The 57,671-nt window shown below is 57.4% G+C and carries 54 protein-coding genes and 1 riboswitch (1 of these 55 running past the window's edge); of the genes, 13 read left to right on the forward strand and 41 right to left on the reverse strand.

Features of this window, described 5'->3' with window-relative positions; genetic code table 11:
- Window positions 1–77: 77 nt before the first annotated feature.
- Window positions 78–965, reverse strand: a complete 888-nt coding sequence (gene rpsB, locus RDL66_RS06025) for a 30S ribosomal protein S2 (protein ID WP_308535871.1) — start codon at window positions 963–965, stop codon at window positions 78–80.
- 367 nt (window positions 966–1,332) lie between these two features.
- Here rpsB and RDL66_RS06030 point away from each other — a divergent pair, with 367 nt between their 5' ends.
- Window positions 1,333–1,893: a M23 family metallopeptidase gene (locus RDL66_RS06030; protein ID WP_308535873.1), complete on the forward strand. Its 561-nt coding sequence runs from the start codon at window positions 1,333–1,335 to the stop codon at window positions 1,891–1,893.
- A 32-nt stretch (window positions 1,894–1,925) separates the two neighbouring features.
- Here RDL66_RS06030 and RDL66_RS06035 read toward each other — a convergent pair whose 3' ends face one another.
- The 13 genes from RDL66_RS06035 to rpsP all read right to left on the reverse strand — a co-directional run bounded on the left by RDL66_RS06035 (window position 1,926) and on the right by rpsP (window position 13,591).
- Window positions 1,926–2,663 carry a DUF6318 family protein gene (locus RDL66_RS06035; RefSeq protein ID WP_299295134.1) on the reverse strand — a complete coding sequence of 246 codons (738 nt, stop codon included), beginning with the start codon at window positions 2,661–2,663 and terminating at the stop codon, window positions 1,926–1,928.
- A 195-nt stretch (window positions 2,664–2,858) separates the two neighbouring features.
- Window positions 2,859–3,830 (reverse strand): tyrosine recombinase XerC, encoded by a 972-nt coding sequence (locus tag RDL66_RS06040; RefSeq protein ID WP_308535874.1) that lies wholly within the window; start codon window positions 3,828–3,830, stop codon window positions 2,859–2,861.
- Between the two features lie 9 nt (window positions 3,831–3,839).
- A complete protein-coding gene (gene dprA, locus RDL66_RS06045; protein ID WP_308535876.1) occupies window positions 3,840–5,198 on the reverse strand; it encodes a DNA-processing protein DprA in 1,359 nt (452 codons plus the stop codon).
- A 10-nt stretch (window positions 5,199–5,208) separates the two neighbouring features.
- A complete protein-coding gene (locus RDL66_RS06050) occupies window positions 5,209–6,777 on the reverse strand; it encodes a YifB family Mg chelatase-like AAA ATPase (RefSeq protein WP_308535878.1) in 1,569 nt (522 codons plus the stop codon).
- A complete protein-coding gene (locus RDL66_RS06055; protein ID WP_308535879.1) occupies window positions 6,774–7,262 on the reverse strand; it encodes a YraN family protein in 489 nt (162 codons plus the stop codon). The genes RDL66_RS06050 and RDL66_RS06055 overlap by 4 nt, the downstream gene beginning before the upstream one ends.
- A 161-nt stretch (window positions 7,263–7,423) precedes the next feature.
- Complete coding sequence (locus RDL66_RS06060) at window positions 7,424–7,732, reverse strand: DUF2469 domain-containing protein (protein WP_282921280.1); 309 nt, start codon at window positions 7,730–7,732, stop codon at window positions 7,424–7,426.
- Between the two features lie 26 nt (window positions 7,733–7,758).
- Window positions 7,759–8,466, reverse strand: coding sequence for a ribonuclease HII (locus RDL66_RS06065; protein WP_299295157.1), 708 nt, complete (start codon window positions 8,464–8,466; stop codon window positions 7,759–7,761).
- 10 nt (window positions 8,467–8,476) lie between these two features.
- Window positions 8,477–9,814: a signal peptidase I gene (gene lepB, locus RDL66_RS06070; RefSeq protein ID WP_308535881.1), complete on the reverse strand. Its 1,338-nt coding sequence runs from the start codon at window positions 9,812–9,814 to the stop codon at window positions 8,477–8,479.
- 169 nt (window positions 9,815–9,983) lie between these two features.
- A complete protein-coding gene (rplS, locus tag RDL66_RS06075; protein ID WP_308535883.1) occupies window positions 9,984–10,331 on the reverse strand; it encodes a 50S ribosomal protein L19 in 348 nt (115 codons plus the stop codon).
- A gap of 264 nt (window positions 10,332–10,595) precedes the next feature.
- Window positions 10,596–12,137, reverse strand: coding sequence for a tRNA (guanosine(37)-N1)-methyltransferase TrmD (gene trmD, locus RDL66_RS06080; protein ID WP_374042907.1), 1,542 nt, complete (start codon window positions 12,135–12,137; stop codon window positions 10,596–10,598).
- Window positions 12,138–12,193: 56 nt separating this feature from the next.
- The gene (locus RDL66_RS06085) at window positions 12,194–12,775 is read right to left on the reverse strand and encodes a ribosome maturation factor RimM (protein ID WP_308535885.1); all 582 of its coding nucleotides are present in this window, start codon (window positions 12,773–12,775) and stop codon (window positions 12,194–12,196) included.
- A gap of 79 nt (window positions 12,776–12,854) precedes the next feature.
- On the reverse strand, window positions 12,855–13,094 hold the full coding sequence (locus RDL66_RS06090; protein ID WP_308535947.1) for an RNA-binding protein: 240 nt from the start codon (window positions 13,092–13,094) through the stop codon (window positions 12,855–12,857).
- A gap of 5 nt (window positions 13,095–13,099) precedes the next feature.
- On the reverse strand, window positions 13,100–13,591 hold the full coding sequence (gene rpsP / locus RDL66_RS06095; RefSeq protein ID WP_308535887.1) for a 30S ribosomal protein S16: 492 nt from the start codon (window positions 13,589–13,591) through the stop codon (window positions 13,100–13,102).
- 307 nt (window positions 13,592–13,898) lie between these two features.
- Between rpsP and RDL66_RS06100 the strand changes: the two genes are divergently transcribed.
- On the forward strand, window positions 13,899–15,023 hold the full coding sequence (locus RDL66_RS06100) for an ATP-dependent 6-phosphofructokinase (protein ID WP_308535888.1): 1,125 nt from the start codon (window positions 13,899–13,901) through the stop codon (window positions 15,021–15,023).
- Window positions 15,024–15,380: 357 nt separating this feature from the next.
- Here the strand turns inward: RDL66_RS06100 and RDL66_RS06105 are convergent, their stop codons facing one another.
- Window positions 15,381–16,034 (reverse strand): NUDIX hydrolase, encoded by a 654-nt coding sequence (locus RDL66_RS06105; protein WP_308535890.1) that lies wholly within the window; start codon window positions 16,032–16,034, stop codon window positions 15,381–15,383.
- 42 nt (window positions 16,035–16,076) lie between these two features.
- Window positions 16,077–16,508: a NifB/NifX family molybdenum-iron cluster-binding protein gene (locus RDL66_RS06110; protein ID WP_308535891.1), complete on the reverse strand. Its 432-nt coding sequence runs from the start codon at window positions 16,506–16,508 to the stop codon at window positions 16,077–16,079.
- A gap of 193 nt (window positions 16,509–16,701) precedes the next feature.
- On the opposite strand from RDL66_RS06110, the gene RDL66_RS06115 reads away from it, so the two are divergent.
- Window positions 16,702–17,427, forward strand: coding sequence for a peptidase E (locus RDL66_RS06115; RefSeq protein WP_299295174.1), 726 nt, complete (start codon window positions 16,702–16,704; stop codon window positions 17,425–17,427).
- Window positions 17,428–17,436: 9 nt separating this feature from the next.
- On the opposite strand, the gene RDL66_RS06120 is transcribed toward RDL66_RS06115, so the two are convergent.
- From RDL66_RS06120 to RDL66_RS06150, 7 genes are all read right to left on the reverse strand, one after another.
- A complete protein-coding gene (locus RDL66_RS06120; protein ID WP_308535892.1) occupies window positions 17,437–19,242 on the reverse strand; it encodes an ABC transporter ATP-binding protein in 1,806 nt (601 codons plus the stop codon).
- Complete coding sequence (locus RDL66_RS06125) at window positions 19,239–21,239, reverse strand: ABC transporter ATP-binding protein (protein ID WP_308535893.1); 2,001 nt, start codon at window positions 21,237–21,239, stop codon at window positions 19,239–19,241. Before RDL66_RS06125 ends, RDL66_RS06120 begins: the two co-directional genes overlap by 4 nt.
- Complete coding sequence (locus RDL66_RS06130) at window positions 21,240–22,220, reverse strand: helix-turn-helix domain-containing protein (RefSeq protein ID WP_308535895.1); 981 nt, start codon at window positions 22,218–22,220, stop codon at window positions 21,240–21,242.
- A gap of 102 nt (window positions 22,221–22,322) precedes the next feature.
- Window positions 22,323–23,309, reverse strand: coding sequence for a PPK2 family polyphosphate kinase (locus tag RDL66_RS06135; RefSeq protein ID WP_308535896.1), 987 nt, complete (start codon window positions 23,307–23,309; stop codon window positions 22,323–22,325).
- A gap of 85 nt (window positions 23,310–23,394) precedes the next feature.
- On the reverse strand, window positions 23,395–24,156 hold the full coding sequence (locus RDL66_RS06140) for an amino acid ABC transporter ATP-binding protein (RefSeq protein ID WP_308535897.1): 762 nt from the start codon (window positions 24,154–24,156) through the stop codon (window positions 23,395–23,397).
- Complete coding sequence (locus RDL66_RS06145; RefSeq protein WP_308535899.1) at window positions 24,153–25,064, reverse strand: amino acid ABC transporter permease; 912 nt, start codon at window positions 25,062–25,064, stop codon at window positions 24,153–24,155. The genes RDL66_RS06140 and RDL66_RS06145 overlap by 4 nt, the downstream gene beginning before the upstream one ends.
- A gap of 36 nt (window positions 25,065–25,100) precedes the next feature.
- A complete protein-coding gene (locus RDL66_RS06150) occupies window positions 25,101–25,973 on the reverse strand; it encodes a transporter substrate-binding domain-containing protein (protein ID WP_308535900.1) in 873 nt (290 codons plus the stop codon).
- A gap of 94 nt (window positions 25,974–26,067) precedes the next feature.
- A riboswitch (Lysine riboswitch) is annotated at window positions 26,068–26,246 on the reverse strand.
- Window positions 26,247–26,457: 211 nt separating this feature from the next.
- Here RDL66_RS06150 and RDL66_RS06155 point away from each other — a divergent pair.
- The gene (locus RDL66_RS06155; protein ID WP_308535901.1) at window positions 26,458–27,078 is read left to right on the forward strand and encodes a cadmium resistance transporter; all 621 of its coding nucleotides are present in this window, start codon (window positions 26,458–26,460) and stop codon (window positions 27,076–27,078) included.
- Window positions 27,079–27,259: 181 nt separating this feature from the next.
- On the opposite strand, the gene RDL66_RS06160 is transcribed toward RDL66_RS06155, so the two are convergent.
- The 10 genes from RDL66_RS06160 to RDL66_RS06205 form a co-directional block, all read right to left on the reverse strand.
- Entirely contained in the window at window positions 27,260–27,976 is a 717-nt protein-coding gene (locus RDL66_RS06160; protein ID WP_308535902.1) for a nitroreductase, read from the reverse strand.
- A gap of 64 nt (window positions 27,977–28,040) precedes the next feature.
- A complete protein-coding gene (gene nagB / locus RDL66_RS06165) occupies window positions 28,041–28,832 on the reverse strand; it encodes a glucosamine-6-phosphate deaminase (RefSeq protein WP_308535903.1) in 792 nt (263 codons plus the stop codon).
- 52 nt (window positions 28,833–28,884) lie between these two features.
- Complete coding sequence (nagA, locus tag RDL66_RS06170; protein ID WP_308535904.1) at window positions 28,885–30,006, reverse strand: N-acetylglucosamine-6-phosphate deacetylase; 1,122 nt, start codon at window positions 30,004–30,006, stop codon at window positions 28,885–28,887.
- A 102-nt stretch (window positions 30,007–30,108) separates the two neighbouring features.
- Window positions 30,109–30,813 carry an N-acetylmannosamine-6-phosphate 2-epimerase gene (locus RDL66_RS06175; protein ID WP_308535906.1) on the reverse strand — a complete coding sequence of 235 codons (705 nt, stop codon included), beginning with the start codon at window positions 30,811–30,813 and terminating at the stop codon, window positions 30,109–30,111.
- Window positions 30,814–30,859: 46 nt separating this feature from the next.
- The gene (locus RDL66_RS06180; protein WP_308535908.1) at window positions 30,860–31,801 is read right to left on the reverse strand and encodes an ROK family protein; all 942 of its coding nucleotides are present in this window, start codon (window positions 31,799–31,801) and stop codon (window positions 30,860–30,862) included.
- Window positions 31,802–31,811: 10 nt separating this feature from the next.
- The gene (locus RDL66_RS06185; RefSeq protein WP_308535910.1) at window positions 31,812–32,723 is read right to left on the reverse strand and encodes a dihydrodipicolinate synthase family protein; all 912 of its coding nucleotides are present in this window, start codon (window positions 32,721–32,723) and stop codon (window positions 31,812–31,814) included.
- 38 nt (window positions 32,724–32,761) lie between these two features.
- A complete protein-coding gene (locus tag RDL66_RS06190; RefSeq protein ID WP_308535911.1) occupies window positions 32,762–33,625 on the reverse strand; it encodes an ABC transporter ATP-binding protein in 864 nt (287 codons plus the stop codon).
- Window positions 33,622–35,679, reverse strand: a complete 2,058-nt coding sequence (locus RDL66_RS06195; RefSeq protein ID WP_308535912.1) for a dipeptide/oligopeptide/nickel ABC transporter permease/ATP-binding protein — start codon at window positions 35,677–35,679, stop codon at window positions 33,622–33,624. Before RDL66_RS06195 ends, RDL66_RS06190 begins: the two co-directional genes overlap by 4 nt.
- 1 nt (window position 35,680) lies before the next feature.
- A complete protein-coding gene (locus RDL66_RS06200; RefSeq protein ID WP_308535913.1) occupies window positions 35,681–36,640 on the reverse strand; it encodes an ABC transporter permease in 960 nt (319 codons plus the stop codon).
- A 113-nt stretch (window positions 36,641–36,753) separates the two neighbouring features.
- A complete protein-coding gene (locus RDL66_RS06205) occupies window positions 36,754–38,346 on the reverse strand; it encodes an ABC transporter substrate-binding protein (protein ID WP_308535915.1) in 1,593 nt (530 codons plus the stop codon).
- Window positions 38,347–38,578: 232 nt separating this feature from the next.
- Between RDL66_RS06205 and RDL66_RS06210 the strand changes: the two genes are divergently transcribed.
- The 3 genes from RDL66_RS06210 (at window position 38,579) to RDL66_RS06220 (ending at window position 41,119) form a co-directional block, all read left to right on the forward strand.
- Window positions 38,579–39,307, forward strand: coding sequence for a FadR/GntR family transcriptional regulator (locus RDL66_RS06210; protein ID WP_308535916.1), 729 nt, complete (start codon window positions 38,579–38,581; stop codon window positions 39,305–39,307).
- Between the two features lie 93 nt (window positions 39,308–39,400).
- Entirely contained in the window at window positions 39,401–39,670 is a 270-nt protein-coding gene (locus RDL66_RS06215) for an ACT domain-containing protein (RefSeq protein ID WP_308535917.1), read from the forward strand.
- A gap of 84 nt (window positions 39,671–39,754) precedes the next feature.
- A complete protein-coding gene (locus RDL66_RS06220) occupies window positions 39,755–41,119 on the forward strand; it encodes a PFL family protein (RefSeq protein WP_308535919.1) in 1,365 nt (454 codons plus the stop codon).
- 325 nt (window positions 41,120–41,444) lie between these two features.
- Here the strand turns inward: RDL66_RS06220 and purT are convergent, their stop codons facing one another.
- Window positions 41,445–42,707 carry a formate-dependent phosphoribosylglycinamide formyltransferase gene (gene purT, locus RDL66_RS06225; protein WP_308535920.1) on the reverse strand — a complete coding sequence of 421 codons (1,263 nt, stop codon included), beginning with the start codon at window positions 42,705–42,707 and terminating at the stop codon, window positions 41,445–41,447.
- Window positions 42,708–42,769: 62 nt separating this feature from the next.
- Entirely contained in the window at window positions 42,770–43,033 is a 264-nt protein-coding gene (locus RDL66_RS06230; protein ID WP_282921248.1) for a GlsB/YeaQ/YmgE family stress response membrane protein, read from the reverse strand.
- Window positions 43,034–43,280: 247 nt separating this feature from the next.
- Between RDL66_RS06230 and RDL66_RS06235 the strand changes: the two genes are divergently transcribed.
- Window positions 43,281–44,678, forward strand: a complete 1,398-nt coding sequence (locus RDL66_RS06235) for a sodium-dependent transporter (RefSeq protein WP_308535922.1) — start codon at window positions 43,281–43,283, stop codon at window positions 44,676–44,678.
- Window positions 44,679–44,845: 167 nt separating this feature from the next.
- Here the strand turns inward: RDL66_RS06235 and RDL66_RS06240 are convergent, their stop codons facing one another.
- Entirely contained in the window at window positions 44,846–45,820 is a 975-nt protein-coding gene (locus RDL66_RS06240; protein WP_308535923.1) for a cation diffusion facilitator family transporter, read from the reverse strand.
- A 181-nt stretch (window positions 45,821–46,001) separates the two neighbouring features.
- The gene (locus RDL66_RS06245) at window positions 46,002–46,655 is read right to left on the reverse strand and encodes an LPXTG cell wall anchor domain-containing protein (protein WP_308535925.1); all 654 of its coding nucleotides are present in this window, start codon (window positions 46,653–46,655) and stop codon (window positions 46,002–46,004) included.
- 489 nt (window positions 46,656–47,144) lie between these two features.
- Here RDL66_RS06245 and RDL66_RS06250 point away from each other — a divergent pair, with 489 nt between their 5' ends.
- A complete protein-coding gene (locus RDL66_RS06250) occupies window positions 47,145–47,582 on the forward strand; it encodes a hypothetical protein (RefSeq protein ID WP_308535927.1) in 438 nt (145 codons plus the stop codon).
- A gap of 29 nt (window positions 47,583–47,611) precedes the next feature.
- Here RDL66_RS06250 and RDL66_RS06255 read toward each other — a convergent pair whose 3' ends face one another.
- Both RDL66_RS06255 and RDL66_RS06260 read right to left on the reverse strand, forming a co-directional pair.
- A complete protein-coding gene (locus RDL66_RS06255) occupies window positions 47,612–48,733 on the reverse strand; it encodes a cell wall-binding repeat-containing protein (protein ID WP_308535929.1) in 1,122 nt (373 codons plus the stop codon).
- A 133-nt stretch (window positions 48,734–48,866) separates the two neighbouring features.
- The gene (locus RDL66_RS06260) at window positions 48,867–49,586 is read right to left on the reverse strand and encodes an ion channel (protein WP_308535930.1); all 720 of its coding nucleotides are present in this window, start codon (window positions 49,584–49,586) and stop codon (window positions 48,867–48,869) included.
- Window positions 49,587–49,740: 154 nt separating this feature from the next.
- Here RDL66_RS06260 and RDL66_RS06265 point away from each other — a divergent pair, with 154 nt between their 5' ends.
- Window positions 49,741–50,970 (forward strand): polysaccharide deacetylase family protein, encoded by a 1,230-nt coding sequence (locus RDL66_RS06265; RefSeq protein WP_308535932.1) that lies wholly within the window; start codon window positions 49,741–49,743, stop codon window positions 50,968–50,970.
- A 117-nt stretch (window positions 50,971–51,087) separates the two neighbouring features.
- On the opposite strand, the gene RDL66_RS06270 is transcribed toward RDL66_RS06265, so the two are convergent.
- Together RDL66_RS06270 and RDL66_RS06275 are read right to left on the reverse strand one after the other, a co-directional pair.
- Entirely contained in the window at window positions 51,088–52,815 is a 1,728-nt protein-coding gene (locus RDL66_RS06270; RefSeq protein ID WP_308535934.1) for an ABC transporter ATP-binding protein, read from the reverse strand.
- A gap of 6 nt (window positions 52,816–52,821) precedes the next feature.
- The gene (locus RDL66_RS06275) at window positions 52,822–54,558 is read right to left on the reverse strand and encodes an ATP-binding cassette domain-containing protein (RefSeq protein ID WP_308535936.1); all 1,737 of its coding nucleotides are present in this window, start codon (window positions 54,556–54,558) and stop codon (window positions 52,822–52,824) included.
- A 342-nt stretch (window positions 54,559–54,900) separates the two neighbouring features.
- Here RDL66_RS06275 and RDL66_RS06280 point away from each other — a divergent pair, with 342 nt between their 5' ends.
- The 3 genes in view from RDL66_RS06280 to RDL66_RS06290 are tightly spaced (at most 12 nt apart) and all read left to right on the forward strand, a layout consistent with a single transcriptional unit that may run on beyond the window.
- Entirely contained in the window at window positions 54,901–55,923 is a 1,023-nt protein-coding gene (locus RDL66_RS06280) for an iron ABC transporter permease (protein WP_308535938.1), read from the forward strand.
- Window positions 55,924–55,935: 12 nt separating this feature from the next.
- Entirely contained in the window at window positions 55,936–56,925 is a 990-nt protein-coding gene (locus RDL66_RS06285; RefSeq protein WP_308535940.1) for an ABC transporter substrate-binding protein, read from the forward strand.
- Window positions 56,926–56,929: 4 nt separating this feature from the next.
- Window positions 56,930–57,671, forward strand: partial view of an ABC transporter ATP-binding protein gene (locus RDL66_RS06290; protein WP_308535942.1) — the 5' portion only. It continues 32 nt past the right edge of the window; 742 of the gene's 774 nt are visible here — the first part of the coding sequence; its start codon is at window positions 56,930–56,932; its stop codon lies beyond the right edge, outside the window.

Raw genomic sequence — 57,671 nt, forward strand, 5'->3', positions numbered from 1 at the left:
ATGAACCGGGAATGTTATTCCCGAATATTCTTTGGGGAGAGCGTTGAATTGTTCTTTTCCCGCCCTCGTGCAGCCGATTACTCGGCCTTTTCGTCGGTTTCGTCGCTCGCGGCGGCGGGTTCAGCAGGCGTTTCCTCGGCGGGCTTTTCCTCCGCAGAAGCGTCTTCGGCGGGCTGTTCCGCGGCGGGAGCTTTCGCGTCGTCACCGGCCAGCAGTTCGCGTTCCCACTCAGCCATCGGTTCGGCGCTTTCCGGGTTCTCTCCCAGCTGCTTCTTGGAGCGAGCCACCAGACCCTCCGCGCAAGCGTCCGCAATCACCTTGGTCAGCAAATCGACCGCGCGAATCGCGTCGTCGTTGCCGGGAATGCCGTAATCCACCTCGTCAGGGTCACAGTTCGTGTCCAGAATGGCCACGACCGGAATCCCTAGCTTCTGGGCTTCCGCAATCGCCAGGTGTTCTTTCTTGGTGTCAACCACCCAGATGGCCGAAGGGATCTTTGCCATGTCACGGATACCGCCCAAGGTCTTGGCCAGCTTGTCCTTTTCACGGCGCATCATCAACAGTTCCTTCTTCGTCAACCCCGAAGCGGAAGTGTCCTCAAAGTCGTACTGTTCCAGTTCCTTCAAACGCTGCAAACGCTTGTGAACCGTAGAGAAGTTGGTCAGCATTCCGCCCAGCCAACGTTCGTTCACGAACGGCATCCCCACGCGGGTAGCCTGTTCCTGAATGGACTCCTGAGCCTGTTTCTTGGTGCCAACGAACAGCATCGTGCCGCCGTGTGCCACGGTTTCCTTAACGAATTCGTATGCAATATCGATGTCAGCGATGGTTTGCTGCAAATCGAGAATGTAAATGCCAGAACGGTCGGTCAAAATAAACCGCTTCATCTTGGGGTTCCAGCGACGGGTCTGATGCCCGAAATGTACGCCGCTTTCCAAAAGCTGGCGCATGGTAACGACTGCCATGTGGCGTCCTTCTTTCAGTTATGGGACACAGCTGCCCCGGCGCGCGGGCGCTCCGGGGACGTCTACGTCCAATTTCGGTTAATGCCTGGTGTCCACTCGCTTTCCCCACCCCGTAGGGACCTGGAGGATTGCGCTCATCACAGCTATGCTGGCGGAAAAACCGGCAGCGCCGCGATTGCGAACACGCGAAGTCAGCTGCATGGGCAGCTGCGAGGGTTAACTTTACCAAAACTTCCTATGAAAAAGCCAATTCGGCGCGACTTGGCGCGGTTTTGGGGTTTATCCACAAGCGGGGCGAAATCGGGGTTTTCCACAGGTAAACATTTTTTCTCTGGTGTGGACGCTATCTTCGCGACACACTGCAGTCATGAGAAAAGTTTTCATCACCATCTGCTGTTGCCTGACCTTGAGTCTGACCGGTGGGTCCGCTTCGCCTGCCGCCGGCATCACCGCCGACTTACCCGCAGTTGCCAGTTCAGCGGCTCCAACAGCCTTTTCACCAGGGAAAACGTCGGGTCTGCGGGACTTTCTTTACTGGCCTACGGGTCACCCTACGGCTGTTCCGCGCAAATTCGACCCGCCCGCCCAAAAATGGCTGGCGGGACACCGCGGTATCGACCTGCGGGTCAGCCCCGGTCAAACCGTTTTTGCCGCAACTGACGCGACGGTACTCTATGCCGGTGACCTGGCAGGTCGGCCCGTGGTTTCTCTAGAGGACGCCGCCGGCCGGCGCTACACCTACGAGCCGGTGGAACCGTCAGTCGCGGTCGGAGATGACGTGACTCGCGGCGAAGCCATCGGGACGGCGTTAGGTGGACACTGTTCGGGGGGAGACAGCCTGCATTTCGGGGTCAAGGACGGTCCGGACGGTTACGTAGATCCCCTACGTTTGCTGGGGGGTAGGATTCGTCTGTTCCCGGTACACTAAGCGAGTCGCAGACACCGGGTGGATCCGAACGTTTACTTCTCAGTCGGGTCAGCGGAATACTGGGCAGGGGCTTTATAGATGCCGGTAATCAAGTTGTTACCGTCAACGTACTCCACACGGTACTGGGATACGGTGTTCGAGGGGGCGTCGTAGTTAATGACCTCGCCCTTCTCGGAGAGGGCAATAATCGGAGGCTCCTCGTTGCGAGCCACGACCCAAAAAACCGACCGGTTCTGCTTGGACTTTCCGACGGAAACATTGAGGATTTCCGTGCGCGGCACTCCGGTTTCCACGTGGGAATACTGCTTGGTGAAATCCCTGGACCACTGGGCCATATCCTGGCACTTCGTGCAGGCGTCGGTGTAAACCTGATCAGCGAAATGGGTGTCTTTCGACGCAAAACTGTAGTACATCGCGTAGGTAAAGTACTTCACCACGGTGGCTGCGCCGTCCACGGAAAACTCATGGAAAAACTTCGGCTCATCGAACGGCGCCACTTTCATCAGCTGATCCTTGGGAATGGTCTGCAGGTCTGAGGGAGAAGGTTTACCTTTAGTTGACGCGGTATAGCGCGGAGCAGGCGCTCCGGAAATCGGGTCTTGAGTCGTGTCCGGAGCGGCAGGATCGACCAAGGGGATATCCGCGGTCATCATTTCACGGGCGGTCCTCTCGGAGCCAGAAGCACCAACCGTAGTACCGCATCCAGTCAAAACGGCAGCGGAGAAAAGCATCACCAGCGATGCTTGTAAAATCCGCAGTTTCCCGACCATGACGCTCCTCCTGGGCACCATACCATACCCTATAGTACAGAAATCATTGTATGTGTTTTTGAAGGGAATTCATAGATAGAATCCAGCTATTTCCCAGCTTTGTAAGTACATTCCCAGGAAACTATCCCCCCAGTTCAAGAGCTCGATTTTTCGGCTTTTTAGAAAGTTATTGGGGAATTTTTTAAATTTGGGACTTTAGGCCCGGGGGTGCGCCTGCAGATACACCGCGCGGAGCTTGTCCATCGACAGGTGCGTATAGCGCTGGGTCGTGGCTAGGCTGGCGTGACCCAGGATTTCCTGGACACTGCGTAAATCCGCGCCGCCGTCCAAGAGGTGGGTGGCGGCGGTGTGACGCAGCCCGTGCGGCCCCAAGTCCGGTACTCCCGCCTGCGCGGTCAGGCGATGCAGCATACCGCGGACAATCCGCGTATCCAACGCCCCGCCTTTTGCCCCCAAAAACACTCGGTTCAGCGCTGGTTTTTCCGGATTCACCAGGGCGGTTCGGCCCTTTTCCAGGTACTCTTGCACCGCTAGTTCCGCGGGAATGCCGTAGGGCACGACCCGCTGTTTGTCGCCTTTTCCCGTCACCCGGATAGTGCGCTGGCTTTTGTTGATGTTGGCTAGTTCCAGCCCGGTCAGTTCGCTGACCCGAATGCCGGTGGCATAAAGCAGCTCCAACGCGGCCCAGTCGCGCAGTTTCACCGGATCGGGGGCAGCGGAATCTTCCCGATAAGCGGCGGCTCGAGCCGTTTCCAAGAGGTGTGCCGCGTCCGCGGCGGACAGAACCGTGGGCAGGGCATTATCCGGCCGCGTTGCCCGCAGGTTTTGCCCAGCATCGCCTGGGACTATGCCGCGGACCTGCGCCCACGACGCAAAAGTGCGGAAGGAGGCGACTCGGCGAGCCAGCGTGGCGCGGCTCATCCCCGCGCGGCTCATCGACCCCAGCCACGCCCGAATCCGGGCAGGATTAGCCAAATCAGCACGCAGCCGCGGCACTCCGGAGCCATCATCGGAATCCGAATCAGCCAGGAAAGCCATCAATTCTCGCAAATCCGTGAGATAGGCCCGCACTGTTTGCGGGGAAAGCCCCCGGTTTACGCTCAGCCATTGCCCAAAATCGGCGGTGATTTCCGAGGCTAAGTCTGCGGCTGGGTTATTTTCACTCACCCCTTGATTCTATCTGGCCAGAGCTGCCACCCCCAGACGATACCGCCCGTTGCGGGTTTCAACCTTGCCGTCCAACTCCATCAGACCCAGCTCACTTTGCACCGTGCGCGTCCCCAAACCGGCGGCACGAGCCACCTGCTCCAAGGATTTCCACGCCGTTTTAGACAGGGAATCAATGACTTTCACACCGTCACTGCTCAATCCGGCAAAGAGCGAGGGTGCCGGGATTTGTCCGGCGGAGTTGCGTTGGGGCTCAGCTGCTGCCGCCCCGCCACCGTGCACGTTTTGTTCCACCGCGTTCAGCGGAAACATGAGTTCCATGATTTCCTCCGCGTTCGTCACCAGGGCAGCGCCCTCACGAATCAGCCGGTGGCATCCTATCGAGGCAGCGGAAGTGACCGGTCCGGGCACCGCGGCGACCTGACGTCCCTGCTCAGCGCCATGATTGGCGGTAGACATGGCCCCGGAACGCTCGCCGGCTTCAACCACCACCACGACTTGGGACAGAGCCGAAATGATGCGGTTGCGGGTCAAAAACAGGTGTTTAGCGGGCCGCTGGGAGGGCGGGGCTTCGCTGACAATGGCCCCGGTTTGTTGAATCTGAGAAAACAGCCGCGCATTCATGGCCGGGTACAGCTCGCCCAGCCCGCCGGCTTGGACGCTGATGGTTTTCCCTCGCGAGGCCAGCGCCCCTTGGTGAGCGGCCGCGTCAATCCCATAGGCTCCGCCGCTGATGACCCAAATGCCACGCTCCCCCAGTTCATAAGCGATTTCCTGCGCTATGTCCGTTCCGTAGTGGGTCGCGCAGCGAGCCCCCACCAGCGCCACCGCCCCCTCTGGTGCCAGTGCCTGCAGAGCTCGCGGATTGCCCCGCACCCACAGAGCCAACGGCGCCACCATTCCCAGGTCGTTCGCCATCACGGGCCAAGCCGCGTCGCCAGGCACCACCAACGTCCCACCATCTCGGCTCAGCAGCTGATATTCCATCTCTAAGTTGAGTTCCCGCAGTCGCATAGCCCACCCCTCAATTTGCGCCACCGACGCCGGCAGCCTCGCGGGTTGAAACACGGTGCGAATCATCATGTCATCGATTTCCGGCATTTTCGCCGCCAAAAATTTCACCCGCTCCAAGGCTTCCATCACCCCGAAATGTCCGATGACCTGGCCCACGACGGGCTCCCCCGGCTGGGCAATAGCGGTCCAGATTGCCCGAGCCTGGCGTTCTTCCGAGCTCGGACCGGATGTGGCCGAATCCACCGATGACGGCGTGCCGTCTTTGGGCAGGTTCGACGGTTCCTCCGGCACGTCATCTGGCGTGTCCTTTTCAGTGTCTGTTGGCAGTTCCTCTGTAAGGCTCAACGTTTCCATGGGTTTCCTTTCATACGTGCAGACTGAATCCTTCGTTTTGACGCCGCAGCGTCATCGCGGTTCCCAGCTCCGCCAGCCCCGGAACAGTTTTTCCGCTCAAATCGGCAACGGTCCAGGCCAAGCGCAAGACGCGTTGAGCTCCCCGCATGGACAGGCGACCCTGTTCCACCACGGTGTCAACCCGTCCTATCAGCTCAGGAGTGAAACCGCCTTCGGGCTGACGTAAGAACGGTCCGGGAATTTCCCGATTCAAATCCCATCCCCGGTCTTTCCACCGCTCCCGCTGCACGTCACGAGCGCGTTGCACTCGCGCCGCGACCACCGCGGTGGTGTCAGCTGGTTTCGCTCCCGCTAGCGAGCCGCGGCCGGGAGATTCCACCTGAATTTGGATGTCCATCCGGTCCAACAGCGGCCCGCTCAACCGTTCCAGGTATCGTTTGCGGGAGTAGGGCGTGCAGGTACAGGTGGCCCGCCGACTGCCGGCATTGCCGCAAGGGCAGGGATTGGCTGCCATAATCAGCTGGAACCGTGCCGGATATTGGGCTGCTCCCGCCGCTCGATGCAGGGTGATTTCCCCGTTTTCCAACGGTTCCCGAAGGGAATCCAAAACCCGCGCCCCGAACTCGGGAGCCTCGTCCAGGAACAATACTCCGCGGTGAGCCAAGGAGGCGGCGCCCGGACGCGGCACTCCTGAGCCACCTCCCACCATCGCCGCCAGCGTTGCTGAATGATGCGGTGCTTGGAAGGGAGGTTGGCGGATTAGTCCGTCCTGTGGCGCTAACGTTCCGGCTAGGGAATGCAGGGCTGTGACCTCTACGGATTGTTCCACGTCCAGGGGTGGGAGGATTCCGGGCAGCCGCGAGGCCAGCATGGTTTTTCCCGAGCCGGGAGTGCCTATCATCAGCAGGTGGTGGCCTCCCGCGGCCGCCACTTCCATTGCTTGACAGGCGGCGGCTTGCCCGCGAATATCGGAAAAATCCCCACCCGTGCCAAGGGCGGGTGACGGGGTATTCTCCCCGTCCTCTGCCCCCGCCGGGTCTTCCGGCGGGGGCAGAGGCATCATCAAGTCTCCCCCCAATAACTCGATGACTTGCCCCAGGTGATGCACCCCCTCCACATCCACGCCAGGCACTAGGGAAGCCTCCGCAAGGTTCGCTTGTGGAACCAAAATCTTAGTTTTTCCGGTTTTCATGGCTCCGATGACACTGGGCAAAATGCCCCTGATTCCAATGACCCTACCGTCCAGCCCCAGCTCTCCCAGCATGATGCACTGCCCGGCTCGACTGCGAGAAATGACCCCCATCGCGGCCAAAACACTGACGGCCATCGCCAGGTCGTAGCCGGAGCCGGTTTTCGGTAGTGACGCCGGGGACAGATTCAACACAATCCGCGTTCCCGGCCATTCATACAGGCAACTGGTCACCGCAGCGCGAACTCGGTCTTTGGCTTCCCGCACCGCCGTATCCGGCAGCCCGACCAAGCTGTAGGCGGTCATTCCGTCGGAAATATGGGCTTCGACCCGCACCGGGCGCGCCTCCATCCCCACCAAACAAATCGACCAAGCAAATCCCGAGCTCATTTCAACCCCTGCAGATGTTTCACCACGGGTTCGCCGTGCCCGTCCCAATCCACGCTGCATAAGTCCAGGCTGATCGCCCGGTGTGCGGGGACAATGTCTCGCTGCGCCAGCCAAGACCCCATGACCCGGCGCATCCGGGCCAGCTTCTTCATGGTGATGGCCTCAATAGGCATCCCGTGCCGGTGATTGGAACGAGTCTTAACCTCCACGAACCCGAGGACTCCCTCGGGGCTGAGGGCGACTATGTCGACTTCCCCGGCTCGACATCGCCAATTCCGGTCCACAATCACGTATCCCGCAGCTTTCAGAGACTCAGCCGCGACTTCCTCTCCAGCCATGCCCAGCTGTCGATTGTGCAGGTTTCGCGGCTTAGAGGCATCAGGCCCCGCGGCCCGAAGCGCGGTGCTACCGGCTTTACAACGGCGACAGGCATCCGTTCCGGCACTGGCTTTATGACTGGTTTCAACGGTATTCGCGTAGCTCATGGACTCAGCTTCGCCCGCTCGACCCCACCGACCAAGCCCGAAAATCTTTACCTGTGGAAAACCGACTTATCCACAACCCCAAAAACAGCGAAAATCCGCCAATCTACCCAAGTTAATGAATTGTGGCTAGCGAAACTGGGGCTAAACCAGCCGCCCACGTCCTAGGGAATCTCAATTTCTGGCTTCGCCAGTTCCTCCACATTGACGTCTTTAAAGGTCAGGACCCGCACGTTTTGCACGAAACGCGAGGAGCGGTAGACATCCCAAACCCAGGCATCCTCCAAAGTAATCTCGAAGAACACGTCCCCACCGGCATTATTGTGCGTGGTGACATCAACCTTGTTCGCCAGATAAAAGCGCCGGTCGGTTTCCACGACATAGCTAAACAGGGAAATCACATCGCGATATTCTCGGTATAAATCCAGCTCCAGCCCATTTTCATAGGACTCAATATCGTCGTTGTTGACCATCACGCAACCTTTCGTACCCCTATACCCTACCGGAGCTTCCAAGTTTTGCGGTGCCAAACACTCGCACCCAATTCAGCCAGCGCCGCTCGATGGGCGGCAGTTCCGTAGCCCACATTTTTCGCCCAACCGTATCCGGGGTCGCACAAGCTCCGCATGAACGCATCCCGGTACACTTTCGCCAGTACGGACGCACCGGCAATTACGGCGGATTTCCCATCCCCCTTCACCAGAGTTTCCACGCTGACTTCCGGGGAACTCACCAGGTTTCCCGCACCGGCAAACAGGTCGGGCTGCGCCGGTGGGGCGAGATAGTCGAAGTTCCCGTCCAGCCCCAGCGTTTGCGGCAGATGCCCGCGGGCGTCCAACTCGTTTAGAGCGCGCCAACCCGCCAAACGCAACGCGGGCATAATCCCCAGTTCGTCGATTTCGGTATTCGAAGCCTGACCAATGGCAAAGTCCCTGACCCAGGCTCTGATGGGTTCTTGCAACGCCAAGCGGCGGCGTTCCGTAAGCTGCTTGGAATCGTTCAATCCGGCAGGAAATCCCTGGGGAAAATCCGGGTTTTCCAGGCTGAGCTGGTCTATCACCGTCACACCCACGCAAACCGGACCCGCCAAGGCGCCGCGCCCGACCTCGTCCATCCCCCCAATCAGGGGGAGGCGTCCCGCTGGCCCGCTATCACCGCGCTTCGCCAAAGCAGACAAAGCCGCGGTCTCCCAAGATAAATCAACCACTCAGCGCACCTCAACCCCCGTGGGGAGGCGTCTCGTTTGATTCGGAGTTGAATTCGTCAGCCGGGGCGGAAGGCTTGGGAATATTGTAAAAAGCGCAGCTGGGCGTGATGAACTTCATCCGTTCAATGGGCCAAATCACGACGAAAGCCCGCCCCACTACGTTCGATTCAGAGACAAAACCGTGGGAAGGCTTGTCCTGGTGCCAACGGGAATCGGCGGAATGCGGCCGATTGTCCCCCATCACCCACAGCGATTTCTTGGGCACGACCACAGAAAACTCGATGTCAGACGAGACCCCGGTCTGGGGAATGTAGTCCTCATCGATGGACTTGCCGTTGATGGTCATCAGTCCGTCCTCATCGCAGCAAGTCACGTCATCGCCAGGCAATCCAATCACACGTTTGATCAGATAACCTTGAGAGTCTTCAGGCAGCAAGCCCACGAAAATACCGAAACTCTTAATCTTGGTGGCAATCTGGAACGGAGTCTTGTCAGGAGGGCGTTTGCGCATCTGCTCGGCGGCGGTTTCGCTCCACCCTTCCACATCTTCAAAAACGATGATGTCGCCGCGGTTGATGTCTCCGTGCCGGGCGGAAAACTTGTTGACCAGCACAGAGTCGTTAATCATCAGGGTTTTTTCCATGGACTGCGACGGGATGTAAAAGGGCTGCAGCAGGAACAGTCGAATCAGCGAACTGATGGCCAGCGCCGTAATCACCACCGCGATGAACTCGAAGTACCACGGCAAATCCAACGCCATATGCGAGCGGTCTGAACCCTCTGGTCCGGGTCTCGCCCCTGGAGGCAGGGCGTTCATACCCGCCGGTCCGGGAATCCTATTGCCACGCCTCCGTTTCGTTCCGTTTTCCGCATCGTCGAGTTGGAAGTCGGTTTCGTCGTCCTCTTTGAGGAATTTTTGTTCTCCGGGAGTCTCGGGCAATTCCTCGTTTTCTGGCATCATACCGGGAAAAGGCATCGCACCATATGGCGGGAAAGGCATCCCGGGAAACGGCCCCATCCCCGCCGGAGGAAGTCCCCCTGGCCCCGGCATTAACGGCATCCCGTTGGGATTCATTCCGGGAAACTCTGCCCCGTCCGGTGGCGGTAACTGCAGAGGGTATCCTCCCAGGTAAGCCTCGGGCGGGAAAGGCATTCCTGCACCTCCCGGCCCATACGCCCCCTCTTCACCAGGAAGCGGCCCACCGGGAAACCCTTCGTAAACGGCAGGAAAAGGGCCGGGCATGGTTCCTGCCCCGGCAAACTGCGGATTCATGCCGAAGCCGTCCGGGGAGGCACCCGAGAACTGCACGTCTCGGGTGTCATTCTCAGGCTGCTGGGGCATCGTCATAACAAAAAGAATAGCCTAAAAGCCTAAAAGAAGCCCGAACATTTTCGGTCCGAGCTTCCTTTTAGGATGAATTTTTGCGGCAGACCCCGCCTTGACTTTCTGACTGTCTAGAGCCGGTTTTTTCGCTTTTCTCCGGGTGGGGGTCAGCGACTGCCGCGATGGCTGCGAGTTAGCGCTTTTCGACAACCTTAGCTGCCTTGCCGTGGCGATCACGCAGGTAGTACAGCTTGGCACGGCGCACATCGCCGCGGCTCACTACCTCAATCTTGTCGACGGTCGGGGCATGCAGCGGGAAAGTACGTTCCACACCGGTGCCGAAAGACAGCTTCCGCACGGTGAAGGTTTCCCCTACCCCGCCGCCGTGACGAGCGATAACTACGCCCTGGAAAATCTGAATACGGGAACGGTTCCCCTCGATAACCTTTACGTGCACCTTTACGGTGTCGCCCGGACGAAAATCCGGAACATCCTCACGCATTACGGCTTTGCCGATTTCCTCAACCAGAGGCTTCTGCATTGTTTCTCCTTGACGCTCCTGCCACAGGTCAAAAACGTCTCACTGCGGGCACCCTACGCCAGAGCGTCGTGCCGATTGTTTATCGCTCCGTATTCGGGTCCCCCTGTGGCAGGTTGCCCGCGAAGCCGTACCATTTTGCCACAAACCTAGGCCGGAACGCCACTTTTGCTGTTACGCGCTCAATTCATCCACCCAGTCATACCGAACCGGCGATGATTCATGAGCCGCGCGGAGCGGCATCGCGCCCGCAAAATTACGCACCCATCAGGCACTATCTCGGTCGAAAACCCGGCGCATCACCACGTCCTGGTTTTCCATGCCCCCCACGGTAAATGTTCGTTTTCCGACGCGCCTAAATCCGTGGTGTTTATAGAATTTTTGGGCCCGTTTGTTATAGATGGAGGTCCCCAAGCACACCCCTGGGACATCGCTGCCCCTCTCCAAGTCTGTCAATGCCGCTTCCAGCAGCGCCCCGGACAGCCCTGTGGAATGCAGGGCTTCGCGCACATAGCACTTCGACAGGTAAGCATCCCCGGCGACAATCCCCGCCTGCGCAGCTTCCACCTCGCTCAGCTGTATCTTCGCATAGGTATATCCCACCAGTTCACCGCCCATTTCTGCCACCCAGTAGCGATGTTCTTGCGGATTATCGAGACGCGCTTTCACCGCCTCTATATCGAACTCAACGGCTACGAACTGGGCGATAGCCTCAGTGCTGATGTAGGCCGGACAAGCTAAGGGGAATGTCTCCGACCCCAAAGCGGACAGCGCTAGGGCCTCTCCCCGGTCGGGCTGGCGAATCAGCAGGGGAACCGCAACCAAATCCGCAGCTCCCGCCCGCGCCTCACCTGCTGGTCGTGTCTCGCCTGCCGACCCCGCCTGGTGCGTCGCCCCTGCCTGACCCACCTCGTGCGCCCCGCGTGCCCCTCCTGCCTCGCCCAGCCGAGACAGACCGATAGCCTCCAAATCCTGGGGCGCCACGTAAAGCCACCCCAGCGAGGCCAGCTTTTCTCGCCCGCGCTTGCTCAGCAGCCCAGCATCCAATCCCGCCAGCAAATCCGGGCGACGCAGGCAGGTTTTTTCAATGGCTCGTTCCCGGCGCCAGGCTTCAATTTCGGCATGGTTTCCGCCTTTCAGCACCTCGGGAACGGCCAGGTCACGCCATACTTCGGGACGGGTATAGCAGGGGTATTCCAACAGCCCCGTCCCCTCATAAGACTCCTCCACCAAAGACTCCGGGTTACCCACCATGCCGTCGAGCAGCCGTCCTACGGCTTCAATCAGCGCCACGGCCGCAATTTCCCCGCCGTTGAGCACATAATCCCCCAAGGAATATTCAAACACTTCCAAGTCAGGATATCGTTGCTGGTCAGCATAGTGCTGGGCGACTCGCGAATCGATGCCCTCATACCGCCCGCAGGCGATAATGACATTGTCCGCGTTCGTGGCTATCTGCCGGACTTTTGCCTGGGTCAGCGGCACTCCGGAGGGCGTAGGAATCGCCAGGATAGTTTTCGGGTTCACCAGGCCGGTCGGGCGGCTTTCCGGGGCGCTGTCCGCAGGCTGGCCTGGCAGGTCGCCCCGTACAGCATCGATGGCTTTGCCCCAAATATCGGCCCGCATCACCATGCCGGCCCCCCCGCCGTAGGGAGTGTCATCGACGGAATGGTGTGGATCATCGGTGAAATCGCGCAGATTCGTGACGTCCCAGCTCAGCACCCCGTTTTGCGCCGCTTTGCCCAGCAGCGACAAACCGAGCACCTCAAAGAACTCGGGAAAAATCGTCAGAATCTGAAAACGCATCATCCTCACCTTTATTCAGAAAGTCTATCGACAACCTGACCGGAAAACGTCGGACCGTCCTAGTGCGGCGGAAACAATCCTCCGGGCGGATCCATCGTGACCACCTGATTATCTAAATCGACATCAGGAACGATTTCATAAACAAAAGGCACCAGGATTTTCTCCCCGCCCGCAGTCGTGACTTCCAACAGGTCTTGGGCTGGCGCCAACAACAGGTCGCTGACGGTGCCTAGCATTTTCCCCGCCAGGTCCACCGCTCGCAGCCCCACCAGTTCGTGGCGGTAAAATCCATCGTCGCTCCCACTTTGTTCGTGGCAGTCGGCGGTTTGCGTATCGGCGGTGCCGGGTTCGGGTGAGTCTCCGGCCTCGGTGCACAAGGCCGGGTCGTCAGTTTCTATATACAGTTTCGTTCCGCTGAGGGTTTCGGCGCCGTTACGATCGGGGATTTCCCGGAAAGACACCACGAAGTGTTTACCGCTCATCCGCGCTCGGTTTACTGTCAGCGTAGCCGGGGTTTTCCGGCTGGTTAACAAGACTGTACCGGGGGCAAATCGAGAACTCGGGTCGTCCGTGTGCAGGGCGACCCGGACTTCACCGCGAACCCCGCTGGCGCGCCCGATGACCCCAACCGTGAGTTTCACCGCTGACCCTTTCCCGAAACGATACGTGCGTTAAAAAGTTTGACCCCCGCTATCGGCGGGGATCAAACCAAATGACTACTTAGTGCCGATCTTGGTCGATGACATCGACGCGGACACTGCCCTGCGTGGACAGTGCCGAAGCCACCGTACGCAGCGCTTTTGCGGTGCGACCGTTACGGCCAATAACTCGACCCAAATCCGAGGGGGCAACGTGCACTTCCAGGAGCTTGCCGCGGCGCAAAGACTTTTCGCTCACGCGCACGGCTTCTGGCTCGTCGACGATGCCGCTGACCAAATGTTCCAGAGAATCTGCAAGCATCGACATTATTGCGCCGCTTCCTCAGTCTTTTCTTCTGCCGGGGCTTCCTCTGCCTTTTCCTCGGCCTTCGCGGCCTCAGCTTCCTCAGCCTTCGCGGCCTCTTCGGCTTCCTTCTTGGCCTTGGCTTCGGCTTCGGCCTTCTTTGCCTTCGCCTTTTCCGCGGCGTCGTCCGCAGCCTTCACCGCGGCCTCCACATCGGCTCCGGTGTCCTTCACCTGAATACGGTTCTCAACGACCTTGGCGCCCTTGAACGTCGCCCAATCGCCGGACAACACCAGGAAACGGTGTACCGCGTCGGACGGTTGCGCCCCTACGCTCAACCAGTACTGGATGCGCTCCGAGTTCAGTTCAATCAAAGACGGCTGCTGGTTGGGGTCGTACTTGCCGACCTCCTCGATGACACGACCGTCGCGCTTCTTGCGGCTGTCGACCACGACCACCCGGTAAATGGGGTGGTGAATCTTGCCAATTCGCTTCAAACGAATACGTACTGCCACTGTTGTGACTCTCCTTGTAATTCATGTCGCGAGCGCACAAAACCCCAGGTAGGGAAACACTAAAGCCTTGTTTTGCTCAAAATCCGGGGCCGTGGCCACGAGAGGGCGGCGACCAAAGCCCAGTACAACGTTCCATTATGCCCGATTTCTCACGATTTTTAAAATTCAACAGCCCTACCGGTTTAGTTTCCGCTTTCGCACCGGTGGCGCGGACGGTTCCGCGGGCAGAGCAGGGTTTTTGCGGGGCTGGAAACGTGAGAAAATACCAAACGAACGCAGCCTGCAAAGGCATAGAAAGGATTAAGTGATGGGTAATAAGCGTGTGGGGATTTTGACCGCTGGCGGGGACGCACCCGGCTTAAACGCGGCAATCCGGGGTTTTGGACGCACCGCCATCGGCGAATATGGAATGAAACTCATCGGGTTTCAAAACGGGTTTCGGGGTTTAGCCCTGGACAAGCACATCGAGTTGAATTCTGACTCGCTTTCCGGCATTTTGACCGTGGGAGGCACCATTTTGGGCACTTCTCGGGACAAGGTGCATCGTCTGAATTTGGACGGTAGGGAACGCGATATGATCGCGGAAATCGCCAAGGTTTATGATCGTAACAAATTGGACGCCCTGGTGACTTTGGGCGGTGGGGGGACCGCCAAGAATGCCCTGCGCCTGCAAAAGGCGGGGCTGAACGTGGTACACCTGCCCAAGACTATTGACAACGATATCTGGGGCACCGATGATTCTTTCGGCTTTGCTACCGCTTTGGAAATCGCCACTGAGGCGATTGACCGATTGCACTCCACCGCGCACAGCCACCACCGCATTATCTTGGTGGAAATTATGGGTCACAAGGCCGGTTGGCTGACTTTGGGGTCGGGTATCGCCGGGGGTGCCGACGTGATTTTGATTCCAGAAATCCCCTACACGATTGAGAGCATCACCAAGACTATTGAGCACCGCAAGAAAGCCGGTAAACATTTCTCGGTGGTGGCGGTAGCAGAGGGTGCAATGGACACCGAATATGCCGCACGTCTACGGGTAGCGGATCAGCTCATTAAAGACGCCGATTCCCCCGAGACTAAGGAAATGGCTCGCAATTCCAAAGTGTACTTGGTTGATTCTCACCGCGAGCACACGTTCACTTTGGCTCGCCAACTCGAGGCCGCTACCGGTTTAGAGACGCGCGTGACCATTCTGGGCTACGTCCAACGCGGCGGCACCCCGGTGGCGGCCGACCGCGTACTGGCGACCCGGCTGGGAGCCGTGGGTGCTGCGGCGGTCGCTGACGGAGCTTCCGGAGTCATGGTGGCGACGCGAGCCTGCGAAACCGAACTGGCGCCTCTGGAAGACATCGCTGGCAAAGTGAAATATGTGCCTACCGACCACGAGTGGGTGAAAGCCGCGCGGGGCGTGGAAGTCGGCCTGGGGGACTAATCCCTGTGCGCCGTCTTTGGCGGGAAAACACCCAATGCCTGCAGGAACCGCTCGCACACTCTTGAGGAACTGCCGGAACTTCCACAGTTTTTCACGCGCGATAAATCTTGCACAGATTTAACACGCCCCTGCCTATTTCGTTACAAATGCCGCTTAGGATGAGGCTACAACTTAACTTCATTGTCAAGCCGACTCTGCCTAGCAGTTGAGGGGGCCAAAATCCGGGGCGCGGTGGCGTCCCGGATTTTTTTCTAACCGCGGTTTTGTGCTGGTCTGCGCCGGCACCCGGTTTGGGCTGCGTTTCAATCGCGAATCCGGCCCGGCGCCGGGGTGACTTGGTGGAGTCTGGGCTGCGGTTCAGTCGAAAATGACTTGCCAGTTGGGGTCACGATGGGCTTTCAGGCACATCGCGACTTGTTCGGGAGTGGTTTTACCCAGAGACATTTCCGGCAACTCGTCCAGCCCAAACCAGCCAATCTCGGTGGTTTCGAGGTTCGGTTCAAAGGCACCGCCCAGCAAGGTGCATTCCACAAAAAACGCGTAAACATGAAATATACCTCTGCTGGGATTATGTTTGCGCTTGTCGATTAACGCCAGCAGCCTGTCGGTTTTCACCCGCATTCCGGATTCTTCGTAAGCCTCCTTGATGGTGTTTTCCCGGACACTCAACCCCTCGTCAATCCAGCCTCCCGGCATGGACCAGCGCCCATCCGAGCCTTCATGCACCAGCAGAATCTTGTCTCCGTCTACTCCCGGACGCCCCGAGCCGTCGCCAAAAATAGCGGCTCGCGAATCAACTTTCGGTGTGCGGTACCCATAGTCCTCCAGCAGCACGTCGCGTACCTGTTCGGGATTGTTGCCCGTGAGGCGTGCCAAGAGTTCCGCCGCCAGTTCACGAGTCTGGGTCGCCCGATCCCGGTCATAGTCGTCATGACCATAGAACTCGCCGGCCTGACCAATAGCCTGCAGCTCTAATATGAGGTCCACCACGTCTTTATTTACCGTTTCCACTTGCCTTTTTCCTCGTCGTCTTAATTTTCAAACCAATCAACACTAGGACGGAATCACGGGAAGGACCCATTTGTTCGAGCCGGGGCCGGCTTCGTCCGGGGCGTTGGCGGCAAGGTCATCAACGCAGCGCACGCGTTTGGCAGCGTCTCTGGCAGCGCTACGCGCCTCACCAGCCGCAGAGAGGGGCAAAACGCCGAGTTTCATCATGGTGTTCACCATCGGGGGTCCCATGTGTCCGCTGACCACGGCCGCAATGTCATGGTCGCGCATAAAACCCACAATCACAGCGTGCAGGCTGCCGTGCGGACCTTGCTCGTGCAAAATGTCCCAACCGACCTGGAATTCTTGCCATTCCGTGATTTCACCGGCGGCGTTGACGGTTGCCACCGCCATAGTCCGGGCTCGTCCCAGGCCACCTCCGACCTCACTGCCGGCCACATTAACCGCTATATTCAAAGTTTTCGCATCACTCATTTTTTTATCCTAATTTTCGGTATAAGTTATTTTCAGCAATCCTGGTAACGTCAACGGGAGCTCTGCCTTTCAGCACCACTTTTACCACCGCTTTCCGGTTTAATCCTATGCCAGACCGAACCGTAATGCCGACCAAACACCGAGTGCCAACCCCCGGATGATTCACAGCGCTGTCCCGGCTAGGATGGTCATCATGAGTAAAACCCCAACCATTTTGGCTACCTCCGGCGGATACAAAAACGGCGAACGCATCTTTACAGAGTTCAACCACCTGGTGAAATATTCCCTCGAACTGTCCGGCACCACCCGTTCCAAACCGAAACTGGGCTACCTGGACACCGCGGCCGGAGACCAGCATTACCGGCTAGCTCAACGCTACGAAGCGGCTCGGCTGGCGGGGGTGGAACTGAACCCGCTGCAACTGTTTGTCATGCCCAACGTGGACGACATCGAAGGCTACCTCATGGAACAGGACGCGGTCTGGGTTGACGGGGGTTCGGTGGCAAACCTGCTGGCAGTGTGGCGGGTCCACGGTCTTGACGAAATTTTCCGCCGGGTCTGGGAGGCCGGCGTAGTCCTAGCTGGTGTTTCTGCCGGTTCTATCTGTTGGCACCGGGGCGGCACCACGGATTCTTTCGGGCCTGAACTTCGCGCCGTCACCAACGGTCTGGGGCTGATTCCCTATGACAACGGCGTGCACTACGACGTCGAAAAACGCCGCCGCCCCACGGTGCATCGCCTGGTCGCCGCGGGAACTTTAGGCAAAACCTATTGCACGGATAACAATGTGGGTTTGGTCTACCGCGGCACCGAACTGGCCGAAGCCGTCAGCGAAGTGCGGGGAAAGTCAGCTTGGGTCGTGACCAAGGATAACGGCGAAGTGGTCGAGGAACGCCTCGAAACCCGTTTCCTGGGATAGTTTCGGCCTCTAATCTTGCTGCCAAGACGCCCACAGTGAGGCATATTCACCACCGGCCGCCACGAGTTCATCGTGCGTCCCCAATTCCACGATTCTCCCGTCCAACATGACTGCCACCCGGTCAGCATCGTGGGCGGTATAGAGCCGGTGGGCGATAGCGATGACGCAGCGTCCTGCCAACACTCGCGACAGCGATTGTTCCAGCGACCGAGCCGCGGAGGGATCCATCAGAGAAGTTGCCTCATCCAGCACCAAAGTGTGCGGGTTCAACAGCACGATTCGCGCCAGGGCAAGCTGCTGGACCTGCGCCGGGTTCAGCTTCATTCCAGCGCCGCCGATTTCCGCATACAGCCCGGTTTTTTCCGTATCTGCCTGCGATTTCCCCTCCGGGACAGATTGTGCGGTAGGGGTCAGGGTATCGCTTCGCCCCAAGCCGCGAACCCAGTCCACTCCCACCGCGTCGAGCACCGCCCACAGTTCCTCATCACTCGCGTCGGGCCGCGCCAGACGCAGGTTGGAGGCAATAGTTCCGGTAAACACGTGCTGTTCTTGCGTAACCAAAGCGACCTGCTGGTGCAGTTCACTTTCGGGCAAGTCCACCAGCCGCACTCCTCCGACCGTCACGGACCCGCTGGTGGGCGGGTGAATACCCGCCAGCATCCGCCCAAAAGTGGACTTACCGGCGCCCGTTGGTCCGACAATCGCCAATGTTTCGCCCGCTCGGAGTTCCAGAGACACCTCGTGCAGCACATTTTGCCCCGCGCGGTAGGCATAGCTAACGTCCCGAGCCACTATCGCGGGGGTACCGGCGGGCGCGTGGGCACTGGCTTCCCGGTCCGGCTCGACTTGTGCGACCCCAAAAATTCGCGCCAGCGAAGTGTAGGCTTCCATGGAAACGTCTACCCAGAACGTTGCTTCCCACACCGGCCCACGCACTTGATAGGCATAGAGCGCAATCGTGGAAACAGCCCCGACAGTCAAGGCTCCGCTGGGCACCAGCCAGGCACCCAGCAACACGATAACTATTAGGGGAGACAGGGTGGCGCACACAATTCCCATGAACAACCAGGAACGCATCCAGGCACTGTAGCGCTCCTGACGCCAGATTTCGCGAATAATGACATCGAGCTGGGCAATCCGTTTTCCTGACAGCCCCAGAGCGTCAACCGTGTCCGCCTGATCCAGAGTTTCCGCTACCGAACCGGACAAATCCGCCCAAGATCGAGCTGAGGAGCGATAGGCGGGAACGGTCCGCGGCAAATACCACGCCATCAAGGGCCACACCCCCAATGGCCCGATGAGTAGCACGAATGCCAACAGCGGGGAGGTCAGAAATGCCGCCACGAACGTCACCACCAACGTTGTGGTAATCATCAGAATTGCGGCAATTCCCTGGCGAATCATAAATTGCAGGCGTTCAATGTCTCGCGTGGTGCGTCCCACCAGATCCCCGGTGCCGGCACTTTCCACAGTCGACAGAGGCAGGTGGATGACAGAGTCGACCAAGCCGTCGCGCAGGTGGGCAAAAATCCGCTCGCCCATCACCCGGGCGCGATATTCCGCCAGGAACGAAAATATCGCCGCCACCGCGACCACTACCAGGGCAATCACTATCTGTTGACCGACCCAGTCCCGGCTGGCCGCCCCGGCTTGAATGCGGTCAATCACGCGTCCCAGCAGCCACGGGAGGGTCACTCCCGCTAGGGATGACACCAGCTGCAGCCCCACCACGGCACCAATCGCGCCGCGATAGTCGTGAATCAGGTCTTTGACCCCTCGCACCACCAGTTTTCCGCTGGCCAGAGGCAGTTTCATGACGACTCACCCCCGCTTTGCACCGAGCGGTTGATAATAGCCAGGTACGCCGCGGCTGACGGGTCCCCCGACCGGGCTTTTTCCCGAAGCTCCCGGTGTGAACCGCGGACGATTTCCCGACCCGCGTCGTCGAGCACAATGACTTCATCACAATGCTCCAACACCAGCACTGACGCCGAGACGATGACGGTGGTTTTCCCGTGTCGCGCTTGTGCCAAACGCTGGGCGACCCGCGATTCCGTATGCGAATCGACCGCTGAAGTCGGCTCAATAGTAACCAGCACCGCGGGATCGGCTGCTACCGCGCGAGCCAGGGCGACACGCTGGCGCTGACCGCCCGAGAGAGTGCGCCCTTTTTCCGCTACTGCCCCGTCCAGGCCGCCATTCACGGATTCCACCACGTCATCAGCATCCGCCACGTGCAGCGCTGCCAACCATTGCGAATCGCGCTCATCAACTTCAGGAACAATGAGCGAGTCCTCTTGCCGGGTCGCGTTCTCGATGACGTCGCGCCACACCAGTTCGCGCACCCCCCGTTCGCGAGGTGCCGGCGTATTGGCCCCGCGCACCTGGTCTCGCAAGGTTCCGGCAAACAGCTGCGGGTCGGTATCTGACAGTATGATGGCGCGGCGCACTAGGTCGAGGGGCAGGGTTCTCGCGTCGGTTCCATCAATCAGAAGGGTCGGTTGCGCGCTGTCCTCTTGACGTGCCAGGCGCCGGGCCACCGCGGCGCTGGCGTCAGGATTGGCGCAGACCAGTCCGGTAATCAAGCCCGGTTTCACCGTTACCTCACTGACCGTGTCGGTGAGCTGGGCCAGACCAAAATCCTTTTCCCGCCACCGCGCTTGCGGCAAGGTATTTGGGTGCAGCGCGTCCCCGGAAACTTCCGCCATATCCTCGCTCACCAGGGAGGTCACGCCTTGAATCCGCGCGAGTTTGCGAACTCCGACCCAAGCTCTGGTGAATTCTTCCAACGACCGGGTGGCGACCACAATGGGATTGCGCAAAAATTGTGAAAACCCAAAGAACGCGACCAAACTGCCTACTGACAGTTCATTGTGAAAATACAGAATCGCCCCGATACCCACCACTAGGGCAGTAAACAGCATGGGTATGACCGAACGCAGCATGCCCAGCAGCGCCGCGGGTAGGGCGACTCGAATCCCGGCATCGCGCACGCGAGCCGACTGCCCCTGATAGTGACGTCCGAACACGTCCTCGCCGCCGATGCCGCGCAGGACCCGCAACCCCGCCACCGCGTCAGCCGAGATTTCCGTCAGTTTGCCCTGTTCATCGCGGTTCTCGGTTTGCCGCCGCTGCAGTGGTTTACCCAACAGCCCTATCAGCAGCGTTACGATGGGCAACCCGATGAGTACCGTCCAGGCCAAAGGTGGCGAGGTGCGAAACATGATGACCAGAATCATGACGGTAGAGAGAATAGCGCCCACCATTTCGGGAATCCACAGCGCCGCCCGGCCAATCCGATCCACATCTGTCAGCATCGAAGTGACCACGTCACCGGATTCCAGTTCCCGGTTCACCGCGCGCCCATCGAAAGCTAACTTTCGACCGGCTACTCGCGCGGGGGTCGCCACCGCGGTCATCTGGACCGCAATCTCAGTGAGCTGTCCCGCCATTTGGGTCAGCGCCACGCCCAGGATAACCAGGGTCAGAACCGCCAACCGGATCCAGATTTCCCCGGTCAAACCGTGTTCTAACCCCGCATCCAGCACCATCCCCAGCGCCCACGGAACGCTGACCGACACCGCATAGTTCAGCCCCGTCACCAGGGAACCAAGCGCAAGCACGCCACCCATAGAAACAACGAGTTTTCGGGCATAGCGGTGGGGGTCAACAGGGTAAACGTCAGGTTCGCCCTGGGGGCTGCGCAGCGGCCAGCGCCAAGTGCGCGGGGTTCTCAGCAGAGGCGGCAGCGCAACGTGTTCTTCAACAGCACGCCGCTGCAAAAAATCGCGCGCGCGGGCATTATCTTCCACCTACGGAGTCGCCTCAGTGCCGCTGCCAGGGAAAGTAATCAAGCCCAGAGCATCGAGGATTTTGGGGAAATCCTCACGCAAAGAGGACCAAGCCACGATTGCGTCTATCTCATCGGCCGTCTGCTGGAGTCGGCAATGCAGTCCCCATAAGGTCGCCCAAGGAATTGCCGGGTTGGCTTCCTTGACATCGGAATGGACTTTCGCCGCTGATTCAACCAACACTGCTATGGCGTGATAAGCCGCGAAACGGGACTGAACCCCCGCCGGAGTCTTTTCCAAGAATGCCTGTGGGTCTCCGGAGGCGATGCCGGCACCCACGTCCAAAACCCGGGCCATATCCTCCACCCGCCACCGGGAGGCGGAAACATCGTAAGGGAAAAAGGACTTGGGGAATCCCCACTTTTGGAAATAGGGATACTCTTCAATCTCACGCGGTGAAAAAACATCCCCGAATCGGTATAAATCCACCAGCAGGGGTTTGAACTGCGACTTTTTGTCAGGCTTGGTGACTTCCCGAGGGCACCGATCAACTTTGGCGTTGCCCCACCCCGTGTCCACGGACACGTAGACCGTGGCGCTCAACACATTTTCGAGTTCGTTTTGCAAACCAATCAAATCCAACATTCCCAGTGGATTTGTGGTACTGACCAGGAAATCTATCGGGGTAAACGCATCATCTTGCCCGGTAGAGGCAGGTCCGAACAGAAAAATCTCATCGTACCCGTGCCGCGAAAAAATGCTGCGAACCACGTGACGCTTCATACTCATCAAAGTGTGTGACGGTACGCTCAGCGCTTTCGCCAAGGCGGTTTCTTCGGCAACAGAGATGCGCCGCTTGTGGTTTTCAAAAGCACTAATGTGGGACTGGGGAACTCCAGTCATCGCTGCCAGTTCCGCCTGGGTCAACCCCAGCACACCGCGTCGTAGACGCAAAAATGCACCGGGCCGCAAATCGCGTAACGCCATAAATTTCTGTTCCATAGAGAAATTATACTCCGTAAATGTATATAAAGGAATAATGTTTGTCAGTACATCAGGTCTTTCTGAGCCGGGTTGTCTGTGCCAGTGGGGACTGCCTGAAAATCAGCAGTAGCTCTCTGTGGACTTGCCTTCCAAAGCCCGGTTGACAGCTTTGCGGAATTCGTCGGTTTCCTCTTTCACCTGCGGATCGATTCCGTCCAAGCTGGCACTGATTTCTTTGGCAATGCGTGGGGAACAGGTACTTAACAACCGCTCCTTTTCGGTGGCGAAGTCCCACTGCGCCTCCGGCCAGTGCTGATCCAGACTAATCAGAGCCTGAGTCAACAGCTCGGTGGCGACCAAGCGGGTATACCACTTGTGATCTGAGGGAATGACATACCAGGGAGCCCATGGCGTCGAAGTCAGCGTAAACACCGCTTGGTATGCCTCTTGGTAAGCGTCCCAGTCCCGGCGAGTGTCAATGTCACCGGGCTGATACTTCCACCACTTATCACGGCGATCCAGGCGCTGCGCTAAGCGCCGTGCTTGCTCGTCGTGGGACACCATCAGCGCCAGCTTGACGATGGTGAAATGCTGGTCTTGCACCAGGTAGCGTTCCCAATCGTTAATGATGTCGTAGCGTCCGCCCCAAATTTCCGGAGGCACAATGTTACGCACTCGCTGCACCAACACGTCCTCGTAATGGGAGCGATCAAACACGCCAATCTTGCCGAAATGGGGCAGCTGTCGTTCGATACGGCACAAGAAGTGTTCACTGAGTTCCTGCTCGGTGGGCTTGCCAAAAGACGCGAGCTGAACGCCCTGGGGATCCACCATCCCCATCACGTGGCGCGAGATGCCGCCTTTTCCCGCGGTATCGAGCCCCTGAACCACCAGCAATATACGCCGATCATCGCCCATCTTAGAGCAAGCGAAATAGCGTTCCTGCAGTTCCGAAAGCAGTCGATGCCGGCCATCCTGAAATTTTTGGGCAGCGGCTTTACCAGCGGTCCACCCCGGGGTAGCGCCGGGATCAAAGTCTTTTAACTGAAACCCTTCCTGAACCCGCAGGGCCTCACCCGGCAGTGTTTTCCACTTATTTTTGGCCATTTTTACTCCTTGAAATATTGGTAAAACCACTGAAAACGAATGCTAAATCTCCGACACTCCGAAGTTTATCCGAAACAGCAGCCTTTTACAGATATCGCGCCAGAAAATCACGCGTCCGTTCCCGCTGCGGGTTACCGAACAGCTGCTCGGGCGGCCCCTGCTCAGCGATGACCCCATCTGCCATAAACACCACATTCTTGCTGACCGTGCGGGCGAAAGCCATCTCGTGGGTCACCACCAGCATCGTCATGCCTTCCTGGGCCAGCTTCTTAATGACCTCGATGACTTCCCCGACCATTTCCGGATCCAACGCCGAGGTCGGTTCATCAAACAACAGGACTTCCGGATCCATCGCCAGAGCGCGAGAAATGGCCACCCGCTGCTTTTGCCCACCGGACAACTGCCGCGGTTTCGCGTTCAAGAACGGGCTCATCCCGACTTTATCCAGATACTGCAGTGCTTTCTCATGCGATTCCTCGCGAGACCGACCCAGGACTTTCATCTGGCCAATCATGCAGTTCTTCAGCACGGTCATATTGTTGAACAGGTTGAACGATTGAAACACCATCCCCACTTTGGACCGATATTTCGCCTTTTTCATGGAATGGTCCAGGATATTTGTCCCGTGGTAGAGGATTTCACCCGAGGTGGGGGTTTCCAGCAAATTGATGCAACGCAGCAAAGTCGATTTCCCGGAGCCAGAGGCCCCGATAATGGACGCCACGTCCCCCGGCCGCACCGAAAAATCGATGTCTTTCAGCACCTCGTGAGTGCCGAAAGACTTTGAGAGGTGACGTACCGTGATGATTTCGTCGCTGGTGCTTGCCGTAGTGTTCGGTTCGCTCATGAGTTTTGTCCTCCCTCGGGGCGTGCCGGTTTTTCTGGAGCCGGTTTCCCGGTGGGCTTTGCCGGTCGTCCCGGACGTTTGGCGGGGTCGGGGAATGTGTAGTTTCCGGCGGCCATCACAAGTTGATCTTCATTCATCAATTCGTAATCGCTCTGTTCCTCGCCCGCCGCACCGGGCAACAGTTCGTAGGCATCGTCTCCGTCAATCTTCTTTTCCAGTTTCCGCAACAGGAAAGAGGACAGCAGAGTCAGCGTCAAATAGCCCACCATCTCGATGGTGGCGGAGGGGAAGTACTTGAAAACGGCACCCGACACCATCTTGTGAACTGAGAAGAACTCCGAGAAACCGATGATGAACATGACCGAAGTGTCTTTGATGTTGATGATGAAGTTGTTACCGATTTGCGGCAGCAGGTTGCGCAAAGCCTGAGGCAAGATGACATAGAGCATGGTCTGGAAGTGGGTCATGCCAATCGCCCTGGCTCCCTCGGTTTGCCCCGGATCGACGCTGATGATGCCCCCGCGCACGGATTCGGCGATGTAAGCGCCGGTGTTGATGGAGACAACGAAAATCGATACTCCCCACATGGACTGGAACTGCAGCGCATTATTCGTGAAGTAGGGCAGACCGTAATAAATGAATACGGCCTGCAAAATCATCGGAGTGCCGCGGAAAACTTCCACATAGATCCGGATGATGGCCCGGATAATCGCCAGAATGATCCGCTTGGGCAGGGGATCGGTTGGAGGATGGGGAATTGTGTTCAAGATTCCGCAGGCAAAACCGATCACGCAGCCCAGCAAGGTGGCGACAGTGGCGAGGACCACCGTGTTGACGATACCTGTCAAATACACGCCACCGTACTTGTTCAGCAGCGTTACGATGTCCTGCCACAGTGTCCACAGCATTTTTCTCTCCTGACGTGTTCCAGTGCGGTTGGCGGATTAATCCTCTTGGGGCTGAATCTTTACCGCATCCGCCATCATGGCATCGAAGTCTTTGGCGGTCTTGCCGGACAGGGCCTTGTTGATGGCATCCTTCAGAGCGGTGTTGCCTTTCTTAATGGACACGCCGATGTTAATGTCCTCGTCCGAAACTTGGAAGTCGTCGCCGTCGTCGGGGAAGTCCAAAATCTTCATGTCCGGGTAAGCAACCATAGCTCCTTGACCGGTGGGCATATCGGTAACCACGTAATCAACCTTGCCGGTTTCCAAAGCCACCAGCATCGCCGGTGCGGATTCGGCGGGAGCCTGCCGTTGGGCACCCTTAATTTGCGGAATCAAGGTGTCATACCAAACGGTGCCGGTTTGGCTGGTGGTCCGGCCTCCCGCCAGGTCAGCCAAGCCTTTCGCGTTGGCGAACTTAGAATCAGCCTTGGTCAGCACAATGATGCGGGCGTACAGATACGGCCCGGCAAAGTCCACGGTTTCCTCGCGTTCCTTGGTCATGGACTGACCCGCAATGGCGGCATCGATTTCCCCGGACTGTACCGCCGGAATCAGGGAATCCCACTCCAGCTGCTTGATTTCGAGTTTCCAGCCGTTCGCTTTCGCGATTTCCTTCGCGGTCATCACGTCGTAGCCATTGGCGTACAAGGCGGAATCTTTGATGGGCACCGCGTCGTTAGATTTATCGGGCTGCGCCCAGTTGTAGGGAGCGTAGGCAGCTTCCATACCGACGGTGAAAACACCGTCCTCCAGGCCGGGAATCGCCCCGTCTTTACCAGCTGTGTTATCAGCCGCGGGACCTGCCCCGCACGCGGCGAGGGAAAAAGCTGCAGCCAGCAGGGCCGCACCACTCAGTATCTTGTTCATCATTAGTCCTTTCAATCGTTGCAAACAACTTTCGAAAGCTCGAACATGCCACCAAAAAAGGGGTCATGCTCCATGACCCCATACCTTTGCGCGTATGCGTCATGACAGCTCTCCGCAATAGCGACAGTCGAACAGATATTTTCCGCTCGCCCGGACGCTTCCCCTCGGGAACGGTTCGTGTCCTCGGCAACCTCCCCTTTCGCTTCCGGGCATCCCCTAAAGGATTTCCCAGCCCTTATGGAAGCTAGTGATGTCGGCTGCGCCTCCGTCATGCTTATATTGCTCTCCAGTCTAGGGCTCTGGGGCGAAAGGTGCAAAAAAGTTAGTAAAATTCGAAGTTCCGCTACCGTTAGCGTCTCTCTCAGGCTCGATTGAGCGGTTCGGCGTCCTCGGCCGATGCACAAGTTCGGTGCGGCCGGTCGCCGGTAGGTTATTGCGGGGTGATGTTGACTTTATCGGTTGAACACCTTTCGGTGATAATTGACACGTGAACGCTTCCCTGATTCTTTCCACTCTCGCCCAAGCGTTGGTGCTCTTTGCGGTCACTAACATCGACCACTTGATGCTGCTGACCTTATGGTTTGTCCACGGTCACCAGCGCCCCGGCACAACGTTGCGTATCTGCGCAGGTCAATACCTCGGTTTCAGCGCTATTTTGGCAGCCACCGTGATCCTGAATCTGATTTCCGGTTTCGTCATTCCCGAAGCTCAGTTGCATCTGTTGGGTCTGATACCACTGATTCTGGGAGTGAAAGCTGGCATTGGGGAAATTTTGGAACGCCGGGAGTCAAACGATTCCAGGGACGCACAGTCAGCCGAATCAAAGCTGGAAGGCAAACCCGTCAGTGTTGGCGCGGTCGCCCTGGTCACCATCGCGAACGGAGGCGACGAAATCGGTGTTTATCTGCCGGTTTTTGCCTTGTCGGCCTGGTGGCAAGTCGCTATGTTCTGCGCGGTGTTTCTGGTGTTGGCGGGTGCGCTGTTGGCTCTGGCGTGGTTCATTACCGGACGTTTAGGGCTCGCGGAGGTTCTGGAACGATTCGAGGCGGTGCTCTTTCCGAGTGTGCTTATCCTGCTCGGGGTGCTCATCCTCGCCGGATGGCTCTAGGCGGCACACGTTTATCCGGCCAGCTTTGTGTCCCCAGCGCAAACCACTGCCAGCACCTCTTTTATCCGCAGAGATGCGGAAGCAAATGTTTCTGCCGCTGGACGATGCCATAAAAATTGAAAAGGGGCAAACAAATCGATGGCGCCAACTGATAGTGGAATCGTGTGGCAGCTTGACTTCATCATCCGTCGCGCGGCTCGGCGAGGGTAAGCGGCGGGTGTTCGGCGCGATACTCGTTTATCTGAGCATCCGGGTCGGGATAGCCCAGGGCCAGCCCGGTGATTAGCCCGTAGTCTTTGGGGATGCGAAACTCTGCTTCGAGAGGCGTCCGCCAGGTGGCGAGCGTTCCGATGGCAACGGTTCCGAGCCCCCGGTTCGCGGCCGCCAGCATGAGGGTGGACAGCATCAGCCCGGCATCCTGGGCGGAAAAGGGCAGCAGCGAGCGGTGGACAAACACGAAAATCCCCACCGGGGCCTGGAACAATTCGAGATTTTGGCGTACCTGTTGGGCTCGCCCGGGTTCGTCCCCGCGTCCAATCCCCAGGTGTGCATAGTAGCGTTTTCCGTTTGCTACCTGGCGTTTTCGCAGTTCAGGAGGGTATTTTCCCCAGGTTTTAAAGTCGGCTTTGGGTAGCTTGCCCTCCCGTAGCGCCCGTAGGAAGGCGCCGGGCCGTCCGCGTAGCATTCCGGATGCGGTTTCGGCGCGGCTGACATAGTCCGCCCGGATTCGCTCCAAGCGTTCCCCTGTGGCTACTGCCAGCACGTATCCGCGCGTGTTGGACCACGAGGCGCAGTGGCGTGCGTCATCCAAGACGGCTTGTAAAACCTCTGGTTCCACGGGCTTGTCAAGGTAGGCCCGCACGCTGTAGCGAGCCTGCAGCAGTTCAGAAAATTCCATGCGTTTTAGTCTAATGGAATTCCTGGCCAGCTCCACGGGGAGGCTGCATCCGCAAATACTTGGGCTACAACCCCAGCCACGCTCCTTGGGGACGGTTGGCATAAATCTCGCGATAGAAATCCTGGCGCTCTAACTTCGCGGCGGCCGCCTCATCCAGCAGCACCTTCACATTGTTGTGCAGCTGCAAAGCCGAACCGGTGCAAGAGATAGAAACCGGACCCTCCACCATGTCTCGAACCGCGTCAGCTTTGTTAGAGCCAGTGGCGATGAGCAGGATTTTTCGCGCCCGTAAAATCGTGCCGACCCCTTGCGTGAGCGCGTGCCTAGGCACCTTATCAATGTCTCCGTCAAAGAATCGGGCGTTGTCGCGGCGGGTTTGGGCGGTCAACACCGCGGGGTGCGTCAAGGACTTTAAGGACGTGCCTGGTTCGTTGAACGCAATATGCCCATCCGCTCCGATACCTAAAATCTGTATATCTATTCCACCGGCATCTACTATAGCCTGTTCGTAGCGCTGACACTCCGCTAACAGGTCCGGAGCCAGGCCGTCTTCTCCATATACCTCATTTGGGTCTATATCCGTAATGTCGGCAAATTCGCGGCGGATAAAGTTGTGGTAAGCCTCGGGGTGATCCTGGGGCAACCCCACGTACTCATCGAGCTGGAAAGCCTTTGCGTGGCGCAGAGACAAACTCCCCGCCTTAACCCGACGCGAAAGCTCTTGGTAAATCGGCAGCGGGGTGGAACCCGTCGCCACCCCCAGCACGGCGGTGGGTTTGTCCGAGTAGACCTCGCAGATTGCCTCCGCGGCGACAAGCGCCAAATCTTGCGCCGTTGGTTTAATAATGATTTCCATGATGATTACCTTCCGTTGTTTTCGATTTTCCGGCTAAGCTCCGAATTCCACCTCAACGCACTTGCTGACCGCGACGAAACACCTGTTGGACCTGTAGGGCGCTCGACTCAACCACGAAGTCCGCGTAGGCTCCCGGCGCCAACACCCCGATGTCGGTCCTGCCCAGCAAAGCCGCAGGTCGAGCGGTAGCGGCATGAATCGCCAACCAAATATCCACTCCTGCGGTATAAGTTGCAAAACGTATTGCCCGGGACAGGGTCAGGGTGGAACCGGCGATGGCTCCGTTAGATTTCAGCCGAGCCACCGCGTCGCGAACCTCGACCTCGAGGGGTCCCAGCAGGTAATCCCCGTCTGGTGAGCCCGCGGCCGCCATTGCATCGGTAACTAAAACCGTGTCGCGGCCTTTGGTGTCAAACACGAACTTCACGGTGGCCGGGTGGGAATGCACGCCGTCGGCGATGAGTTCTACCGGCAATCCCGGCGTTTCCAAAGCGGCCGCGATCGGGCCGGGCTGGCGGTGGTGAATCGGTTTCATCGCGTTGAACAGGTGGGTGACGTTTTGCGCCCCACTAGCGAGAGCGGCTTTCATTGTGTCGTAGTCGGCGTTCATATGTCCCGGTGCGGCGATGATTCCCCGTGACACCAGCCAGCGCACGGCCTGAAGCCCGCCGCGCCGCTCTATAGCGAGGGTCACCATTTTCACCGGACCGGCTTGGCACAAGCGTTGCACCTCGTCCAGAGCCGGGTCGCGCAGCAGCTGGGGGTCATGCGCACCCTTGTATTCCTCTGCCATCCACGGGCCCTCCAGGTGGATGCCCAAAATTTCGCCGGTATCATAGAGTGGCGTCAAATCTCGAATCTGGGATTCCAGGTGGTCCAAAGTGTCCGTGACCAGGCTGGCCATAATGGAAGTTGTCCCCTCGTGGCGGTGAGTGGCGATGACGGTGCGGGCTGATTCAACCCCGTTGGTGAAAGCCTCTCCCCCGCCGCCGTGAGAATGTATATCCACGAATCCGGGAGCGAGGATAGCCGTCCCGAAATCCACGTCGGCCCGGACTTGTGCGGCCGCCGTCCCGCTGAGGACCTCAGCGATACGGTCGTTTTCTACCCGCACCGCGCCGGGTCCCAACACCTGGTTGCCGTCAAATAACGTGTCTGCGCGATAAATCGTCATGTTGTTCCGGTTTCCTCTCAGTTTCTCCGCAAGTATTGTGAGCCGTGTGCTCCCTCATCAGCCGCCTTACCCGTGAATGGAGACAGGCAGCGCCCTAGGCAGCTAGGCTTTCGGCAGTTTGTCTACATACCATTCAGTGAGACGCCACGGGTGAGTGATGGCGGTGCCTACGCACGCCGCGTGAATCGGGTATTGGTAAACCGCAGCGAGGTCTTGGGGGCTGTGAATCCGGCCTTCCACCACGATTGGCGCGCGAACTGCCTGGCACACTGCGGCAATGAAATCGAAATCCGGTCCTGAAGTCGCGGCGCGGGCATATTGATACCCGGGGGTATAGCCCGACAATGTAGTGCCGATAAAGTCCGCTCCGGCCTGTTCAGCTGCCTTCGCGTCCTCAACGGACGCGCAGTCAGCCATGATAGCCACCCCGGGAAATTCCTCGTGCATCGCGCTCACCGCATCCGCGAAGGTCTCGCCCTCTCCCCGTTCGCGCAGGGTGGCGTCGATAGCGATGACATCCGCCCCGCTCAAGGCACAGGCGCGCGCGTGAGAAATCGAGGGCGTTATGTAAACTCCCTCGTGACCAAACTTAATGAGTCCAATCAGGGGCACCTCCACCGCCTGACGGCACGCCACAATGTCCGCAATCCCCTGGACGCGCACCGCGGCAGCTCCCCCCGCCACGACCGACTGCGCCACCGCGGCAGTGATGTCAGACCGCCGCATCGGCTCTCCTGGATATGCTTGGCAACTGACGATAAGCCGCCCCTTAATGGCGTCAATCACCGCTTGACGTTGCACATTCATTCATTTCCCCTTCCGTAGTTAGAGCGCAGTCTCGCGCCGGGTTCGTTCAGCCCTCAACTCGGTTCCAAATCTTTTTCGCGGCTCCCACCAGGGCAGCCGCATTGCCCAAAGTCGCTTTCACCAGCGGCACCTCATGAAGGATATTCACCAACTGTTCCTGATAAGCCGCCCGGAGGGGTTTCCACCAGATGTCCGTGCTGTTAGCCAAGCCTCCCCCGACAATCATGACTTCGGGGTCAACCGTATTGACGATAGATCCCAGGGCCCGCCCGGTTTCCGCAGCCACTTCCGTATAAATGCGCGCAGCCAGCGCATCTCCTGACAGAGCCCGTTTTTCCAGTTCACGAGTGCCGCCGACGGCAGGGTCCCCGCCGTTTTCCAAGTACCAGGCGAACAACCCCGGTCCCGAAGCCACGGTTTCCAGATGCGGCACGTCGCGTCCGCATGTGCAGGCTCGTTTGGTGGCTAGCAGGGTTGGCAGGTGTCCGAAATCACCGGCGGTTCCGTGCGGACCGACCAGGATTTCCCCGTTAATCATCAGAGCTCCGCCAATGCCGGTCCCCAGGGCCATCATGGCAACGTAGTTTTTCCCGGTTCCTGCACCTTTCCAGGCTTCTCCGCGCAGATGAGCATTCACATCGTTTTCTAAAGTGACGGGCAGACCCACCGCTGTTTCCACCAGCGATACGACCTCGGTGCCGGCCCAGTCCCGAATAGCATCGGTGGAGGCAATAATCCGCTGCCCCGCGAGGTCAACTACCCCGGCTGACCCAATCCCGACACCCACAATCCGGTCGATACCGCTCTCGTGAGCCTGCGCGCGGACCTGACCCACCAGGGCGTTGATCGCTCCGACCACGGCCGCACCACCCTCGTGAGCGGGCGTATCCGTTCGGCAAGGCAGGCTCAGATTGCCGTCCCGGTCCGCCAGGGCAGCAGCAATTTTCGTGCCGCCGAGGTCTATGGCGATGACGTAATCCGAGGTCATAGCCGGGTTCCTAGAGTAATCCGACTTTTTGCAAGACGCTGCGCACGTGCTCGACGTTTTCTCCGCTCAAAGGCGCCACGGGACGAGGCATCTCGTTAGACTCGAACACCCCCAGCAGCTGCAGCGCTGTCTTAAACGCGCCGATGCCGGCACCGAAGCCCTGTACGTCTTTGACCTGGACAATCGTCATCAAATCCGCCAGCCGGTCCTGTTCGAGGCGGACAGTCTCCCAGTCCTTAGCGAGAGCGGCTTTCCACTGACGCACGTAGCCGTCGGGATCGACGTTGCCCAAGCCGGGTACGCAGCCGTCCGCGCCGGACAGGTACGCCCCGTCCACCACGACCTCGTGACCGGTAAACAGCTGCAGCGGATGGCCGGCTTCGGCGTTCAATCGGGACAGGAAACGGAAACCGACATCGTCGCCGGAAGAATCCTTTACCCCATTGAGGACCCCGGCTTTCCCGAGGTCCATCACCAGGTCATTTGGCAGCTTCCAGTGTACGCATACGGGAATGTCATAAGCCCAAATGGGCAGGTCCGTGCATTCTCGCAAGATTTCGAAGTGCCGCCGAATTTCCCGCACCCCTTGCAGGGCATAGAACGGGGCGGTCGCCACCACCGCATCGACTCCGATGTCTTCGGCCTGGCGAATGTGTTCCACAACCCGGTCCGTCTCCGTGCTGATAACCCCCGCCATGATGGGGACGCGACCAGACACGATGCGTTTGGATTCGGCAAGGATTTGCCCGCGGCGTTCATCGGTTGAAAACGCCACTTCTCCCGACGATCCCAGGACAAACAAGCCATCGATACCGGCCGTAATCAGACGATTAATGTGCCTCTCTAGCGAAGGCACATCGAGTTCGCCGTTCTTTAGCGGGATGGTCAGGGGCGGGACGATGCCGCGAATTTTTTTAGACATACCTCAATTCTCCTATGTTTTAGTCGGGCCGCCAGTTGTCAATCCAACTGAGGATGCATCAGGGAAGGCGCGGCACCCAAAAGGCTACGAGTATAGGGGTCCGATGGGTGGTCAAAAATGGCTGCTGCGTCTCCTTCCTCAACTACCTTGCCTCCGTTCATCACCGCGATGCGATCCGAAATATAGCGCACGGTTTGAATGTCGTGCGAAATAAACACCATCGCCAACCCCAGTTCTTTCTTAAGGTCAGACAACAAGTTCAGAATCTGGGCGCGCACGGAAACATCGAGGGCGGACGTGGGTTCATCAGCAATGATGGCTTGCGGGTGCAGGGACAGAGCACGGGCAATTGCCACGCGCTGCCGCTGCCCTCCGGAAAGCTGACCGGGCAGGGCATTGAGAGCTGACAGCGGCAAGCCCACCAACCCCAGCAATTCTCGCACCCGTTTGTCCCGAGTTTCATTGGTGCCAATCCTGTGGACCCGCAACGGGTCAGCCAGCTGGTCATGGACGCTCATGCGCGGGTTCAGCGCGGTGGCCGGGTCTTGGAAAACCACGGACACAACCGAGCCGATGTGGCGTCGGTCCGCCGCGTTGCGCTTCGTGACGTCCTTGCCCATGAAGAACACTTTGCCCTTCGTAGCGACTTGGAGCCCGCACATGACGTTCGCGGTTGTGGACTTGCCACAGCCGGATTCGCCCACGATACCAAGGACTTTGCCGGGCATAATTTTCATGTCGACGCCCCGCACGGCCCGCACGTGGTTCGGCTTGAAAATCGAACCGGTACGCGCTTTGAATGTGACCTCCACTTCCTGCAATTCGATGATGGGGGTTTCGGGGTCAATAGTCCCTGGCGTTTCGTTTTCGATAACGCTTGCGTTTGCGGTTGTCTCGCTCATGCTTGGCCCTCCTTTCCACTCGCAGCGTATTCAGGTGCACGCTTATAGACCCCTTCCTTGTCGGGCAAGGCGGCGTAAATGTGCTCGGGACCGACCAGCAGGAATTCCAACGGAATGTCCATGCCATAGTCGGGGTGCGAGGAACGCGGCGCGAAACGGTCGCCCACCGGGAAGTCCTTGGGCGAAGGCACCGTGCCGGGTACCTGGTGTAAACGTCCGGAACCGGCTTCGATGGACAGCACCGCACCCAACAGGCCACGGGTGTATTCGTGGGTCGGATGTTGCAAAAGCTCGCTTGTTGGGGCTTGTTCCACAACCTGACCGGCGTACATGACGGTAATCTTGTGTGCGACTTCGGCGACCAAGGCCAGGTCGTGGGACACAAAGACCATGGCGAAACCGAGCTTGTTGCGCAGTTCGTTCAACAGGTCGATGACCTGCTTTTGGACGGTCACGTCCAAAGCAGTGGTCGGTTCGTCCGCGATGACCAACTTGGGGTCGCGCGTCAAGGCCATAGCGATAAGGACGCGCTGACGCTGACCACCGGAGAGTTCGTGCGGGTACGATTCCAGCGTGCGCTTGGGATCAAGGCCCACCAGCTCCAACAGTTCCTCGGCGGTGCGGGTGCCACCACGTTTAGTCAGCTGCTTCATTTGCGACCTGATGAGCATCGCCGGGTTCAACGAGGACAGGGCATCTTGATAAATCATCGCCATTTCGTGACCCAGCAGGGCGTGACGTTCCTTTATGTTCATCGTCAAGAGGTCTCGGCCCTGATAAAAGACTTCGCCGGTGATTTCAGCCTTGGGATCAATCAAGCCCATGATGGTCAGCGCGGTAATGGATTTACCACAACCGGATTCCCCGACCAGGCCCATGGTTTCACCCCGTCGCACCGAGAAGCTCACGTGGTCGACCACGTTTACGTCCCCGTGACGCGGGAACTTAATGCACAGGTCGCGCACCTCCAACAGCGGTTCACCTTCGAAGTCGTCACTCATGCGGTCACTGCGCTTGGATTCAACTTCCTTCAAGGCCGTCAAGCGGGCTTGCAGGGATTCAGCCTGTTCCTTGTAGGCGCGGCGCGGATCGAGCAGCAGCGCATCGGCTTCACGGTCAGCAGTATTTTGTTCCACCTTGACCGGAGCCGAAGCCGGAGGAGCCACCATTGCGTCGGTGATACCTTCGGACAGGATGTTCAGGCACAGCACGGTGATCATAATCAGGACGCCGGGGAAGAATGCGGTCCACCAGGCCCCAAAAATCAGGGAGCCGTTAGCGGATGCGTCAGCCAGGACGTTGCCCCAGGTCGCCACCGTGGCCGATTGCAGGCCAGCCCCGATGAAGCTCAGCGAGGCTTCTAGGATGATGGCGTCAGCGACCAAAACGGTGGCGAACACCAAGACCGGAGCGGCGGTGTTGCGAACCACGTGCTTGAACAAAATCCAGGGGGCGCGAGCACCGGAAACGATGACCGCACGGACGTAATCCTCACCATAAGCCGCCATCACATTGGCCCGGACGATACGAGCCAACTGCGGGGAATAAACGAAGGCGATGGAAAGCACCACCACGAAGGTGACGCCAACCTTGTTACCGGGATCAAGGGCGCGGCTGAAGGAAAGAACCGTAATGGCAGCCATAACAATGCCCGGGATAGCCATAATCACGTCCATAATGCGCATGATGATTTCGGAAATCCACTTGCGGACCACGGCTGCGACCGAACCGATGATGGCCCCGACAATCAGGGCAATCAGGGTTGCGCTCAAGCCGATGAACAGCGAGAAACGCGAGCCATACAGCAAGCGTGAGAGGATATCACGGCCGAGGTGGTCGGTACCGAAGAGATGCGCGGTTTCTGGCGCGGTGAACTTAGTGAAAAGATCCTTTTCGGTGTAGGGGGCAATCAGCGGTGCCACGATGGCAATCAGCACCACGATGGCAATGACAATGACCGAGATGCGAGCACCCACACTCATGTGCTTCCAGCGGTTAAAACGAACCTTTTTTCCGGATTCAACCGCTTCAATAGTTTTCTTCATTGCACCCATATCACACCGACCTAATCCTGGGATTGATGAGCAAGTAGAGGATGTCCACCACAATGTTCACGATGATGAAGGCTACGGCTACGACCAAGGCACAGCCTTGCACCAAAGCCGTGTAAGAGTTGTTCACACCGGAAATCAAAAGCTTGCCCATGGCGTTGATGTTGAAAATAATCTCGATAACGACTGCGCCACCCATCAGGTAACCCACGCGCAGACCCAAAACCGTTACCGGAGTAATCAGAGCGTTACGCAACACGTTACGGCCGATAACTATTGGTTTCGGAATGCCCGCACCAAGCGCCGTACGCACGTAATCACGATCGAGTTCCTCGACCACCGAGGTTCGCACCACACGGGTCATCTGACCGATAACGGGGATGGCCAAGGTGACTGCCGGTAGGAACATACAGGCGAACCACAGCGGAAAGTTCTCAAACATCCCGGGTAGTTGTTTACCTATGGACACTTTGAAGAAGGAGTTGTTCATGAATCCCATCACCAACAGCACGGCCAGCCAGAAGGACGGGGTGCCGATGCAGATGACGGAAATCACACGAATAACCTGGTCAGGCCAGCGGTCGCGGTAGATTGCAGCCAGCACACCCAGAGGGAATGAGACGACCAAAGCGATAAGCAAGCCCAAGAACGTCAGTTGCAACGTGATGGGCAGAGCCGCCCCAATAGCATCGATGACGGGGCGCTTGTCGGGAGCGTAAACCCCCAAGTCGCCATGACAAAGATTCCACAGATAACGTCCAAACTGGACGAAGAAGGGATCGTCGAACCCGTATTCTTGCCGGACTTTTTCGCGCATCTCCGGAGTGGCATCAACCGATACCAGACCCGCTTCGGGGCTAATCGGAGACAGCGACATGAGGAAGAACACCAGGAACGTGACGCCTAGCACCATAACGGGGAATGCGACTAAACGCCGTCCTATCAGCCTTAATAAGTTATTCAATGCATAGCTCCTCAGCCACTAGAAACGCCAGTTGGGTGACCCCTGAGTCAGATTTGTATCGGCCCCAGGGGCCACCAACCAGCGATGATTCAAGCGGTCTTAGCGGTTCAGCGTCACTTTACGGACACGTCAACGAGCTGCAGACCAGTCATGGACACCGGGGTAACGCCGTCAACTTCTGCGGGGTTGTAGCCGGTGAGCACGGTACGGTGGAACATCAGGTACATCGGAACCTCATCAGCGATGAAGTCCTGAGCTTCCTTCCACTTTGCTTTGGCTTCGTCACCATCCAGCTGCGAACCCTCAGTGATGATTTTCTGCAACTTCTGGAACTGATCCGGAGAGGAGACAGCCCAGCCATTGCGGGCTTGGGTCCACACATTGTCGGCGTACCACCAGTTCATCAACAGAGCCGGGTCGTTACCGAACACGGAGGGATCGCCGGGAGCCAGCAACACATCGAAGTTGCCGCCATCCACGAAGTCTTTGGAGTACACCGCCTTGGTAGCCTGGATGTCCACATTGGCGGTAATGCCAGCGGCCTTCAGGTTTTCGGCAATAGCCGGAGCCATGTTCTTAATCCAGTTGTCAACCACGACCAAGTGCACCTTCAGGTTGGAAGCACCGGCATCAGCCAGCATGGTCTTGGCCTTTTCAGGATTGAAAGAGTACTGGGTCGCAGCCTTGCTGTAATCCGGGTTGGTCTCGGGCAGGAACGAGGTGGCCACGGTACCGTTACCAGCCAGTTCATTCTTAACCAAAGAAGCGTAATCGATGGCGTTCAAGAAAGCCTGACGAACTTCCTTCTTATCGAAAGGAGCCTTTTGGGTGTTGAACAGGATGAAGCCGGTGGCGAAGCCCTTGGCGGGTTCAATCTTCCAGCCCTTAGCCTCGAGCTGTCCCACAGCATCCGGCTGCACGTCCTCCATGATGGAGATTTCGCCAGAGAGAGCCGCAGTCAGACGCGGAGCGGCATCGGTTTGCTCGGTCCAGTTAATCTTTTCAACCTTGGCGGGCTTGGGGCCGTTGTAGTTGGGGTTGACCACAGCCGAGATGGAGGTGTCGGTCTTGGATGCACAATCGTACATGTACGGACCGGTGCCAATCGGGCAGTTGGTCAAATCGTCCTTGGAAGCACCAGCCGGAACGACCTTAACGTTGGTGAAACGTTCCTTCCACTTCGGGAAGGGGTACTTAAGCTTGATGTTCACCGTCGTATCGTCGGCAGCGCTGACCGAGTCAACGAAAGACAGGAAGTCCTTGTAAAGGTTGCCTTCATAATCGGGGTCAATAGCCACAGCACGCTCGTAAGCCTTCACTACGTCAGCAGCCTTCACTTCCGTGCCATCGCTGAACTTGGCTCCATCGCGCAGTTTCACATTGTATTCGGTATCAGAGACCTTTTCCGGATCACCAGCAGCCAGGGCCGGGTATATCTTGAAGTTAGTCATATCGAATTGCCACAGACCCTCAACGACCTGCCAGTTGGAACCAACACCGAAGCCGGAGCTGTTGTTTGCGGGGTTGAAGTCAGTGGTTGCGTAGGCAGCCGCGACGTCCAGGGTGCCGCTAGGGCCGGTTTCCGGTTTGTCTCCAGCGTTGTCCTTCGGCGCGCCGCCTCCGCCACAAGCGCTCAGAGTCAGGGCGCAAGCTGCCGCAAATGCCGCTACGCCAGCCAGATGACGTTTCTTAAAAAGGGATGTCATATTTGTTGCTCTCCTCATTGAGTAGTAATTAATCCTTACGAACCGGATTACCTACAAGAGTAACAGGATACAACTTGTCTGACAAGCATTTTGAATTAATTTCTGAAAATTCACTGAATTCTATTGAAATGACAACGTTTTTCACTCCAGAACAGTCGTTCACAATTCTCTAAATAGTGATGTTATATTGATATGCCCTATAGCCTGTCTGATAACCTGCTATAGTTCCATCATGCTTTCAGAAACAGGTTCACCAGCAAAGAAGCTCCGAAAAAATCGAAGCACTGCCGTTGAGGACAGCTCAGAAAAAATTAAGAACTACATCACCCAAAACAATCTCTCACCTGGGGATTGTTTGCCCTCCGAATCTGATCTATGCACAATCCTCAACGTCTCGCGCTCCTCGGTCAGAGAGGCTTTACGGCGTTTAGAAGCATTACAAATTGTGGAAGTTCGCCGCGGGATCGGCGCTTTTGTCGGTTCACTGTCCATGTCGCCGCTGGTAGAAACCTTGGCATTCCGCACCGTTATGATGAGCCGAAATAATCTGGAAGGATTGCGCGAAATCGTGAAGGTTCGCCGTTACCTTGATTTAGGCATGGCTCAAAAGGTTTGTGACACTCTCAAAGGCGCACCTCAACCGGGTCTGGAAACTCTGGTGAAGTTGATGGAGCGGCGAGCCAAGGAAGGAAAGCTGTTTTCAGCTGAAGATTACGCATTTCACGACGGAATCTTAGCGCTGCTCAACAATGAGGTGATGCGCCAACTAGTGGGGTCATTTTGGAAAGTCAATGTTGCCTCACTTCCCCAATTGGGTAGTCCGTCTACGGAAAGCCTCATCGCCACAGCGACATCTCACCGGACTATGCTCGATGCTGCCGTTAACGGTGACGTTCACGCCTACCGTCAAGCCGTCATGCAACACTATGCTCCAGTTGAACAGACTCTGCACCTGACCTAAACCCCCAATGCATTTCGCGGAGATTCGGCACAACACCACTGTCTCCACCTACTTTTACCGAACTGAGCGGCGCGGGGAGGGCATAATTGAGTCATGAAAGCAATCATGACTGTAACCGGAATCGACCACACCGGGATTATTGCGGCGGTAGCGAATGCCTGCGCCGCGCAGAACGCCAATATCACCAACGTCTCCCAGACCTTGATGGGTTCGTACTTTACGATGATTATGCAGCTGGAGCTGGACGACGCCCCGACCTCCCTGACGAACTTGCAGGAGGCTATGACTGAGGTGGAAAAATCCCAGAACTTGGAAATCCGGGTGCAATCCGAGGCCATTTTCAACGTCATGCACACCCTGTAATCGCCCACTATCCCCACCACGAACCCCGAACCTGCCCCGGAAGATGACCGGGAACCCTTCTGAATCCCCTATTGGAGCAAGACAATGAGCTTAGACACCGAGCGACAAATCATGGAAACCATCCAGATGATTTCCGAGGACAAACTGGACGTGCGCACCGTCACGATGGGACTGTCGCTGCTGGATTGCGCTGATTCTGACGTGCCGCGCGCCTGCGCTCGTATCGAGGATCGCATTGTCAAGGCCGCGTCGCGCCTGGTGGCGACCGCCGGCGAGGTGTCTCGAGAGTTCGGGGTGCCGATTATCAACAAGCGGATTTCGGTCACGCCGATTTCCCTGGTGGCGGCCGCTTGCCGTACTTCTGACCCCTTGCCTTTTGCCCAAGCGTTGGATCGTGCCGGAAAAGCTGTCGGGGTCGACTTTGTGGGCGGATATTCCGCATTGGTCGAGGCCGGAGCCACCCACAGCGACCTGGCCCTGATTGATTCCATCCCCGAGGCCCTGGCCAGCACGGATATCGTGTGCTCTTCGATTAACATTGGTTCTACCCGCACGGGTATCAATATGACGGCGGCGCGGCGGATGGGTCAGGTGGTCGTGGATACGGCACAAGCGACCGCCGCGGCTGACGGGATTGGGGCGGCAAAGTTGGTCGTGTTCGCCAATGCGGTGGGCGACAATCCGTTCATGGCCGGGGCGTTCCACGGGGTCAGCCAGCCCGATGCGGTCATTTCAGTAGGGATTTCCGGGCCGGGAGTGGTGCAGCGCGCCTTGCAAACGGTGCGGGGGCGCCCTTTTGAAGAATGTGCCGAAGCCATCAAGAAATCAGCCTTTAAGATAACCCGGATGGGTCAGCTGGTGGGGCAGACCGTGGCGCAACGCCTGTCCGTGCCTTTTGGAATCGTGGATCTGTCTCTGGCTCCCACGGCGGAAGTCGGCGACTCCGTGGCAGCGATTCTGGAAGAAATGGGCGTCTCTGCGGTCGGCGCGCCGGGCACGACCGCCGCCCTATTCCTGCTCAATGACGCCGTGAAGAAGGGCGGGCTGATGGCTTGCTCGATGGTGGGCGGCTTGTCGGGGTCTTTCATCCCCGTTTCAGAGGACATCAATATGATTCACGGCGTGCAGCACGGTTCCATCACGATGGCAAAGCTGGAAGCCATGACGGCGATTTGTTCGGTGGGTCTGGACATGATTGCGATTCCCGGCGACACTTCCCCCGCCACGATTACCGGTTTAATCGCTGATGAGGCCGCTATTGGCATCGCTTCGGGCAAGACTACCGCGGTTCGGGTGATACCGGTTCCGGGCAAGGGCGTAGGCGACAGCGCCAACTTTGGAGGACTGTTGGGGTGGGCGCCGGTGATGGAGGTTTCCCGCTTTTCTTCCGCAGATTTCGCGGCTCGCGGCGGGAGGATTCCTGCCCCGGTGCATTCCTTTAGGAACTGATTTCCACCAGTTTTCACAAATTTTGCCTCTGCGTGTGTTTGCTTTCACCCGCGAAATACAATTTGCACTGACCTGTCAGTAAAGTTGCCCAGATGTCATGGAAACCTTGAATCTGACCAACGCACTTTCACCACGGCCCCATAATTCACGGCCTAACGCCCCACAATTCACGGCCTAGCGACCCGAAAGCCGCATCATATCAACAAATTCGCACAGGACATTAAAACGGTGATTAAGAGCGGGCGTAAGCACGAGGGAGGTCTCGCAAAAGCCCCGAAACGCGCCGCGCCCCCGCTAGTGCCAGCGGGAAAAGCCGCGCTCACCCCTAGTGAATGGTGACCTTGCCGATGACTTCGTGGGCTTTCGCGCGCGCCTGGTCGGTGTCAGCCCCGGTCGCCAGAGCGACAGCCATGCGTCTGCCCACGTGAGCCACCGGCTTGCCAAAGATTCTCAGCTGCGCGTCCGGGCAGACCTGCAGGGCCGCCTCCGCGCCGGTGTAGCGTGGTTGGTCTGACTCGACGGGAGACTTCAGAGGTACCGAGGCTCCGGCGCTGACATCGAGGAACATGGCCGTGTCCACAGGCAGCCCCAAAATCGCCCTGGCATGCAGGTCAAACTCATTTTGCGGCTGGGTAATCATGGTGACCATGCCGGTGTCGTGGGGGCGCGGGGAGAGTTCCGAGAAGTACACGTCCTCACCTTTGACAAACATCTCCACCCCAAAAATGCCCAACATCGGATTCTCGGCGTCAGCGTTTGCGGACTTCCCGCTCGCCGCGGCCGCCCGCGCGGTATCCTCCGCCAGAGCATCAAGGACCTTCTCGGCAGTGACCTGGGCTTTTTTGAGGATTTCAGGTTTCATCGCTTGGGGTTGCCAGGATTCCACGTAATCTCCGGAGGACTGCCGGTGTCCGATTGGCGCGCAAAAACTGGTGCGAACCTGAGTGAGGTCGTCTGGGTCCAGGTGGCGCACGCTCAACAGGGTGATTTCGTAGTCAAAAGCGATTTCACCCTCCACGATGACCCGCCCGGTGTCGGCACGCGCCCCGGAACAGGCCTCCTCCCACGCTGCGAGCAAGTCCTCGGCACGCTCCACGCGAGACTGGCCGTGCCCCGAAGACGACATGGTGGGCTTCACAAAACAGGGAAACCCGACCTTTTCGGCCCCCTCCTGCAGAGCTGCCAGCGAGTCGGCAAAAGCAAAAGGCGAGGTCGGGACTTGTGCGGTCGTGGCGGCCAGGGTGCGGATGCCCTGGCGGTCAAAAGTCAGTTCCACCACTCGTGAGGACGGGATGACCCGCGTTCCCTCCTCCGCGGCCGCAACCAGTGCGGTGGAGGCGAGCTTTTCAACTTCGGGAACAATCAGGTCAGGACGTTCCGCCGCAATCACAGCCGCGAGCGCGGCAGCATCGGTCATGTCCAACACGCGATGTTCGGTGGCAACCTGCATGGCGGGCGCCCCCGCGTAAGAATCGCAAGCGACGACCTGGCAGCCCAGTCGCTGCAGGGAAATCGTCAGTTCTTTGCCCAGCTCGCCCGCACCGAGCAGCAAGATTTTTACCGGAAAAGTCAGTGGAAAAACGCTCATGGAACTATCCTAGCTTTTCTCCACCGCTACTTTTACCGGCCTGCAGACAGGGCGGGGTGACGTTATTTCTTTTTCCCGGTAGCACCCATATAGATGCCGATGAGGATCATGGCGACGATAATCGACACAATCCACTGAATCCACTGCACGCCACCGTTGGCATTGGTGTAGCCAAACTGCCGCACCACCCAGCCGCCGATACCGGCGCCGAGCGCGCCGAGGATGATGGTCCACAGGATGCCGATAGGCTGCTCACCGCGCTTAAAGAGCCTCGCCAAAGCGCCAATCACCGCGCCGGTCACAATCATTCCAATGAGCTGTCCCATTAATCTTTCCTTTCTATATTGCCGTTCCAGATACGGAATCGGCCTTTTTCAGGCTATCAAATTCTTTCAAAAGGCGCAGAACAGGGATTTTGCCCCACAAGACGGGGCAGCACTCCGGCACCCGCACGCCCCCACTCCCTCCGTAAACTAGGGAATTCCCTGTTTCGCCGCCCTTTCGACTACGATAAGGGGAAAACTGTGGCATGAACCCGCCTCACCGGATTCTGAGCTAGATTAAGGAAACCTCGTGACAACCCCTCCCTCCTCCTCCGAGCAGCCCGTACTGACCAGCAACGCCGCTACTGAGCCCAGCCACCACGGAGCTCAGACCGCGCACCGTTTCGCTACCCACTGGGGTTTCGTACTGGCTTCGGTCGGATCTGCCGTAGGCATGGCCAACGTGTGGGGTTTCCCCTACAAAGTCGGCAACAACGGCGGGGGCGCTTTCCTGCTGATCTATATTTTCTTCGTCCTGCTGTTCACCTACGTGGGTCTGCCCGCCGAGTTCGCCAACGGCAGGCGCGCCCGCACCGGTACCTTGGGAACTTACCGGTCTGCCTGGGCCACTCGTGGGGACAGAGCCGCTAAGGTCGGAAGTGCGTTGGGCTGGTTGCCCTTGGCCGGTTCGCTATGTATCGCGATTGGGTACGCCGTCATTGTCGCCTACGTTTGCAAAGCGCTGTTCGATTCCCTGACCGGGACACTGATGAAAACTAATACCGAAAAATGGTTTGAAAGTTTTTCAGGAACAGGTTTCTCGGTGGTACCGTTCCACATCATTGTTGTAGTAGGGACGCTGATTACCCTGTTCCTCGGGGCGAAAAGTATCGAAAAAACTAACCGCATCATGATGCCGGTTTTCTTTATCATCTTTGTGATTTTGGCGATTCGCGTGGCTCTGATGCCGGGTGTCATCGAGGGCTACATCTTTATGTTGACCCCGCGTTGGGAGGCTCTCATCAACCCTATTGTCTGGGTGTGGGCGATGGGTCAGGCGTTCTTTTCTCTCTCGATTACCGGTAGCGGCATGATTGTTTACGGCGCTTACCTGCCCGATGACGAGGACGTGGTGAAAGTTTCGCAGCGCACCGGTTTCTTTGACACTCTCGCGGCGGTGGTGGCTGCCCTGGTCATTATCCCCGCGTGTTTCGCTTATAACACTGACGTCGGAGCCGGACCGGGTCTGCTGTTTGTGACCCTGCCCGCCATTATGCAAGATATTCCGCTCGGCCAGCTGTTCGCAGTGATTCTGTATGTCGCCATGATTTTTGCCGGAGTCAGTTCGCTGCAAAATATGTTTGAAGCCGTGGGCGAATCGCTACTGCACCGGTTCCCGCGCCTGAACCGCGCAGTCGTGTTGGTCGGCTTGTGCGTGCTCGCGCTCGGAGCGGGCCTGGGTATGGAAGCGATTAGCTCTTGGGGGCCGTGGATGGATTTGGTTTCCATTTACATCATTCCGTTGGGGGCGAGTTTGGGAGCCATCACCTGGTTCTGGGTCATGAAAAAGGACGAATTGTTAGAGGCGATTAATCGGGGAGCCACGCGTCCTCGCGGGACTTTCTGGCTATCGGTGGGGCGTTTCGTCTACGTTCCGGTGGCCATTATTTTGTGCGCCATCGCCCTCATCGGCAAGGTCGCGTTCTAGGGTTTTATCTTTGCAATAGGCCTATCTGCGGCTACGCAACGGCCAGAGCACCCCAGCCACCACGCTTGGCGTACCGATTTAGGCGCCACAAAATTTAGGATTAGAAGCGCTACAAATTTGGTATTATAGCGTTCACATTTTTCCTATTAAACCTGATGGGGCGGGATTTAGTGCCAGTTTTCGCGGTGCAGTTGGGCGCGTGAGGCCGGTTCTAGCTGGACTGTGGTGTGAAAAATCGAAATACCGTGATGGTTCTGCAGGCAGTTCTCTATCTGGCTCAAAATCTCTAAGCTGTGCCCGTCATGGAAGCATTCGTCAGCCAGCACCACGTGGGCGCTCAGCACCGGCAGGTCCGAGGAAACCGTGGAGGCGTGCAGGTCATGCACGGCTAAAACGTGAGGCAGCTCCAAAAGGTGTGCCCGCACCTGGTCCAAGTCCAAATCCCGCGGGGTGGATTCCAGCAAAATCGCCCCCGCCGGACGCAAAATCATGATGGCTCGAGGCACGATGAGCGCGGCGATGACCAGTGCCGCCACGGAATCAATCTGGGTCCACCCGGTCATGCGCATCACCACCGCGCTGACGATAACCGCTACGGAACCGAGGGAATCGTTCAAGACCTCGAGGAACGCGGCGCGCAGATTCAGGTTGTTTTGTCGGGAACTCAACAGGATGGTCAGGCTGATCAAGTTGCCGACCAAGCCGATAATGCCCACCACCAGCAGCGTCTGGGCCTCGATATGTTCGGGTTGTATCAGGCGTTTAATGGCTTCGATGGACGCAAACACACCGATGCAAATCAGCAGCAGGGACTGCAAAGCTGCCGAGATGACCTCGGCGCGCCGCCACCCCCACGTGAGCCGATCCGTCGCCGGACGCTGCTGCAAGCTGGCTGCCACCAGCGCAAAAGTCAGACCAGCGCAGTCGGTGAGCATATGCCCCAAGTCCACCAGCAGGGTCAGGCTGCCGGTTATGGCCGCGCCCACAATTTCTGCCAGCAACACCGTGAAAGTTACCGCCAGTGCTGCCCGGAGCTGTCCACGACCGGCCTTGTGCGAGTGAGTATGAGTGTGCGAATGGCCGCCCGAACCGTGCGGTTCGTGAGGGTTGCTGGACTCCTGACCCTCCTGATGATGCTGCATAAGCTTCCTTCCTGTGTTTTCTGCGTGAGCTCTGGCTACGCCTTTACTTAGTCTAGCCTAAGTCACAGGGTTTGCTTTTCGGTGTTTCATGTTAAAAAGCTGGTGCCAAAGCCCGGGTGAGTCTGGCCTTGTGGACAGTCACCCGACGCTTTGGCACCAAGCTAAAGGAAGGCGTCGAAATTTAGTTTTCGTGACGGCGGCGAGCCAACACCAGCAACCACGCTCCAGCAAAAGCCGTGAGCCCAGCCACCAAAGACACAGTCTGGGCAGCCTGACCAGTACGTGCCAACGCCGGGGCCGAACTATCCGTACCCGCCAAGACCGGCGCCGCAGGCGTCGACATCTGCACGGCTACCGGCTGGTTTGCCGAGCCGGGAGCGTGAGGACTCTCCGTCACGCCCGCCACCAGCGGAGTCAGTAGCGAGGCTCCGCTCTCTGCCGGGTTCATCGGATCTTGGGGAGTCTCAGTCATACCAGCCACCAGAGGGGTGGGGAAGGTTGTCGTGCTCGAGGTCGGGGGCACCAGTGCAGGCAGCGGAGGCGTCACCTCACTGGGGACGGAAGGCACCATACTTGGGAAGGAGGGCACCACGCTCGGCCCGGCCGGAATCTCCTCACGCACCGGCGGCACCTGCTCGCTCTGGACCGGAGGGTTGTCCGCCGGATAGTTCATGGACTGGTAACCGGGGATGTTAGCGTTCGAATCCAGAGCTACTGGCGCAGCCTCCTGGTCCAAACTCAACTCATCCGCGAAAGCAGCCGGGGCAGAGGCAACCCCTCCTGCGACCACCAAACTGGCAAACGATGCCATAGCAAATAAACGATTTCTCAACATGGGCAAATTCTTCACAACAATAGCCTTCCTAAAATTCGATGAAATCCGTTTCCCGCTACATATCAGTAAAAACCGCGGTAGCTTCGGAGCAACCCACGTCGAATTTAGGCGTAGACCACCCGCGCCGTCCTGGCGCTATCTTGCGACTTCGTCAAATTCCCTGGCAGAAATGCCCCTGACTCATGCGCCTCTAAGGTTTTCCGTAACAAACCAAGCCAGAAGCTCGGCGGCGCGTCAGCTTTGACCTCAACAATCACAGAATCGGCCCTAAGGAAACCCTCATTAGTGAAAGCCTGGAAATGGCCTGCCTTGTCCAGACATTCCAACGATTTCTCAGCGTGGGGACGGGATAATCCCAGTTTGGGGAAACCGGATAGCTCAGCGGGAGACCCCTACACATCCGGGGTGAGAGCGGTGAAAACCCTATCACGGGGCTTTTCCGTTGGATAAAATGATTCCGCAAGGTGCGCCCCGTTTTGCGTATTCACTATGAACATTCCAGGAGAAGCCATGTCGAACCCTTACGATCCCGCCCAGTTCCCGCCGCCCCAGCAACCCCCACAGAATCCGAACCAAACAGCCGGCCAGATCCCGACCCAGACTACAGGCCAAATCCCCGTCCAAAACTCCGGCCTCCCCCCTCAGCAGTTCGCGGGCGCACCGAACTATTACGCTTCGCAGACTCCGGCGCAACCGAATAATGACACCGGCCTGGGGGCTTGGATGCTGACGATTTTCCTCGCTTCCCTGCCGATTGTAGGCATTGTCATGCTGCTCATCTGGTCTTTCGGGTCGGGAACCTCGCCCGCCAAGTCCAACTGGGCCAAAGCCACCCTGCTGTGGGCGCTGATAGTAATAGGGATTTATCTGTTGCTTATCGTGCTCACCGGGGGTTTGATTTTGAGCGCAGCATTAGATCACAGCTGAGCGGGTGCGCCGCCGGGCGCGATCAAGTGTCAAACTTTTGCTTTGCGGTAGCCCGCAGCTCTCGCATCAGCTTGAGAAGCAAAGCAGGCCTCCGGGTTGGTGCGGTTGTAGTACCTCTGACCGGGCATGTGATAAATCATGGAATTTGCGTTTCCCTTGATTGGGGCGTTGGCCGGGCAGTCCTTGCCGATTGGTTGTAAGCCGCCATTGCCAGAAGGCTGGGGTTTGGGTCGTGGCTGGGGCTGCGGGGCAGCCTGACATTGCAGATTGGAGTTGTCACTCAACGCACCAGTCCCTCCCACGAAAGTGACCGGCACTGCAGGTTGAACAGGTGAACAATTCTGCTGCGCTAACAGCAAGGGCATCTTTTGCAGACCGGCAGCGGGCACAATCGAGAGGGCATCCGGAAAATTCACTCCCGATGCCAGGAAAGCGCTGGCAGCGGGCTTTGCAGCAAAAATCTGAGACGCGGTTTCAAACCGGTTAGCGCCGTAAATCCGGTTCGGATTCGGCAGCCCCGCCAAGAATTCATCGGGAAGGGCACCCGGACCGCCCAGCACCGTAGTAGCCGTAGCGCCCAGCTGCTGAGCCACCGAAACCGCATACTGTTGCGCACCCGGACCGGTAAGCATAATCGGCACCCCCTCTTGTGCGGCCAACGCACCCCCGGCCAGCGCATCCGCAAAACCGGTGCCAGTCGCTAAATACAGCTTCCCGGCTTTTCCGAACTTCAGAGCAATTTTTTCGGCAGTCTCGTAACGGTTGGCTCCGGAAATTCGTTGCACCGTACCGAACTTCGCCAGCTGAGCCTCAACCTGCGCAGAGACCGCCCCGGCCCCGCCCAGAATCGTAATGCTGGGCGAACCGAGCTGCTGCAGGTAGGCCTGCTGTCCGGCAGTAATTTGCGAACCAACCAACAAAATGGGTGCCTGCTGGACAGATGCCCAAGGCCCGGCGGCCAAAGCGTCGGGGAAATTCGTTCCCGTAGCGACAAAGACGTTTTTCGCAGCGGGGAAGTACGTCTGAGCAATAGCCAGGGACGTTGCGTAACGGTCCGGGCCAGCAATACGGGTTCCCGCGGCTGAGGCGGGAATTTGCAGAGTTAGAGCAAGAGCAGCGGCGGCAACGCCGGCGAGAGTTTTCCTAAACATAAAACGAATTCTAGGATTTACGCCTCGAAAAAAGTGCCAATCGAAGCGAGGAATCTCTATGAACAGCTCCACCCTGCTCGGCTGACCGCCCGCGAAATTGGTTTCAACCAGCCTGATGAGCCTAGGCGAATTGTTACCGTTTCGACTGCACTAACAGCGTGAGTTCACTAATCTGTTGTTTCAGTTCGTTGATTTCAGCACTGGTGGCCGCCCGGTCTTGCTCATTTTTTTCATTCACCACGTCTACGACCCAAGAAGCTAAGGTCGCTGTCACGACACCAATAAGCGCCACCCCGCCTGTCATCAGGCATAACGCAACCACGCGGCCAGTGACGGAAATCGGATACAAGTCTCCGTAGCCTACTGTGGTAATCGTCTCGAAAGCCCACCAAATCGCCTGTGGAAAAGACGTAATCAGCGCATCCGAGACACCACGCTCCGCATCCAGCACAGCCAGCGCCGACACGAAAATCAGCAGTGCTGTGCTTGTCACCGAGTACAGGGCTATCTTGCCGCGAAAGGTCGAACCGGCCTTGCGACCGAGTACTTTCACGAAAGTTACGAGCCGCAGCAATCGCAGCGGCCGCAAGATTGGCAGCGCCACGATGAGCAAATCAAACAGGTGCGTGATGAACCACTTGAAACGCGGCTTCGCCAAGAAAAGCCGCACCACGTAATCAGCGACAAACGCGGCCCACACCACATTCATGATGAGCTCTGTAACGCTGGCGCCCCGGCCTTGTAGGTTACCGATAACTTCCCAGGCGTAGGCCCCCAAAAATAGGACCGCCAGAATCAACAGCGGCCAATCCGTGAAACGCTCCCATGTGTCCAACCTTTTAGATTCGCTCATAAGCCCATAATAATGCCGTTCACAAGGATGGTTCCGCGGTCTTTGGTGGGTAAAGGCGGCTGCTCAGGGGCCGAATTTCCCAAGGATTTAGCTGGATTAAGGGTTTATCAGGACATGATTCTTTGATAGAGTTTTGCTGGCGGGAGGTGGCTAAGTGAGCAGGAAATCGAAGATTTGGATTGCCAGTATCCTGGCAGTCATTTCCGTTGCCGCCGCAATCGGCGGAATCACCATGTACCTGGTCAACAAATGGGAAGTCATCATCACCCTGAAAGGCGACGCCACCAGAACTGTTGAATACGGCGACTCGTGGAAAGACCCGGGCGCCACCGCTTATGGGACCAGTACCCTATTCACCTTTACTCACGACGACCTCAAGCTGCACACCACCGGAAAAGTCGATACTTCCAAAGTCGGCACTTATGAAATCACTTATGCAGCGAAATACCGCGGAGTCGAGGGAAAAAAGACCCGCAAAGTGACGGTACGGGATTCTAAGCCGCCCGCCATCACCGTCGACGGCGGGGAACAGATTACCCTCCCCTACGGCCTACCCTGGCAGGACTCCTATTCCGCTACAGATAACGTGGACGGCGATTTGACCGCGAAAGTCCAGGTCGACGGCAAGGTTAACGTGAACGCAGCGGGGTCATATACGCTGCGCTACCAAGTCTCGGACTCCAGCGGAAACCAGGGCACAGCTACTCGCCAGGTCACCGTGATGCCGCCAGTTGCTCCCAACGCCGACCCGGCGGCAGGTTTGGACAAAGTTATCTATCTGACCTTCGATGATGGGCCTGGACCGGCGACGGCTCATCTGTTGGATATTTTGGCAGCCAAAGGGGTGAACGCGACGTTCTTTGTGACCAACACGATGGGGCACACGGACATGATTGGGCGCGCCTACCGAGAAGGGCACTCAATCGGGATTCACACCTATACCCACCAGTATTCCCAGATTTACGCCAGCGACGCCGCATACTGGGCGGACTTCGACCGCATGGCGCAGATAATTCGCGACCAGACCGGTCAGGACACCAAGCTGATGCGGTTCCCCGGGGGCAGCTCCAACACCGTGAGCCGCAGCTACTCGCCCGGAATCATGAGCCGGCTGACCAAGCTCATGGCCGTGAAAGGCTACACCTATTTTGACTGGAACGTGGACAGCGGAGACGCTTCGGGGCACACCAACGCCGCTTCGGTATTTCAAAATATTACCGCCGGAGTGCAGGGGAAATCGGTGTCAGTAGTCCTTTGCCACGACATCCACCCCACCACCGTCGACGCGATGCCCCAGGTCATCGACTGGGGCAAGCAAAACGGCTACACTTTCCTGCCGCTCGCCCCCGGCAGCTATCCCGCGCACCATCGGGTTGCGAACTAAGCTCGTTCGCGGCGTTCACAAGGGCGGTCGCGCGAGTTTACAAGGGAGGTTGCGGGGGTCACAAGGTCGGTTGCGGGTTCACCAGGGTGGTTACGCGGGTTTCCGGGAAAACCTTAGTTAGGTAATCTGTTGCCCCAAAAGCATTCTGTAAATTGGTTCACTCTTAAGCTGATTATGGGTTCCTTGCGCGACAACCCGACCATTGTCTAGAACGATGATGTAATCAGCGATGCGGATAGAAGCGAGACGATGTGCGATAACTATAGTCGTGCGGTCAGCCCTGGCATGTCTGATGTTGGCTGCAATAGATGCTTCCAGGAACGGATCAATGTTGGCTAACGGCTCATCGAGTATGAGCATGTCAGGGTGGCGGAGGAAAGCGCGGGCGATACCGATACGTTGACGTTCCCCCCCAGAGAGAGTGGTGCCTCGGTCGCCAATTCTTGCGCCCAGCCCACCTAACGCAGTGATTAGCTCACTAATGTCAGCTTCGCGTAGGGCTGCCCAAATATCCTCATCAGAGGCGTGGGGATTAGCTAGAGCTAGGTTGTCGCGGACAGTTCCCGCAAATATGTGGCAGTCTTGTGGAACCAGGGCGAGCCTTTCGCGATATTGGTTTGGTTGATAGGCGCGAAGGTTCTTTCCATCAAAACGCAACTCGCCTTGCTGCGGGTCAAGGTAGCGCATTGCGAGATTAGCGAGCGTAGTTTTTCCGGCTCCGGATTTACCGACGATGGCGATTGAGCGGCATGGAGTCGCCGTCAGACTCACTTTATGAATGACCGGAGTCTCATCCTGATACGCAAATTCCGCATCATCAATGACGAGGTGATTTGCTTCTGACTCATAAGTGGGGTGATTCGTTTCCGGCAGGGAAGGGACGGGATCCACCGCGTCCAGAATGACATTAATTCGACGGGCGCACGCGCTGATTTCCCCGACCCGTCCCAACATTCCCACCAGCGTTGTCGCTGGGGTGGGGATTAACCCTGCCAAAACTACCGATACTGGCAGCAAGGCTGAATCTATTTTCCCTACCAGCACCCATCCGGTCAGGACTACGAGCAGTATCGTCGAACCTATCGTGGTTACGGTGGTGGAAAAGGCTGATTCCCAAGACTTCCGCATCGTTTGGGAATTTTTCGTATCCTGCACTTGCCGCGTCAAGTCGAGGATAAATTCATTCTGTTTATCCACCATCCCTAAAGAACGTAACTCGCGCTGCCCTTGAATAGAATCCAGTACGGCTACGCGCAACTGCGCCAGTTGATTGCGCAGTCTTTTGCCTTGTCTACGCTGAATGGACATCAGAGCGAAAGGAAATGCAATCATGGCTGCGGTCACCACCAGCATTATCAGCCCCAGCGGACCAATCAAAGTCACCAGCACAGCAGTGAATAATGTAGGTGTGAAGATGGCGCAAATCGCGGTGGAAGCCGTGTGCGCGTAAAACCATTCCAGCTGTTCCGCGTCATTCATGGCTGCCGAGGCGACGTCACCCGTGCGCTTTCCCTGCAGCCCCAGGGGGGCGATGCGTTCGATGGCGTTATAAATATGTACCCGCAAAGTATGCAAAATCCGGTACGCCACTTCATGTGACCACCAAACCTCAAAAAGCGTACTCGCCGCATGTACCGCAACCAGGGTGAACATCACCACAAATAACAGGTGCAGGGGGGTCGTTGAGTTCAGTATGAATTCCGTCGAAATCCACACTGAACTAACTGCCACGCCCACTACGCTAATTTGTGCAAGTGCGGTCACGATGGTGGCAGCGATGAAAAGCGGGACGCACTCGTGCAACCGCTTCATCAGGACGAGGAAATCACTAAATACCGAGTTCATCGCAGGCTACTCTCCTAACTGCGCGCTAATCAATCGTGACCAGGCATTATCTTCCTGGGATAACGTCTGGGGATTGCCAGCGCAGAGCACTTGCCCATCACCCATCACAATGACATGGTCTGTTTGTTTCGCCGCATCAATCCGATGGGTGACGAGAATTAAAGTTAAGTCGGGATAGGCGCGACGGATATTTGCCAACACAGTTGTTTCTGTTTGGGTGTCGAGCCCGGAAGTTGATTCATCCAGCACCAACAGAGGACATTGGCGAATGAGAGCTCGGGCAATTGCCAGGCGCTGTTTTTGCCCTCCTGACAGGTTTTTAGCGTGTTCTTCGATATTGAGATTAAGGATGCTGGCGCCCTCCCGTTCCACATCGTAATCGGGATGCAAGTTTGTGGCACAAGCCAGGTCGAGTGCCGTCATCATCTCGGTTTCGTTTGCCGTTGGGTTAGCTTCGGAGAGGATTGACCTTACCGTGCCGGGGAAAATAATGGGGTCTTGTGGAACCAAAGTTACCGTGCGGGCAATGTCTAAACCATCTGCCGGAACTCCTCCAATGGTGATAGTGCCACTATCGGGACGGTCGAACCCCATCAATAACCCTAGTGCGGTGGACTTTCCGGCACCCGATAGCCCTACCAATGCGGTGGTTTTTCCCGGAGGGGCAGCGAACGTGACTTTCACAAGTGCCGGTTTTGTGGCGCCCCGATACGTGTAAGAGGTGTTAGTAAAGGCGACGGCGCTACTTTCCGGGACGGTTTGGTCAGTGTGAACTTTGACGGGCTGGGCTGAGGTTTGGTCAAATAGCTCACTCATAGCGGGCAGGGCGGAAATTCCAAAAAAAGCCTCATGCCAACACGAAGATAATGCGGTAAATGGACGAAACAGCTCAATGGATAACAACGTAATCACAAACAGGCTACTGATTGGCATCGCTTCTAAGCGAATCAAAGAGATTGCTATCGCCAGCCCGAGGGCAGGACCGAGCACTTTCATCATTCCGGACAGACCTGTCTCTCCCAACGAGAGTCGCAGCTGACCCATGGTTGTCTTCAACAGCTGACTCGATTGCTTCTCTAATTGTTCGCCATGATTTTTCGCTGCCCCGAATGATTTCAAAGTACGCATTCCCATCATGGCATCGACGAAATCAGCATTGAGATTTTCGTATGCTATCCAATGCGATTGCCCACGGTCAGCCAAGGCTTTATCCCACAGCCGTGGAATAGCGACGATAGCAATCCCGCAAGCTAACAGTACTCCCGCAATTACAGGGCTAATGCTGGCTATAGCTCCAGTTAGCGCTAGAGCAGTTATCGTCGTGACTGCTAATTGGGCGAAATATTTAACAAAATAGGGTTCTATCGCCTCAACCCCGTCGGTGAGCACGGACTGGATTTGCCCCGAACGCCCCATCCCGCCCTGCATCGGACCGCGCGCATCAAGTTCCTTTAACAGAGCCTGGCGTAATCGACTTTTTACCACCAAACCGGCGCGATTTTGCAAAAGCTGACCTGAGACTTCTAGCATCGGCCGAATTATCAAGAGGATTGCGATAGCAATAATTAATCCCACAATGGTGGGGATACATCGGGTATCAAGAAGCTCATTGAACAACGTCGCGTTGCAAATCGCTGTTGAAATATATATTGCGGAAACCAGGACTCCGACCAAGACGGCAGGGGCCAGTAGCCACACGGACACTCCTGCGGCGCGCATCACTAAACGTTGCTTGGTAAACACGATTACCTATCTCTCTCCAACTCTAACGATTCCGAGCGTGTCCATTACGCTTCTACTTCCATCAACCCAACCTTACCTTTAAGTATTACTTAGGTTATGCTAACCTTAGTGTAACTCATGCAGTTTCTCCTAGACCTCGAGAGACACCACAACGTTTAGAACCAGAGGAGGTTCGGTGGGAAAACCGTTTTCACACCACGCGAGGACAGACCTATTGCCCATCTCACTATCGTTTGGACGTAAAGCGCATGTAATCCCCCCGGCACCATCTGTTAGCAGTGTGATTTGCGATGTTGACCAATCGCAAGCATTGCCCATAAATTCGAAGGATACCCACGCAATATGTTGACGAAACACAGGCAACGTCTGATTTTGGGGATTGCTCTGATACTCGCCTTGGTCTGCTCCATCGTAGTTGCGGTCATCGTAGGTGCCACCGATGTTTCCTTATCCGCCGCGCTGGAAGGCATCAATGCTACGCTCACGGGACGCGCCACGAACGATGTTGATACTCAAATTATCGGACAAGTGAGGTTTCCCCGAGCGGTTCTCGGTGCAATCGTTGGCGCCGGGTTGGGTACCTGCGGCGTAATCACCCAGTCATTGCTGCGTAATCCCCTCGGGGATCCCTACATTCTGGGTATTTCCTCGGGGGCTTCCACCGGTGCGGCAACTGTGATTGTATTCGGAGCGTCAAGCACCATCCTCTCCGCACTGGGAATAACCATCGGTGCTTTCTTGGGAGCGCTAATCTCTATCTTCCTGGTGACTCTGCTGGCTTCTGCCGGGGGGAGAATCACTCCTACCCGCATCATATTTGCCGGTATGGCGGTGACATATTTCTTTTCTGCGGCAACCAGCCTCATCACTCTCATGGCTAAGACTGCCGCGGGAACCAAATCCGTCATGTTTTGGACTTTAGGATCACTTTCTAACGCGAGCTGGCATGACGTCGCTCTCGCCGGCATTGTGGTAGCGGCTGCAATAACTAGTTTTATGATTTGGGGCAGACGAGTCGACATCCTCAATTTGGGAGACGACGCGGCAATCTCGCTGGGGACCAGTCCACGAATTTACCGAAACCTGTTGTTTCTCATAGTGGCCCTGAGTATCGCTGTATTAGTCTCACTGACCGGCGCAATCGGGTTCGTCGGACTTGTGGTTCCCCATGTCGCTAAACAACTTGTCGGCTCCCCCACCCGGGCGGCGTTACCAATCGCAGCCCTCTGCGGTGCGTTACTCGTAGTCATTGCAGACACCTGTACCCGCATCGTAATTCGCCCTGCTGAAATACCTATCGGAATTCTGACCGCGCTGGTGGGAACCCCGATGCTGATGGCTTTAATCAAAAAATACTCAAAATAGAAAGGAATATCCATGAATAAAACACAAATCGTTGGTGGCGCACTCGGCGTATGCCTTGCTGCCAGCATGATGGCAGGCTGCTCGGGAGCTCATCACTCCGCCAGCGGTAGCTCTGACGATTCTATAACCATCAAAAATTGTGGTGTTGAAACAACTTTTAAGACTCACCCGCAGAAAGTTGTCTCGATGGGTGTGACCGGTCTCGCCTACCTGTATGCTGCCGGGGCAGAGAAATCCATCATTGGTCGGGCTAATGAGTGGGGTGAGGAACCTCCGGCGTGGATTGGAAAGAAAGCCGACCAGAGTAAAGTGCTGTCTACGGAATCAATCTCCCTGGAAGGACTTATGAAGCTAAAGCCAGATTTGGCTTACGGTGGCGGATTCAGCTCCGAAAACACTGCTCCGAAATCCGTAACAGAAAAGGGAATCCCTGCCGTCGTGGACGCGAGCGAGTGCTCCTATTTCTATCCAGATCAGAAAGATGACGAGTCGTTCGACACCATCTTGGGTGAAATTACCCAGCTCGGGAAAATCATGGGAACTTCCGAAAAAGCTGATGCAACAGTTTCTGAACTCAAATCAAAACTGGCGCAAATTAGCTCAGAGAAAATTGGTGACGGTCGCAAGGTTTCCTACGCCTACTACTACGGCGAAGACGCTGACCTATTCAGCTACGGCGATAAAGGAGTCATGGGAGAAATCAATAAGACACTTGATTTAACTACTGCCATCGACCCAAACTATCACCCGCACCAAGGTCCAATCGCGCCTGAGGCATTTGTTAAATCCGATCCCGATGTCATCATCTTGCTCACGGGTATGGGTGGCGCCACCAAAGAAAGTTCGCTGGCGCGATTGGAAAAGATTCCCGGCTTCAAAGACATGAAAGCCGTCAAAAATGGCAACATAATCTACGCCGAATCAGCAGTCGCATATGCCTCACCCACGGCAATCTATGGAACGTTCGAACTGGCTGACCAGTTGAAAAAACTAGAGAAGTAAACAGATGAATGATTCTCCCCTCAAGATAGAAAATGCGAGCGTTCGCTTCGGCGAGAAGCTCATACTCAAGCAAGTGTCCTTTGACGTCCCGCCCGGACAAATCTTGGGCATTGCGGGACCTAATGGTTCCGGAAAAACTACCCTGATGAGGACCATGTTTGCAGCGCAAAAGCTATCTGAGGGGAGAATCGTCCTCAATGGTCAGGACCTGGACAAGCTCCGCCCCGGTCAAGTCGCCAGGCGTATCGCGGTCGTCTCCCAGTTCGAGCCTGACATGGAAAGAACTCGCGTCATCGACGTAGTGTTACTCGGTCGCGCCCCACATCTTCGTGATGTGCAGGGCTATTGCGCGGCTGACCAGGAGATTGCACAGGAGGCGCTCAGTGCGGTCGGCATGAATTACGCACCAGACCGTTACATAGACACGCTTTCCGGCGGGGAACGCCAACGCGTGCTTATCGCGCGCGCACTCGCTCAACAGTGCAAATGCATCCTCTTAGATGAACCCACCAACCATCTGGATGTGAAATACCAGCACCAAATTTTGAGCATCATTAAAACCGTCAGCGATACTGCGGTCATCATCTTGCACGACCTCAATCTCGTCGCTCGATACTGCGACCAGGCAATTATCATCAAAGACGGTCAGCTTTACACCAAAGGCGCTCCCAAAGAAATCCTCACCCCCGAACTCATTCATGAAGTCTATGGAGTCACCGCGACCGAGGTCGACGAGGAAGGCACCA

Origin of the sequence: uncultured Mobiluncus sp., from assembly GCF_902488535.1 — a bacterium.
Lineage (GTDB): Bacteria > Actinomycetota > Actinomycetes > Actinomycetales > Actinomycetaceae > Mobiluncus.

Bases quoted from the DNA above. Each gene is read 5' to 3' on its own strand.
- rpsB (WP_308535871.1), bottom strand. From the start codon at position 965: ATGGCAGTCGTTACCATGCGCCAGCTTTTGGAAAGCGGCGTACATTTC.
- RDL66_RS06030 (WP_308535873.1), top strand. From the start codon at position 1,333: ATGAGAAAAGTTTTCATCACCATCTGCTGTTGCCTGACCTTGAGTCTG.
- RDL66_RS06035 (WP_299295134.1), bottom strand. From the start codon at position 2,663: ATGGTCGGGAAACTGCGGATTTTACAAGCATCGCTGGTGATGCTTTTC.
- dprA (WP_308535876.1), bottom strand. From the start codon at position 5,198: ATGGAAACGTTGAGCCTTACAGAGGAACTGCCAACAGACACTGAAAAG.
- RDL66_RS06050 (WP_308535878.1), bottom strand. From the start codon at position 6,777: ATGAGCTCGGGATTTGCTTGGTCGATTTGTTTGGTGGGGATGGAGGCG.
- RDL66_RS06055 (WP_308535879.1), bottom strand. From the start codon at position 7,262: ATGAGCTACGCGAATACCGTTGAAACCAGTCATAAAGCCAGTGCCGGA.
- RDL66_RS06060 (WP_282921280.1), bottom strand. From the start codon at position 7,732: ATGGTCAACAACGACGATATTGAGTCCTATGAAAATGGGCTGGAGCTG.
- lepB (WP_308535881.1), bottom strand. From the start codon at position 9,814: ATGACGATGCCCCAGCAGCCTGAGAATGACACCCGAGACGTGCAGTTC.
- rplS (WP_308535883.1), bottom strand. From the start codon at position 10,331: ATGCAGAAGCCTCTGGTTGAGGAAATCGGCAAAGCCGTAATGCGTGAG.
- trmD (WP_374042907.1), bottom strand. From the start codon at position 12,137: ATGATGCGTTTTCAGATTCTGACGATTTTTCCCGAGTTCTTTGAGGTG.
- RDL66_RS06090 (WP_308535947.1), bottom strand. From the start codon at position 13,094: ATGCTTGCAGATTCTCTGGAACATTTGGTCAGCGGCATCGTCGACGAG.
- RDL66_RS06100 (WP_308535888.1), top strand. From the start codon at position 13,899: ATGGGTAATAAGCGTGTGGGGATTTTGACCGCTGGCGGGGACGCACCC.
- RDL66_RS06110 (WP_308535891.1), bottom strand. From the start codon at position 16,508: ATGAGTGATGCGAAAACTTTGAATATAGCGGTTAATGTGGCCGGCAGT.
- RDL66_RS06115 (WP_299295174.1), top strand. From the start codon at position 16,702: ATGAGTAAAACCCCAACCATTTTGGCTACCTCCGGCGGATACAAAAAC.
- RDL66_RS06120 (WP_308535892.1), bottom strand. From the start codon at position 19,242: ATGAAACTGCCTCTGGCCAGCGGAAAACTGGTGGTGCGAGGGGTCAAA.
- RDL66_RS06130 (WP_308535895.1), bottom strand. From the start codon at position 22,220: ATGGAACAGAAATTTATGGCGTTACGCGATTTGCGGCCCGGTGCATTT.
- RDL66_RS06135 (WP_308535896.1), bottom strand. From the start codon at position 23,309: ATGGCCAAAAATAAGTGGAAAACACTGCCGGGTGAGGCCCTGCGGGTT.
- RDL66_RS06140 (WP_308535897.1), bottom strand. From the start codon at position 24,156: ATGAGCGAACCGAACACTACGGCAAGCACCAGCGACGAAATCATCACG.
- RDL66_RS06145 (WP_308535899.1), bottom strand. From the start codon at position 25,064: ATGCTGTGGACACTGTGGCAGGACATCGTAACGCTGCTGAACAAGTAC.
- RDL66_RS06150 (WP_308535900.1), bottom strand. From the start codon at position 25,973: ATGATGAACAAGATACTGAGTGGTGCGGCCCTGCTGGCTGCAGCTTTT.
- RDL66_RS06160 (WP_308535902.1), bottom strand. From the start codon at position 27,976: ATGGAATTTTCTGAACTGCTGCAGGCTCGCTACAGCGTGCGGGCCTAC.
- nagB (WP_308535903.1), bottom strand. From the start codon at position 28,832: ATGGAAATCATTATTAAACCAACGGCGCAAGATTTGGCGCTTGTCGCC.
- nagA (WP_308535904.1), bottom strand. From the start codon at position 30,006: ATGACGATTTATCGCGCAGACACGTTATTTGACGGCAACCAGGTGTTG.
- RDL66_RS06175 (WP_308535906.1), bottom strand. From the start codon at position 30,813: ATGAATGTGCAACGTCAAGCGGTGATTGACGCCATTAAGGGGCGGCTT.
- RDL66_RS06180 (WP_308535908.1), bottom strand. From the start codon at position 31,801: ATGACCTCGGATTACGTCATCGCCATAGACCTCGGCGGCACGAAAATT.
- RDL66_RS06185 (WP_308535910.1), bottom strand. From the start codon at position 32,723: ATGTCTAAAAAAATTCGCGGCATCGTCCCGCCCCTGACCATCCCGCTA.
- RDL66_RS06190 (WP_308535911.1), bottom strand. From the start codon at position 33,625: ATGAGCGAGACAACCGCAAACGCAAGCGTTATCGAAAACGAAACGCCA.
- RDL66_RS06195 (WP_308535912.1), bottom strand. From the start codon at position 35,679: ATGGGTGCAATGAAGAAAACTATTGAAGCGGTTGAATCCGGAAAAAAG.
- RDL66_RS06205 (WP_308535915.1), bottom strand. From the start codon at position 38,346: ATGACATCCCTTTTTAAGAAACGTCATCTGGCTGGCGTAGCGGCATTT.
- RDL66_RS06210 (WP_308535916.1), top strand. From the start codon at position 38,579: ATGCTTTCAGAAACAGGTTCACCAGCAAAGAAGCTCCGAAAAAATCGA.
- RDL66_RS06215 (WP_308535917.1), top strand. From the start codon at position 39,401: ATGAAAGCAATCATGACTGTAACCGGAATCGACCACACCGGGATTATT.
- RDL66_RS06220 (WP_308535919.1), top strand. From the start codon at position 39,755: ATGAGCTTAGACACCGAGCGACAAATCATGGAAACCATCCAGATGATT.
- purT (WP_308535920.1), bottom strand. From the start codon at position 42,707: ATGAGCGTTTTTCCACTGACTTTTCCGGTAAAAATCTTGCTGCTCGGT.
- RDL66_RS06230 (WP_282921248.1), bottom strand. From the start codon at position 43,033: ATGGGACAGCTCATTGGAATGATTGTGACCGGCGCGGTGATTGGCGCT.
- RDL66_RS06240 (WP_308535923.1), bottom strand. From the start codon at position 45,820: ATGCAGCATCATCAGGAGGGTCAGGAGTCCAGCAACCCTCACGAACCG.
- RDL66_RS06245 (WP_308535925.1), bottom strand. From the start codon at position 46,655: ATGTTGAGAAATCGTTTATTTGCTATGGCATCGTTTGCCAGTTTGGTG.
- RDL66_RS06250 (WP_308535927.1), top strand. From the start codon at position 47,145: ATGAACATTCCAGGAGAAGCCATGTCGAACCCTTACGATCCCGCCCAG.
- RDL66_RS06255 (WP_308535929.1), bottom strand. From the start codon at position 48,733: ATGTTTAGGAAAACTCTCGCCGGCGTTGCCGCCGCTGCTCTTGCTCTA.
- RDL66_RS06260 (WP_308535930.1), bottom strand. From the start codon at position 49,586: ATGAGCGAATCTAAAAGGTTGGACACATGGGAGCGTTTCACGGATTGG.
- RDL66_RS06270 (WP_308535934.1), bottom strand. From the start codon at position 52,815: ATGAACTCGGTATTTAGTGATTTCCTCGTCCTGATGAAGCGGTTGCAC.
- RDL66_RS06280 (WP_308535938.1), top strand. From the start codon at position 54,901: ATGTTGACGAAACACAGGCAACGTCTGATTTTGGGGATTGCTCTGATA.
- RDL66_RS06285 (WP_308535940.1), top strand. From the start codon at position 55,936: ATGAATAAAACACAAATCGTTGGTGGCGCACTCGGCGTATGCCTTGCT.